General features: G+C 31.9%; 53 protein-coding genes (1 of these 53 running past the window's edge). 16 read left to right on the top strand and 37 right to left on the bottom strand.

Annotated elements, in window-relative coordinates; translation table 11 throughout:
- On the top strand, window positions 1-32 hold the end of the coding sequence (gene ltaA, locus ER639_RS00265; protein ID WP_129063744.1) for a lipoteichoic acid biosynthesis MFS flippase LtaA. The gene continues 1,171 nt to the left of window position 1, outside the view; only the last 32 of its 1,203 coding nucleotides appear in the window; its start codon lies off the left edge, out of view; its stop codon occupies window positions 30-32.
- A gap of 31 nt (window positions 33-63) precedes the next feature.
- On the opposite strand, the gene galU is transcribed toward ltaA, so the two are convergent.
- Together galU and ER639_RS00255 are read right to left on the bottom strand one after the other, a co-directional pair.
- Window positions 64-936: a UTP--glucose-1-phosphate uridylyltransferase GalU gene (galU, locus tag ER639_RS00260; protein WP_129063743.1), complete on the bottom strand. Its 873-nt coding sequence runs from the start codon at window positions 934-936 to the stop codon at window positions 64-66.
- 7 nt (window positions 937-943) lie between these two features.
- A complete protein-coding gene (locus tag ER639_RS00255) occupies window positions 944-2,041 on the bottom strand; it encodes an AI-2E family transporter (RefSeq protein WP_129063742.1) in 1,098 nt (365 codons plus the stop codon).
- A 135-nt stretch (window positions 2,042-2,176) separates the two neighbouring features.
- On the opposite strand from ER639_RS00255, the gene ER639_RS00250 reads away from it, so the two are divergent.
- Entirely contained in the window at window positions 2,177-2,872 is a 696-nt protein-coding gene (locus ER639_RS00250) for an alpha/beta hydrolase (protein ID WP_129063741.1), read from the top strand.
- Between the two features lie 43 nt (window positions 2,873-2,915).
- Window positions 2,916-3,425, top strand: a complete 510-nt coding sequence (locus ER639_RS00245; protein WP_129063740.1) for a YjcG family protein — start codon at window positions 2,916-2,918, stop codon at window positions 3,423-3,425.
- A 62-nt stretch (window positions 3,426-3,487) separates the two neighbouring features.
- Here the strand turns inward: ER639_RS00245 and fabI are convergent, their stop codons facing one another.
- The 6 genes from fabI to ER639_RS00215 form a co-directional block, all read right to left on the bottom strand.
- The gene (fabI, locus tag ER639_RS00240; protein ID WP_129063739.1) at window positions 3,488-4,261 is read right to left on the bottom strand and encodes an enoyl-ACP reductase FabI; all 774 of its coding nucleotides are present in this window, start codon (window positions 4,259-4,261) and stop codon (window positions 3,488-3,490) included.
- 116 nt (window positions 4,262-4,377) lie between these two features.
- Window positions 4,378-6,222, bottom strand: a complete 1,845-nt coding sequence (locus tag ER639_RS00235; RefSeq protein WP_129063738.1) for a monovalent cation:proton antiporter family protein — start codon at window positions 6,220-6,222, stop codon at window positions 4,378-4,380.
- A 78-nt stretch (window positions 6,223-6,300) separates the two neighbouring features.
- Window positions 6,301-7,143 carry an RluA family pseudouridine synthase gene (locus ER639_RS00230; protein WP_129063737.1) on the bottom strand — a complete coding sequence of 281 codons (843 nt, stop codon included), beginning with the start codon at window positions 7,141-7,143 and terminating at the stop codon, window positions 6,301-6,303.
- Window positions 7,140-7,946, bottom strand: coding sequence for an NAD kinase (locus tag ER639_RS00225; protein WP_129063736.1), 807 nt, complete (start codon window positions 7,944-7,946; stop codon window positions 7,140-7,142). The genes ER639_RS00230 and ER639_RS00225 overlap by 4 nt, the downstream gene beginning before the upstream one ends.
- A gap of 9 nt (window positions 7,947-7,955) precedes the next feature.
- A complete protein-coding gene (gene yjbM, locus ER639_RS00220; RefSeq protein WP_129063735.1) occupies window positions 7,956-8,576 on the bottom strand; it encodes a GTP diphosphokinase in 621 nt (206 codons plus the stop codon).
- Window positions 8,577-8,586: 10 nt separating this feature from the next.
- Window positions 8,587-8,940, bottom strand: coding sequence for a UPF0738 family protein (locus ER639_RS00215; RefSeq protein ID WP_240663966.1), 354 nt, complete (start codon window positions 8,938-8,940; stop codon window positions 8,587-8,589).
- Between the two features lie 112 nt (window positions 8,941-9,052).
- Between ER639_RS00215 and ER639_RS00210 the strand changes: the two genes are divergently transcribed.
- Genes ER639_RS00210 through ER639_RS00200 form a run of 3 tightly spaced genes read left to right on the top strand, consistent with a single transcriptional unit; the run spans window position 9,053 to window position 10,887 of the window.
- Window positions 9,053-9,637 (top strand): CYTH domain-containing protein, encoded by a 585-nt coding sequence (locus ER639_RS00210; protein ID WP_129063734.1) that lies wholly within the window; start codon window positions 9,053-9,055, stop codon window positions 9,635-9,637.
- Between the two features lie 55 nt (window positions 9,638-9,692).
- Window positions 9,693-10,064 carry a globin domain-containing protein gene (locus ER639_RS00205; RefSeq protein WP_129063733.1) on the top strand — a complete coding sequence of 124 codons (372 nt, stop codon included), beginning with the start codon at window positions 9,693-9,695 and terminating at the stop codon, window positions 10,062-10,064.
- A 40-nt stretch (window positions 10,065-10,104) separates the two neighbouring features.
- Window positions 10,105-10,887: a ClpXP adapter SpxH family protein gene (locus ER639_RS00200; protein ID WP_129063732.1), complete on the top strand. Its 783-nt coding sequence runs from the start codon at window positions 10,105-10,107 to the stop codon at window positions 10,885-10,887.
- A 381-nt stretch (window positions 10,888-11,268) separates the two neighbouring features.
- Here the strand turns inward: ER639_RS00200 and pepF are convergent, their stop codons facing one another.
- The 4 genes from pepF to spxA form a co-directional block, all read right to left on the bottom strand.
- Complete coding sequence (gene pepF, locus ER639_RS00195) at window positions 11,269-13,077, bottom strand: oligoendopeptidase F (RefSeq protein ID WP_129063731.1); 1,809 nt, start codon at window positions 13,075-13,077, stop codon at window positions 11,269-11,271.
- Between the two features lie 46 nt (window positions 13,078-13,123).
- Entirely contained in the window at window positions 13,124-14,116 is a 993-nt protein-coding gene (locus tag ER639_RS00190) for a competence protein CoiA (protein ID WP_129063730.1), read from the bottom strand.
- Window positions 14,117-14,208: 92 nt separating this feature from the next.
- Complete coding sequence (mecA, locus tag ER639_RS00185; protein ID WP_129063729.1) at window positions 14,209-14,880, bottom strand: adaptor protein MecA; 672 nt, start codon at window positions 14,878-14,880, stop codon at window positions 14,209-14,211.
- Window positions 14,881-15,096: 216 nt separating this feature from the next.
- A complete protein-coding gene (gene spxA, locus ER639_RS00180; protein ID WP_129063728.1) occupies window positions 15,097-15,492 on the bottom strand; it encodes a transcriptional regulator SpxA in 396 nt (131 codons plus the stop codon).
- A 430-nt stretch (window positions 15,493-15,922) separates the two neighbouring features.
- Between spxA and trpS the strand changes: the two genes are divergently transcribed.
- On the top strand, window positions 15,923-16,918 hold the full coding sequence (gene trpS, locus ER639_RS00175) for a tryptophan--tRNA ligase (RefSeq protein WP_129063727.1): 996 nt from the start codon (window positions 15,923-15,925) through the stop codon (window positions 16,916-16,918).
- Between the two features lie 110 nt (window positions 16,919-17,028).
- Window positions 17,029-17,235 carry a hypothetical protein gene (locus tag ER639_RS00170; protein WP_129063726.1) on the top strand — a complete coding sequence of 69 codons (207 nt, stop codon included), beginning with the start codon at window positions 17,029-17,031 and terminating at the stop codon, window positions 17,233-17,235.
- A 138-nt stretch (window positions 17,236-17,373) separates the two neighbouring features.
- Here ER639_RS00170 and ER639_RS00165 read toward each other — a convergent pair whose 3' ends face one another.
- The 5 genes from ER639_RS00165 to opp3b form a co-directional block, all read right to left on the bottom strand.
- A complete protein-coding gene (locus ER639_RS00165; protein ID WP_129063725.1) occupies window positions 17,374-18,999 on the bottom strand; it encodes a peptide ABC transporter substrate-binding protein in 1,626 nt (541 codons plus the stop codon).
- A gap of 265 nt (window positions 19,000-19,264) precedes the next feature.
- Complete coding sequence (locus ER639_RS00160) at window positions 19,265-20,395, bottom strand: ABC transporter ATP-binding protein (protein WP_240663965.1); 1,131 nt, start codon at window positions 20,393-20,395, stop codon at window positions 19,265-19,267.
- Window positions 20,395-21,468, bottom strand: coding sequence for an ABC transporter ATP-binding protein (locus ER639_RS00155; protein WP_129063724.1), 1,074 nt, complete (start codon window positions 21,466-21,468; stop codon window positions 20,395-20,397). Before ER639_RS00155 ends, ER639_RS00160 begins: the two co-directional genes overlap by 1 nt.
- A gap of 14 nt (window positions 21,469-21,482) precedes the next feature.
- A complete protein-coding gene (opp3C, locus tag ER639_RS00150; protein ID WP_129063723.1) occupies window positions 21,483-22,523 on the bottom strand; it encodes an oligopeptide ABC transporter permease in 1,041 nt (346 codons plus the stop codon).
- Window positions 22,523-23,449 carry an oligopeptide ABC transporter permease gene (gene opp3b / locus ER639_RS00145; protein ID WP_129063722.1) on the bottom strand — a complete coding sequence of 309 codons (927 nt, stop codon included), beginning with the start codon at window positions 23,447-23,449 and terminating at the stop codon, window positions 22,523-22,525. Before opp3b ends, opp3C begins: the two co-directional genes overlap by 1 nt.
- Before the next feature lie 428 nt (window positions 23,450-23,877).
- Between opp3b and ER639_RS00140 the strand changes: the two genes are divergently transcribed.
- Window positions 23,878-24,237: a DUF3899 domain-containing protein gene (locus tag ER639_RS00140; RefSeq protein WP_129063721.1), complete on the top strand. Its 360-nt coding sequence runs from the start codon at window positions 23,878-23,880 to the stop codon at window positions 24,235-24,237.
- A gap of 111 nt (window positions 24,238-24,348) precedes the next feature.
- Here ER639_RS00140 and fabF read toward each other — a convergent pair whose 3' ends face one another.
- The 3 genes from fabF to ER639_RS00125 form a co-directional block, all read right to left on the bottom strand.
- Window positions 24,349-25,587, bottom strand: coding sequence for a beta-ketoacyl-ACP synthase II (gene fabF / locus ER639_RS00135; protein ID WP_129063720.1), 1,239 nt, complete (start codon window positions 25,585-25,587; stop codon window positions 24,349-24,351).
- A 90-nt stretch (window positions 25,588-25,677) separates the two neighbouring features.
- Entirely contained in the window at window positions 25,678-26,619 is a 942-nt protein-coding gene (locus ER639_RS00130; RefSeq protein ID WP_129063719.1) for a beta-ketoacyl-ACP synthase III, read from the bottom strand.
- Between the two features lie 183 nt (window positions 26,620-26,802).
- Window positions 26,803-27,822: a BMP family ABC transporter substrate-binding protein gene (locus ER639_RS00125; RefSeq protein WP_164993304.1), complete on the bottom strand. Its 1,020-nt coding sequence runs from the start codon at window positions 27,820-27,822 to the stop codon at window positions 26,803-26,805.
- A gap of 81 nt (window positions 27,823-27,903) precedes the next feature.
- Here ER639_RS00125 and ER639_RS00120 point away from each other — a divergent pair, with 81 nt between their 5' ends.
- Window positions 27,904-28,098, top strand: coding sequence for a YjzD family protein (locus tag ER639_RS00120; protein ID WP_129063717.1), 195 nt, complete (start codon window positions 27,904-27,906; stop codon window positions 28,096-28,098).
- Between the two features lie 53 nt (window positions 28,099-28,151).
- On the opposite strand, the gene clpB is transcribed toward ER639_RS00120, so the two are convergent.
- Complete coding sequence (gene clpB / locus ER639_RS00115; RefSeq protein ID WP_129063716.1) at window positions 28,152-30,740, bottom strand: ATP-dependent chaperone ClpB; 2,589 nt, start codon at window positions 30,738-30,740, stop codon at window positions 28,152-28,154.
- A gap of 219 nt (window positions 30,741-30,959) precedes the next feature.
- Between clpB and ER639_RS00110 the strand changes: the two genes are divergently transcribed.
- On the top strand, window positions 30,960-31,652 hold the full coding sequence (locus ER639_RS00110) for a Crp/Fnr family transcriptional regulator (RefSeq protein WP_164993303.1): 693 nt from the start codon (window positions 30,960-30,962) through the stop codon (window positions 31,650-31,652).
- 38 nt (window positions 31,653-31,690) lie between these two features.
- Here ER639_RS00110 and ER639_RS00105 read toward each other — a convergent pair whose 3' ends face one another.
- Window positions 31,691-31,999 carry a metal-sulfur cluster assembly factor gene (locus ER639_RS00105; protein ID WP_129063714.1) on the bottom strand — a complete coding sequence of 103 codons (309 nt, stop codon included), beginning with the start codon at window positions 31,997-31,999 and terminating at the stop codon, window positions 31,691-31,693.
- A 104-nt stretch (window positions 32,000-32,103) separates the two neighbouring features.
- Between ER639_RS00105 and ER639_RS00100 the strand changes: the two genes are divergently transcribed.
- Window positions 32,104-32,910: a Cof-type HAD-IIB family hydrolase gene (locus tag ER639_RS00100; RefSeq protein ID WP_129063713.1), complete on the top strand. Its 807-nt coding sequence runs from the start codon at window positions 32,104-32,106 to the stop codon at window positions 32,908-32,910.
- A 58-nt stretch (window positions 32,911-32,968) separates the two neighbouring features.
- Window positions 32,969-34,300 carry a CoA-disulfide reductase gene (locus ER639_RS00095; RefSeq protein WP_129063712.1) on the top strand — a complete coding sequence of 444 codons (1,332 nt, stop codon included), beginning with the start codon at window positions 32,969-32,971 and terminating at the stop codon, window positions 34,298-34,300.
- 79 nt (window positions 34,301-34,379) lie between these two features.
- Here ER639_RS00095 and ER639_RS00090 read toward each other — a convergent pair whose 3' ends face one another.
- From ER639_RS00090 to ER639_RS00045, 10 genes are all read right to left on the bottom strand, one after another.
- Window positions 34,380-35,777: an alpha-amylase family glycosyl hydrolase gene (locus ER639_RS00090; RefSeq protein WP_164993302.1), complete on the bottom strand. Its 1,398-nt coding sequence runs from the start codon at window positions 35,775-35,777 to the stop codon at window positions 34,380-34,382.
- 118 nt (window positions 35,778-35,895) lie between these two features.
- Window positions 35,896-36,276, bottom strand: a complete 381-nt coding sequence (locus tag ER639_RS00085; RefSeq protein WP_129063710.1) for a YisL family protein — start codon at window positions 36,274-36,276, stop codon at window positions 35,896-35,898.
- A 94-nt stretch (window positions 36,277-36,370) separates the two neighbouring features.
- Complete coding sequence (locus tag ER639_RS00080) at window positions 36,371-37,270, bottom strand: fumarylacetoacetate hydrolase family protein (RefSeq protein WP_129063709.1); 900 nt, start codon at window positions 37,268-37,270, stop codon at window positions 36,371-36,373.
- 63 nt (window positions 37,271-37,333) lie between these two features.
- Window positions 37,334-38,338 (bottom strand): hypothetical protein, encoded by a 1,005-nt coding sequence (locus ER639_RS00075; RefSeq protein WP_129063708.1) that lies wholly within the window; start codon window positions 38,336-38,338, stop codon window positions 37,334-37,336.
- A 2-nt stretch (window positions 38,339-38,340) separates the two neighbouring features.
- A complete protein-coding gene (addA, locus tag ER639_RS00070) occupies window positions 38,341-41,904 on the bottom strand; it encodes a helicase-exonuclease AddAB subunit AddA (RefSeq protein WP_129063707.1) in 3,564 nt (1,187 codons plus the stop codon).
- Window positions 41,904-45,329, bottom strand: coding sequence for a PD-(D/E)XK nuclease family protein (locus ER639_RS00065; protein ID WP_129063706.1), 3,426 nt, complete (start codon window positions 45,327-45,329; stop codon window positions 41,904-41,906). The genes addA and ER639_RS00065 overlap by 1 nt, the downstream gene beginning before the upstream one ends.
- 55 nt (window positions 45,330-45,384) lie before the next feature.
- Window positions 45,385-45,951 carry a signal peptidase I gene (gene lepB / locus ER639_RS00060; protein ID WP_129063705.1) on the bottom strand — a complete coding sequence of 189 codons (567 nt, stop codon included), beginning with the start codon at window positions 45,949-45,951 and terminating at the stop codon, window positions 45,385-45,387.
- Between the two features lie 9 nt (window positions 45,952-45,960).
- Window positions 45,961-46,446: a signal peptidase I gene (gene lepB, locus ER639_RS00055; protein WP_129063704.1), complete on the bottom strand. Its 486-nt coding sequence runs from the start codon at window positions 46,444-46,446 to the stop codon at window positions 45,961-45,963.
- Window positions 46,446-47,018, bottom strand: coding sequence for a TVP38/TMEM64 family protein (locus tag ER639_RS00050; RefSeq protein ID WP_129063703.1), 573 nt, complete (start codon window positions 47,016-47,018; stop codon window positions 46,446-46,448). The genes lepB (ER639_RS00055) and ER639_RS00050 overlap by 1 nt, the downstream gene beginning before the upstream one ends.
- A 147-nt stretch (window positions 47,019-47,165) precedes the next feature.
- Window positions 47,166-48,506 carry a glucose-6-phosphate isomerase gene (locus tag ER639_RS00045; RefSeq protein WP_129063702.1) on the bottom strand — a complete coding sequence of 447 codons (1,341 nt, stop codon included), beginning with the start codon at window positions 48,504-48,506 and terminating at the stop codon, window positions 47,166-47,168.
- Window positions 48,507-48,741: 235 nt separating this feature from the next.
- Between ER639_RS00045 and ER639_RS00040 the strand changes: the two genes are divergently transcribed.
- Window positions 48,742-49,944, top strand: coding sequence for an argininosuccinate synthase (locus ER639_RS00040; protein ID WP_129063701.1), 1,203 nt, complete (start codon window positions 48,742-48,744; stop codon window positions 49,942-49,944).
- On the top strand, window positions 49,937-51,307 hold the full coding sequence (gene argH, locus ER639_RS00035; protein WP_129063700.1) for an argininosuccinate lyase: 1,371 nt from the start codon (window positions 49,937-49,939) through the stop codon (window positions 51,305-51,307). Before ER639_RS00040 ends, argH begins: the two co-directional genes overlap by 8 nt.
- Window positions 51,308-51,360: 53 nt before the next feature.
- On the opposite strand, the gene ER639_RS00030 is transcribed toward argH, so the two are convergent.
- The 5 genes from ER639_RS00030 to ygs form a co-directional block, all read right to left on the bottom strand.
- Window positions 51,361-52,524, bottom strand: coding sequence for an iron-containing alcohol dehydrogenase (locus tag ER639_RS00030; protein ID WP_129063699.1), 1,164 nt, complete (start codon window positions 52,522-52,524; stop codon window positions 51,361-51,363).
- Window positions 52,525-52,604: 80 nt separating this feature from the next.
- Window positions 52,605-53,849, bottom strand: coding sequence for a Glu/Leu/Phe/Val family dehydrogenase (locus ER639_RS00025; protein ID WP_129063698.1), 1,245 nt, complete (start codon window positions 53,847-53,849; stop codon window positions 52,605-52,607).
- Between the two features lie 114 nt (window positions 53,850-53,963).
- Window positions 53,964-55,151, bottom strand: coding sequence for an ornithine--oxo-acid transaminase (locus tag ER639_RS00020; protein WP_129063697.1), 1,188 nt, complete (start codon window positions 55,149-55,151; stop codon window positions 53,964-53,966).
- Between the two features lie 90 nt (window positions 55,152-55,241).
- The gene (gene pruA, locus ER639_RS00015; protein ID WP_129063696.1) at window positions 55,242-56,786 is read right to left on the bottom strand and encodes an L-glutamate gamma-semialdehyde dehydrogenase; all 1,545 of its coding nucleotides are present in this window, start codon (window positions 56,784-56,786) and stop codon (window positions 55,242-55,244) included.
- A gap of 189 nt (window positions 56,787-56,975) precedes the next feature.
- Window positions 56,976-57,344, bottom strand: coding sequence for a S1 domain-containing post-transcriptional regulator Ygs (gene ygs, locus ER639_RS00010; protein ID WP_205757679.1), 369 nt, complete (start codon window positions 57,342-57,344; stop codon window positions 56,976-56,978).
- 134 nt (window positions 57,345-57,478) lie between these two features.
- Between ygs and ER639_RS00005 the strand changes: the two genes are divergently transcribed.
- The coding region (locus tag ER639_RS00005) for a helix-turn-helix domain-containing protein (protein WP_164993301.1) at window positions 57,479-57,671 on the top strand (193 nt) is incomplete at its 3' end.

Genomic DNA, 57,671 nt, shown 5'->3' with positions numbered 1-57,671 from the left:
ATCGATCAACATTAAAAAAAGACATCCATTAACGGATGTCTTTTTTGCTTTCTTTAGAACGATTTATTCGTATTTTTGTATCAAGTCTTTTAAGAATGGTACCAGTTCATCTTTCATTTCTGAACGCATTGCATATTCCATTGTTGTTTTAACAAATCCAATTTTGTCTCCTACGTCAAAACGATCTCCTTCGAAATCATATGCATATACTGAATCTACTTCATTAACTCTTTGAATAGCATCTGTTAATTGGATTTCTCCACCTGCTCCAATATTTTGTTCTTCTAAATACTCAAAAATATCAGGCGTTAGTACGTATCTCCCCATAATTGCTAATCTTGAGTCTGTTGTACCAAACTTTGGCTTTTCAATTAAATTATCAATCTCATACATGCGACCATCTTGAGATTTACTTTCAATAATCCCATAACGTTCTGTATCTTCGTATGAAACGGTTTTAGCACCGATAACAGATTTTTTTGTTTCATCATATACATTCATAAGTTGTTTGATAGCAGGTACTTCACCGTCAACAATATCGTCCCCTAATAATACAGCAAAAGGTTCATCTCCAATGAACTGCTTCGCTGTCCAAATTGCATGCCCTAAACCTTGTGGTGACTTTTGGCGGACATAAAAGATATTGGCTAAATTCGTTGAATGTTGTACTTTTTCAAGTAATTCTAATTTACCTTTTTCTTTTAAATTTAATTCTAATTCTAACTGTGAGTCAAAATGGTCTTCAATAGCACGTTTATGTTTACCTGTGACGATAATAATATCTTCAATACCCGCTCTTACTGCTTCTTCAACAATGTATTGAATCGTAGGCTTGTCTAAAATCGGTAAAATTTCTTTCGGCATTGCTTTTGTAGCTGGTAAAAACCTTGAACCTAACCCTGCTGCTGGAATGACTGCTTTTCTGACTTTCAAAATATTCTCCTTATCTATCCATTTCTACTTTTTCTTTTTGTTTAATTTTTTCATTTGTTTTTAAAATATATTCATATGTGTTTGTTACGATAACCTTTAATACAGCATATGTTGGCACAGCGACTAATATCGCCATAAAACCACCTAAATTTCCTGCTGCTAATATTACTGTAATGATTGTTAACGGATATATGTTTAACGATTTCCCCATAACATTTGGTGTAATGATATTACCTTCTAATTGTTGTGCAATAAACATAATAATAATGACATAGACAACCATTATTGGATCTTGTATCAATGCAATGATCATTGCAGGTATAATTGCTAAATATGGTCCTAAAAATGGTATTAAGTTTGTCACCATGCCCCATAACGCTAGAATAAGTGCATATTTTAATCCAATTACAAAATAACCAATTAATAATAGCACACCTAAAATGATACTCACAGTCACTTGACCTTGAATATATGATCGTAAAGTTTTATCAATGTCTTTAAATAACTTTGTGACAAATAATTTTTGATCACCTTTAAAAATTTGAGTAACAAAAGGGATAAATTTATCATGGTCTTTTAACATATAAATTAAGAAAAATGGTACTAAAATTAATAAAAACATCGTGGATACAAATGATGTAATTACATTAAATGCATTTGAAATAATTTTACCAATCGAATTATTGATTTTACTTAATGCATCATTAATTTTAGTTTTAGCATCTTCAGGTAACTTATCTCTTTGATCTAACGCTACATTGATATAATGATTCACTTCTTTTTCAATTTTAGGATAACTGTCTACGAAATTTTTAGATTGATCATAAATAACCGGTCCTAAAAATGAGACGAAAATACCGAATGCAATGAACAATAATAACATTATCGATAGGACACTTTGCCAACGTTTAAACTTTCTTTTCTCTAAAAATGTTTGAATTGGTACAGTACAATAATATAAAAATCCGCCTAGAAGAAGCGGTAATAAAATTGATTGTACCACTATAATAATAGGATAAAAAATGTGATTAATTTCTAAAAAGTATTTAATTATAAGAAAAAATAATAACAATCCAATGCCGTATCTAAACCAAACTTTGTTGACCATAATGACCTCCTTAATCTAATTATATTATACATAAATGTATAGTAAAATTGTTAAAATAAAGAATAATTCGAAAATGAAACGCTTACATTACCATAAGGTTATGGTAAAATAAAGCTATGTGTAAAGGAGTAATTCATGTATAAAGGTAAAATTATTAATCCAGAACAAGTTTATAGTAATTATTTGAATCGTGATGTCAAACTTGGTATTTATTTTCAAGATAATACCGTTAAAAGTGATGTTTTAATCTGTCTTGATGGTCAAGATTTCCAGCAAATGGGCCAAATCCACCGTCAATTCGAAGCATTATATCAAAATGAGCAAATACGTCATGCAATCATTGTATTTGTACATTATCCTAATGTTGATATGCGTAAACGTGAATATCACCCTGAAAGTGAATTTCAGTCGCAAATGATCAACTTTGTGATACATGAATTGTTACCTTTTATCGATGAAAACTTCAATACCATCCAATCACCAAACCATCGTTTAGTATTAGGTGACAGCTTAGCTGCAAGTATAGCGTTAGATATTACATTGCATCATTCAAATATGATTAACCAAGCATGCCTATTTAGCCCTATGATTGTAGCGAAATACTTTACACAATTTAATCAACAAGATTATTATATAATTGTTGGTGAAGATGAATTTGATTTTAAATTAATGTCTGGTGAATCTGCTGATTTTTTAACACCGATTCAAGATTTTCATGAACACTTGAATACGTTAGGCGTACATCATTATTATTCAGAAAAAACAGGAAGTCATACATGGAAAGTTTGGAAACCACAAATTGAACATGTATTACAATATTTTTTATCTTAAAATATTGATATAATGGTTATATCAACATCGGGGAGGCAAAACTATGAAGTTAGGTATTGTAATTTTTCCATCTAAAAGTTTTCAGGACACAGTAAACTCTTATCGTAAAAGATACGATGATCATTATCGCGTCATTGCGCCACATATTACGATAAAAGATGCATTTGAAGTTGATGAGCATGAAGTTGAGACAGTCACTCAAAAAATTGCTGAAGTTGCAAAACAACATCAACCAACAGAAATTCATGTAGAAAAAGTTTCTAACTTTGCACCAAGCAACAATGTAATCTATTTTAAAGTTGCTCAAAACGATACTTTAACAAGCATTTTTGAAGCATTAAATGATGGTACTTTCTATGGTAAAAATGTACATCCATTCGTACCACACTTTACAATTGGTCAAGGTTTAACAAGTCAAGAATTTGAAGATATTTACGGTCAATTAAGAATGGCTGGCATTCAACATAACGAAACAATCAGTAAGATTTCATTATGTTACCAATTAGAAAATGGTACTTGGAACACATTAGAAACGTTTAAATTAGGTCAATAATATAAATACCCCGTCATGACTTGGATTTTACTATCATGACGGGGTTTATCAATTTTAAATATTTATTTTACAATGTGGTAGCCACTATCCACATGAATGTTTTCTCCAGTAACACCACTTGATAAGTCCGTTAATAAGTATAGTGCAGTTTTGCCAACTTCTAAAATATCGACATTGCGTTTAAGTGGTGCGCGATCTTCAATCTCTTTTAATATACTATTGAATCCCCCAACACCTTTAGCACTTAAAGTTCTAATAGGTCCAGCTGAAATGGCATTCACTCTGATGCCTTCTGCACCTAAATCTGCCGCTAAATATTTCACACTTGCTTCTAAACTTGCTTTTGCAACACCCATCACATTGTAATTTGGTACCGCAAATTCCCCACCTAAATATGTCGTTGTAACAATTGAGCCATTGTCATTCATAATTTTACTTGCTTCACGACTAACAATTGTTAATGAGTATGCACTGATGTCTTGAGATAACAAAAATCCTTCTCGACTTGTATCGCTGAATCGACCTCTTAAGTCTTCCATATTCGCAAAAGCGATGGAATGAAAGACGCCGTCAATTTTTCCATAAGAGTTGCTAATTGTTTCAAACGCATTTACAACATCTTCATCTTTTTGTACATCACATTGAATAAGAGGTGCATCTTGATTATGAATAAAGTTTGGTAATAACTTCTCAACCGCTTCTTTACTTCTTTCTTTACGGTAAGTAATAATAATTTTTGCTCCAACTTGATCTAATACTTGTGCTACTCCGTAACCAATACTTCTTTTATTTGCAATGCCCATAATGACAAAAGTTTTATCTTTAAAGTTTAACATGATAATCTCCTTATAACTTAGTTTTAATACCTACTACTAATTTTAACAATAAATCCTTAAAATGCAACAAAAGAGTGAGACATTGAATGTCTCACTCTTTTAGGTATACTATCTTATTAAATTAATTCTAATTCACGTTTTAAATCGTCTACGTAATTTCTTGAACCAGTAACAATCAATCGATCTTTAAAATGTAATTCTGTATCCCCGTGCGGCACGATAGAATCTGAACCACGCAAAATACGTACAAAGATGATATCTCCGTTGAAAGGAAATGTTCGTAAAGTCATTTCATGGTAACGTGTGTTTAACATTTCAATCTCATATAGAGAAGTTTCAACGTTTGATAATAAATTCATCATGTTTGGAGATTCAATTAAACCTTTTAATAACGTTTTTGTACTTTGGAATTCACTAAATATCTCAATGCCTTCATTTGCTAAATCATCTTGATCTGTTTTCGTCTCAACACGACAAATCACACGATTAACGCCTTGTTGTTTTGCCATTAAAGCAACTTTTCGGTTAATAGATTTATCATTTGCAGAACATACAACAATATCAAAATCAAATAACCCATGCGCTTCTAATATTTCAAAAGTATATTCTTTTATTTCAACTGTTGTTACATCATTTAAAGTACGATTATCTGAATTGTCTTCTCTGAAAAATAATGTCGGTTCATATAAATTTGATTTAAAACTTTGTGCCAATGGAATCGACAATTGATTCTTCCCAATGAATGCAATTTTAATGACTTTTTGTTCAGTCTTTTGCACTGGGAATAACTTTTTAAAGATAATTGGTACAATGACACAAGTGATTACAGCACTTAATATTAACGTACCACTTAATGCACCGTTAATTGTCCCCAATCGTTCAGCAATTTTAGCACTCGCAATCACCAATGATAATGTTGATGTTAATAAAAATGATGATGCGATAATTGTTTGCTTATCATACCACTTTAACAGTACTGTCATTGGAATAATCTTTGTAAGTAAAAATGTCACAAATAAGATTGGAATGAGTATTAAATAAGATGGATCTCTAAATAGTGCTGGTATATCTAAATCTACCCCAACCATGATAAAAAAGATTGGAATGAAAAAGCCATAGCCAAAACTATCTAACTTATGAATCATATCTTTATCTGGACCTAATAAACTTACGACGCAACCTGCTAAAAAGGCACCTAAAATATTTTCTGCCCCTAAACCTTCAGCAAGTGCTACTAACAATAATATTAATGTAAAGACTGCACGTATACCAATTTGCGTTGTACCTTCATTCAATTTACGTAAAAATGTTGCTTTCTTGAAATAGCCACCAACCATATAAATAATGATGGTAAACACAATTAAAATGCTGATCAACCAAATTGGTGAATCCCCTTTGGCATGCAATGTCCCGTAAAGTGTTAATAACAACATCGTTGCTAAATCCGCAATAACGGCAACCAACAAGATAATTTGGCCGATTGACGTTTGCATTAAATTCATTTCTTTTAAAGTTGGCACAACAACACCAAGCGAAATGGTAGAAATAATAATAATCATTAATAATGGGTCATTTACTAATCCTACCCATTTAAATATATATGCACAAATAACAGATAAGATAAAAATGAACATAAAAATAACATTGGTCAAAATTAAGCGATTTGGTTCTTTTTTACCTTGACTCTCTTTTTTATTTTTATCATCATTTGACTTAAATGCTTTAAAGTCAATTTCTAAACCACTTAAAAACATTAAGAAAATAAAACCGAGCGTTGATAAAATATTTAAAATATCATTGCGTTCGACAAGTCCAAATAAACTTTTACCGATAACGATACCCATTAATATTTCTGCAACAACAACGGGAAGGAAGTTTATCCTAAGTCGATTTAATAATATCGGTGTAACAAAAGCTGCCATTACTACAACAACTAATGAAATTAAATCTGCATGATTCATTAAAACCCTCCTTTAAATACTCAAATTCATACGTTGATAATACATGATTATATTAATACATACAACAATAACTATTACTTAAAGTAATTGCATATCTGTAGGACAAGGACTCGAGATTGTCAAAACTTCATAGGTAATCGGATGTACAAACTTTATTTGAACTGCATGTAATGCATGTCGATTAATCGTATCATCTAATCCATATAAAGTGTCTCCTTGCAAAGGATGATTCATACTAGCGAAATGAACACGGATTTGATGCGTTCTTCCTGTATGAAGTCGTATCCACAATTGACTATATTGATGATTTTTATTTAATAATTGATATTCCGTTCTAGCATGTTTACCATAAATTGATACCATTCTTGTGATAATCGAATCTCTCGCACGTTCAATTGGCGTGCAAATATTTCCATGATTTTTCATATCACCTACAACATTCGCAATATAATATTTCTCAATAATGCCGGTCATCAAATGGTGCATCAATTGATGTTTTGCAAAAACAACAATGCCGCTTGTATTGCGATCTAAACGATTCACAGGATGCGGATTACTTTCATCACCCATTTTTTGAAAATGATACAAAACACGTTCAATTAAACTGTCATGAGGATGTAACTGTGAAGGAATCGTATTCATAAATGCGGGTTTATCAACAATACATATATGTGCATCTTCATAAAGCACAGTGACTTCGCCACTTGAAGGGATTAAATTAGGACTATGAGACTCTTTTGGTAAAATGATTTCGACTACATCTCCGATTGAAAGCTGATACCTTACAGTAACAGGGCATCCATTAACAAGAAGAGCACCATTTTGTTTAATGGTGCTCAAACTTTTTTTGCTAATATTTTGATTTTGTAGAAACGATCTTAGCAATACATTTTCATCTACAACAAAATTTAAGCGGCTCATGTATCAACACTACTTGCAATAAAAGAATCGTGTACACGCTTCCAAAAAGGAAATGGTCTAAATCTTGCAAATCTAATCTTTTCGTCTGCCACTCTACATTGGATGCTTGTCACATTACGGTGATCACTTGTTACATGATCAAATGTTAATTGTAAAGGCCCACTTGTAACTGGTTTAATGTGACATGTATGATGTTTAGGTAACACAAGTGGTGAGCCAACGGTTCTAAATACACGGTTATTAATAGATGCAATTTCAGTAATTTGCATTGCATCTAATGAAGGGTGAATAAGTGCCCCACCTAATGCTTTATTATAAGCTGTTGAACCACTCGGAGTTGAAATGCACAATCCATCCCCTCTAAATCTTTCAAACAAAGTATGTCGAATATCTAAATCTGCAACAAGCGTTGCCCCGTTGTTCGTTTTAACTGTTGCCTCATTTAATGCTAAATATCTTGTTGGTCGTCCAGTTTCATAGTTAACGATGACTTCAAGTAATGGGTATTCAATTTTTTGCATCGGATCATTATTTAATGCAATGATTAATTTTTCAACTTCATGTGGTAGCCAATCTGCATAAAATCCAAGATGACCGGTATGTACCCCAACAAAGCTTACTTCATCTAAACGATGACTATACGTATGAAATGCTTGTAATAAAGTCCCATCCCCACCAACGGAGATAACCACTTCAGGAGCAATCGTATCTTCAATCATTTTAAAGTCATTCATGTAGTTTTTCATTTTATGCATTAACGCATTACTTTTTGAATCACCTTTAGATAAAATCGCGTATTTCATGGTTTCCTCCTATAGACTTCTAGATGCAGAATAATATTTTTGTGCTTCAATGATTTCTTCTCTAATTTCTGACATTTCCTCATCTAATAAATAAGCTGCCTCTGCTGCTCTTTCTAATCTTTTTTGAATTTCTGGTGGATAGGCACCATCATATTTATATCTTAATGTATGTTCAATAGTCGCCCAAAAATTCATCGCCAGTGTTCTAATTTGAATTTCGGCAAGAATGAATTTTTGTCCATTTAACGTTTCGATTGGATATTTAATAATGACATGATAGGAACGATAACCACTTTCTTTGGTATCTTTAATGTAATCACGTTCTTCAACAACTTCAAAGTCTTTACGTTGTCTAATCATTTCCACAACAACATCAATATCATCAACGAACTGGCACATTAAACGCAAACCTGCAATATCATACATTTCCTCACTTAATCGATCAAACTGAATACCACGTTTATTCGCTTTTTCGATAATTGATGGAATTGGCTTTACACGTCCCGTAACAAATTCAATCGGTGACGCCTTACCTTCAGATTGAAATTGCTTTCTTATCCCCTTTAACTTTATCTTTAACTCATCAATGGCCTGTTTATACGGTGATAAAAATAATTCCCATTGGTTCATTAAAACACCTCTATTCTAATTCAAACGCTTTTTCAACACGTTCTACAAATGGCCTACCATAATTGTGGTTTCCTACAATATTATCTAATAATGCATTTAATTCTTCACTAAACTGGGTTAATTCTATTTCACCATATAAATACCAAGATTTATCTTTATTGGCCTTTAGCATATCCCATGTATCTTCAACAAATCTTAAATTATGATAACTTTCAGCACTATCTAATAAATAAACAAATTGAAAATGATCGCTATCGACAACCATAGTACCCGTTGCTGAAACATCCATTTTATCCTCTTCTGTAAATACAGAAACTTTTTGATCTTCAATTTTAATTTCATTCACATGTAAATTCATTGTCATACACTCCTCATGCCTATTATTTTACCATAACTAAAGGCTTACAAAAACTTTTAATATTGTATTGCTTTACTTAAACTTTATACTTATAGATAATATTATTAGGAGTGATAACATGGATAAAAAGGCATTAGAAATAGAATTTAAAAATTTATTATCTTATGAACAATTTGATCAACTTAGACAAGCACTGTTTAGTGATGTAGAAGGCTTTACACAAACTAATTTTTATATTGATACGCCACATTTTGATTTAAAAAATGCCAAAATAGCATTGCGCATTCGAGATATCGGAACTCAAAAAGAAATGACACTAAAAATACCACAGCAAGTAGGTATCATGGAATACAATGGCATAGTAGATGAATCCATTACAATAGAAGAATTTATTCAAACAGATAAAGTACCACAACATATATTAGATGAATTAACGTCACGAAATATTCCTATTGAGCAATTAAAGATATTTGGCGCACTTTCAACAGAAAGATACATTAAATCATATGCTTCAGGCACGTTATTTCTAGATGCGAGTCACTATTTAGATCAATCAGACTTTGAAATCGAATATGAAGTTACGGACTATGAAAAAGGAAAGCAAGAATTTAAAGCATTACTAGAGACCTACAACATTCAACCAACAGAAGTAAAAAATAAAGTACAACGCTTTTACGATAGATATCAAGCACTGATTAGGTAGTAAGCAAATCGCTTTCTTTATTTACAAAAAATGATATATTAAAAAGGTGATAAATATGACAACACCCTATGAATTAATTACAAAAGAAAAATTATATGCAATCATTGATACTTTCTATCAATATGTAGAAAAAGATAATAGAATCAATCATTTATTCCCAGGTGATTTTAAAGAAACTGCAAGAAAGCAAAAACAATTTCTAACTCAATTCTTAGGTGGACCAACGTTATATTCAGATGAACATGGACACCCGATGATGCGTGCTAGGCATATGCATTTTAAAATTGGACAACTTGAAAAAGAAGCCTGGTTAGAGAATATGACAAAAGCAATAGATGCACATCAGTTGGAAAGTGAATTACGCCAATATTTATTAGAAAGGCTCACTTTAACTGCAGAACATATGGTAAACCAATACGATGAATAAACATCAAGTATCAATGAAATAACATTATGGATGTGAAAGTATGAATGGATTACAACTTATTGTTAATCAATATCAACCCAATTTGATTCCAAAAAATAAAATAGAAATCTATTCGTTCTTTGATCCTTTTTGTAAGGATTGTTGGCATCAAAATGCGGTTTTAAGAAAATTACAAATTGAATATCATCAATATGTAGAGATTAAACATATTTTGTTGCCATCATTGAAAGTTTTAACGAAATGCCAAGCACAAAGTTCATCACTTGAAGATAATATCGCACTTGCATACAAGGCAGCTGAAATGCAAGGAAGAAAGAAAGCAAGTCGCTTTTTAAGATTTATACAAAATGAGATTATGCCTAAACAAGATATCATTACAAAAGAACTTGTAATGCATTGCGCCAAAAAGGCAAAACTTGATGTGGATATGTTTTTACAAGACATTAAAAGTCCACACGTTACACAAGCAATTAAATGTGATCAACACATTGCAAACGAAATGGATATTACTATAACACCTACATTAGTATTCTTTAATGAACATATTGAAGATGAAGGATTAAAAGTTGAAGGTGTTCAACCTTACCATATTTATACATACATCGTTAATGAATTGATGGACATTCCCGTTGAAAAGGATTTACCGCCAAATCTCGAATGTTATATTACAGAGCATGAAATGGTGAGTGAACTAGAACTTGAAGTCATTTATGAATGGCCAAGAAATATATTACTAAATGAATTGAACAAACTTAAAATCAGAAATATCATCGAAAAAGTCCATTATGAACATGATTTGTTTTGGAAGAAGAAAGTCATATAAGAGCGTCAGGTACATAAGTGTTTTGACACAAGCAAAAAAACCGAAGCCAAACTAATAAATCGCTTTTTGATTTATTGTTTGCTTCGGTTTTTGTCGTATTGGCAACTTCTGCGCCGATGTTTAGTTATATTCTTTTTTATGAAAAAATAGCAAAAAAAAATACCGTGTCTGAATACACGGTATTAAACAAAGGGGATGGGAGAAATTCTTCACTCAAACAAAGGGGTATGTTTGGTATGTGATTAATTTCATGTATACAATATAGCATGATTCAAACATGCATTCAACTCATCAGATGACTTGTCACAAAAGTGTCACATTGTAAACCTTTTCACAACTTTGAATTTCAAATTTATCTAAACATCCCCCTATCCGTAAGTATTACTTTAACTTTTTAATTAATGCTTCAAATTCATTTAATCTTTCTTCAAATACTTTACATGCCTTTTCAATTGGCTCTGGACTTGTCATATCAACACCAGCAGCTTTTAATACTTCAATCGGATAATCGCTTGATCCTGCTTTTAAGAAGTGATTAATATATCGCTCAACAGCTGGTGCACCTTCATTTAATATTTGTGAACTTAATGCATATGCTGCTGAGTAACCTGTCGCATATTGGTAAACATAATAATTGTAGTAGAAATGTGGTATTCTAGACCATTCATATTGAATCCACTCATCTGTTTCAACCGCTTCACCGTAATACTTTTGATTCAATGCTGCATATTCTTTATTTAATCGTTCTGCTGTAAGTGGTTCATTATTTTCTACTAATGTGTGAATAATATGCTCAAATTCTGCGAACATTGTTTGACGGAATACTGTCCCACGGAATCCATCTAACTGATAATTCAATAAGTATAATTTTTTCTTTTCATCAGTTAATGTATTCATCATGTGATGCGCTAATAATGCTTCATTACATGTAGATGCAACTTCCGCAACAAAGATTGAATAGCCTGCCATATTTGAAGGTTGGTTTTCTCTTGAGAAATAACTGTGTACCGAATGACCAAATTCATGTGTTAAAGTAAATAAGTTATTTACATTATCTGTCCAGTTCATTAAAATAAATGGGTTTGTGCCATATGTCCCTGAAGAATAAGCACCACTGCGTTTCCCTTTGTTTTCATAAACATCAACCCAGCGATTATTTAAGCCTTCTTTAACAACATTAACATAAGATTCACCCATTGGTTTTAAAGAATCTAGCATCCATTGTTTAGCTTCTTCATAACTCATTTCAAATGTTTCGTCTTGAACGAGTGGAGTGTACATATCATACATTTTCATATCATCTAACTGAAGTAATGATTTACGTAATTCTGTATATCGATGTAATAAAGGTAAGTGATCATTCACTGTTTTCACTAAATTATCATATACTGATTCTGGAATATCATTATTCGATAATGCTTGATGACGAGCAGAATGATAATTTCTTACTTTACTTGAAAATACACTCGCTTTGACTTTACCACTTAACGTTTGGCTTAATGTATTATTAAATTTACCGTATTCTCTATACATTGATTCATAAGCATTTTTTCTTAACGTACGATCATTACTTTCTAAATATTGAATATAAGATCCATGTGAAAGTGGATGCGTGTTCCCCTCTTTATCTTGAATCGATTCAAATGTTAAATCCGCATTATTAAACATGCTAAATGTATTACTTGATGCTGATAATGCTTCTCCTGCTTGTGCAAGAATTTTTTCTTCTTTATCACTTAATACATGTTCACGTTTTTTATTAATGCGTTCTAAATCAAATTTAAAGCGTGCTAATCCTTTATTTTCTTCGATAAATGATTTTAATGTTGCTTCGTCAATTTGCATTAATTCAGGTAACATAAAACTCCATCTCGCTGAGAATTCGTTCGCTAAACTTGCAGCTCGTGCTTCAAATGCTGTATATGTTGGATTCGTCGTATCCTCATCGTGTTTTAAATGTGCGTATACGTATAATTTGTTTAATTGCTCATCAATTTCAGCATCAAGTAATAATGCATTAAGCAATGCTTCACTAGATTGGCCTAATGTACCTTGAACAGAATTCTCTTTACCTAAATAACCTTGTAATTTTTCAAAAGCCGCTTCAAATGCTTGATCATCTTTATAAATCGTCGTTAAATCCCATGTATTTTCTATTTTTTGTTCTGAACGTTTCATAATTTCAGTCATAATAACCTCCTATATTTCTAAAAATGATATGATTAAAACAATTTTCTCATTTTTCTAACATATTTGCACGTATTTCCTTTAATATTCCAAAATAAGATTTAAGTAAATTGTTGATCACTTCTTCTTCCGTGATGCCATACAACATATGACTTTGTATTTGTAAAAGCTTTCGATAATCAATCTTTTCATTAAATTTTAATGCTTTTAATAATTGGGTTTGCCAAGCGATTGGATGCGTTCTAATGTATATTTGTAATGGTAAAACGATGCCAATCATTTCTGGCAAATCATGTGACATACGCATTTGATAAAGTGCACTTAATGTTGGCTCTAATACTGAACGTTTTTGTTTACATTGTTTGATATATTTTTGTTTTTCTCTTGGAGATAAGCGATATATATTTTTTTGATACAAATTAGCCATATCGCTTACTAAGTTCAAAATATCTGATTTTGATTGAATCTCTACTTTTTGATAGCGATATGTATTTAATTTCACACATTCAGTTAACAATAGAGCATATAGTACATTTTGCTTAAAATCAAAACAAAATAGGCAAAGTAAATTGGGCTCAATCATCGCATGTTGAAACGCATTCAGTTTCACAGTTTGACTTTTAAATTTTAATGATGAATGATCAACTATCCAAAAGACCCGATGTCCTAGCGCATGAAATCCTTTTGTTCTCATATAAATCATTTCAGTAGAGATAACGGATAGCTGAATTTCAAAAATAATGTTCGGCCGCAAAAATACGTCAGGTATTTGTTCGATTTCATGCATATAATACTCAAGATGACAATCACCTTCATTCACCAATTGATAAATGTGTTGTTTGCAAAACAAATGTGCACTAGATTCTTTCTTAATTGAAAAATTAAAACAATCATGCAACACTTCATGCGCAAAATGCGCACGTTTATATTGTCCTTGTTTTAATAACACAGGTTTTGAACAACATGTACAAAAGTAACGCTCATTTTTACTTGCCTTTGAAGCATGAATCAGTTCGTTGTTTTCATTTTTGGCATATAACATAAAAAAATCACTCCCTACTATATATATTGTAGAAAGTGATTCAAATTCTTTATTTATTTTCTAAAGATTTTATAAATGGAATGTTAATCCAATTAATTTAATGTAAAGTAGCGTTTAACTTCATTTCTCACATTATGACTCATAATAATTTTACCATATTCATCTAATACAACTTTTGTAACACTAGTGTCATTTGCGTATTCTAAAATATGGGCAACATAAGCATCAATCATATCTTCTGGCAATGCTTGAAATTCAACATAATAATAGTATTTATTTTCAAATGAATATAATAAATCTTCAATACCATAAACTTCGAAGTTGGCATGACTAAATTGAATCACAGATTCTAAATCTGGGAACTCAACTAGGAAATCCATTGAAACAGATGGTTCAACTTGTGCATTTAACTCAGACATCATTTCGTTCATTTCAGCATCTTCTTTCATGATCTTACGCAAAAATTCGCTCATATGATATTCTAAATGATCTTCTGACGATTCAGGTAATTGCATGACATCGTTTTGTTTAGATTTCGTAACGACAAATTCAATCCCTTTATCGAATGCATGTACTTGTATCCATAATGGTCCTTCTGCAACAAACTCTTCTTCTTGGTTTACTTCTTCCATAATGCGCCAAAAGAATTCTTCACCTTTTTTACGTGATGTCCATAGCTCATTATGATTAAAACCACGTTCTTCTATATCAGCATAAGTTAAATAAAATTTAATCGTAGATTCATTCACTCGTTCAATACGCATGTTCATTCCTCCAATCTGAATGAATAGTACATTCATTGTACCCTATCCGTATTGAAGTTGACAATCATTTGCTTTCAAATAAGTAGACTCCGATTCAAATGAAATTAATTTATAATTTATTTCATTTAAAGCTGTCATTTCGCCACAATTTAAGGGAAACTAAAATATTAAACCGTAATGAAAACATAAAAAAAACAGCTACAAAAGTAGCTGTAATTAATCAACCATACGTTGTGCTTCTAATAATTGGAACGTACGTACTTTACGTGGTAAGAAACGACGAATTTCATCTTCGTTATATCCTACTTGTAAACGTTTTTCGTCTAAAATAATTGGTCGACGTAAAAGACCAGGATTTTTTTGGATAATTTCATATAAATCTTGAAGCGGTAATGCATCGATATCTACATTTAATTTTTGGAATGTTTTAGAACGTGTAGAAATAATTTCATCCGTTCCATCTTCAGTCATTCTTAAAATCGCTTTAATTTCATCAATTGTTAAGTTCTCAGAAAAAATATTACGCTCCGTATACGGAATATCATGTTCTTGTAACCATGCTTTCGCTTTACGGCAAGATGTGCAACTTGGTGAAGTAAATAATGTTACCATACATCTCACTCTCCTAAATGTTTATTTATCAGTTAGATATTAAATCGTTGACAATTATTCTATACCCGAATTTATACACTATAAACACGGTTTTCATTGTCGTGATTTCTTTATTTTTCTATTTGCTAACTTGATATGTTTATTATAAATTCAAAACATTAAAATTAAATGAGAAAATCCTAATAAATCGAAAATTTAATTAAAAAATTCTGAATTGTTTTTCAATACAGGTTATCAAATCTTTCATAACTAATATACGCTCATTATAAACCTATATATACATAAGTCAATACACCATTCGACCTATTCCATTGTTTACAACATTTCCAATTAAAACTGTCACAATATAGCAACAAAATACAATAGAAATATGCGAAGCTCGTCATTTTATAGTACAATAAACCTATTATAAAAAAGATAGGTGAAAAAGATGGAAACTTTATTCTCAGGTATTCAACCAAGTGGTATCCCAACGATTGGGAATTACATCGGCGCATTAAAACAATTTGTAGAAATTCAAGATCAATACGATTGTTATTTTTGTATCGTTGATCAACACGCAATTACAGTACCACAAGACAAAACAGCTTTAAGAAAAAATATTCGCACATTAGCAGCGATTTATTTAGCAAGTGGCATTGATCCTGATAAGGCTACTTTATTCATTCAATCTGAAGTTCCTGCACATGCACAAGCAGGCTGGATGTTAACATCAATTTCTACAATCGGCGAATTAGAGCGTATGACACAATATAAAGATAAAGCAAAAGACCGTAAAGAAGGCATTCCTGCAGGTTTACTTACATATCCACCATTAATGGCTGCAGATATATTACTTTATGGTACTAATATTGTGCCCGTTGGTGAAGATCAAAAACAGCATTTAGAATTAACACGTGATTTAGCAGAACGCTTCAATAACAGATACAATGAAATCTTTACTATTCCAGAAATACGCATGCCTAAAGTTGGCGGTCGTGTCATGAGTTTACAAGAGCCAACTAAAAAAATGAGTAAATCGGACTCAAATACTAAAGGCTTTATTTCATTATTAGACCCACCTAATACTGTCGCTAAAAAAATCAAATCTGCAGTGACTGATTCTGACGGTATTGTTAAATATGACAAAGAAAATAAGCCAGGCATTTCAAACTTATTATCAATGTATTCAATTTTTACTGGAGAATCAATTGAAAGTATAGAGAAAAAATATGAAGGAAAAGGATATGGTGACTTTAAAGGTGACCTTGCACAAATCACGGTGGACTTTATTACACCATTCCAAGAAAAATATGAATACTATATGAATCACCCAGAAATTTTAGATGACATTTTAGATAAAGGTGCTGAAAAAGCAAACAAGAAAGCATATAAAATGTTAAAGAAAATGGAAAATGCAATGGGCTTAGGTAGAAAAAGAAGATAATTTTTTAAACAACCAAAATATTTGGTTGTTTTTTTATGTTTCAAAATTAAGGTTATATTAAGGTTATTATTGTCATTTTCATTATATAATGAAAAAAAGGAGATGGTTATATGACTGAAAATAAAAACTGGCCACCGAAACATCATGGTGAGCATAACCCTGAAGGTCGTACTGGACATAAAGACTGGGATCAACCTGGACTTAAAGGGAGAGAAGATGAAACTTACGCACAAAATGCGATGTCGTACGTTTCTTCAATGAATTCAAGTAATTTTATTGGACACATTGCAAAAATCTTTACCTTTAGAAAAAAATAGATTATTTACCTTTCATTTCTGAATAACTAATTAAAAATTAAATTGTACATTAATTTTAATATTAATATTTGTTTTAGATTTATATAACAAAAAATGAGGCGGTGCATATACACCGCCTCATTTCTATTAAGAAACGAATTATTTTTTACCTTCAATATAAGTTTCTTTTAAAGTTGTGTCCCCAGCAAATTTGTGAACAACATAGTTTTTCACGTATGGTTGAACTAAACGTGCTGATCCAGCTTGGTACATTGGAACGATTACAGCATCACTTAATAATTTAGTTTCAGCTTCTTGTAAAGTAGTCCAACGTTTAGGAATATCTGATAATAATGGACCGTTAGCATCTTCGATTAGTTTGTCGAAGTCTTTATTTGACCATGCAGTTTGGTTATGTGCACCATCAGTAACGAACATATCATCAAATGTCATTGGGTCTGGATAGTCTGGACCCCAACCAGAGAATGATAATTCATAGTTTAATTTAGATTCTAATTCTAATTTTTGTTTAAATGGTTGTTGTTTAATTTTTAAAGTTACACCAGGTAAGTTAGTTTCAATTTGTTCTTTAACATATTCAGCAGCAGTTTTTGACTCATCTGCATCATAAGTTAAATATTCGAATGTGAATTTGTCTTTACCAAGTTCTTTTTTCGCTTTGTCATAGTACTTTTTAGCTTCTGCTTTGTCGTAGTTTAATGGTGATTTCACGCCATCTACGAAGTCTTTACCATCATGTTCTGTAAACTTTTTAGGGTTTAAAGTATCGATAGGCTCAGAACCGTTGTTTAATAATTTTTTAACGTAACGATCTTTATCAATTGATTTTGCAATCGCTAAACGTAAATTTTTGTTCTTTAAGTCTGGGTTTTTCTTTTGGTTAATACGAATGAAATACGTTGAAGTACCTAATTTTGTTGAGAATTTAGGATCTTTTTTGTATTTATCTACGTTTTCAGATGTTAAACCAACACGGTCGATTTTGTTTGTTTCAAATAAATTTAAAGCTGTTTGGTTATCTTTTACGATTGTGTAGTTAACTTCTGTTAATTTTACTTTTTTAGCATCCCAATATTTTTTGTTTGGTTTTAATTGGAAAGCTTTTTCAGTTTCCCATTTGCTTAATACGAAAGGACCATTGTATACAGTGTTTTCTTTTGAAGTACCGTATTTATCCCCTTTAGATTTAACGAATTTTTCATTTTGTGGTAAGAACACACCAAATGCTAATAATTCTTTAAAGTATGGTTTGTTTTTCTCTAATTGGATTTCTAAAGTGTTATCGTCAATCGCTTTAACACCTAATTGATCAGGTTTCATTTTACCTTCGTTAACTTGTTGTGCATTTTTAATATCCATCATAATGTATGCATATTCAGATGCTGTTTTAGGATCTAAAGTACGTTTCCAAGCAAATTCGAAGTCTTTTGCAGTAACAGGGTCACCGTTAGACCATTTTGCATCTTTACGTAACTTGATTGTCCAAGTTTTACCGTCTTTAGACTTTTTAGGTTCACCTTCTGCAACACCAGGAATCGCTTTATCATTTTTATCTAACGTATATAAACCTTCCATTACTTGGTTAAATACGTTAAATGATACTTGGTCAGTTGCTAAAGATGAGTCCATTGAAGGAATATCAGAGCCTTCATAAAGATTTAATACTTGAGCATTTTTATCTGTTTTTCCACCGCCAGAACATGCAGCAAGTACACCAGATAATGCCATGATGAAAACTAATAACAACGACATACTCTTTTTCATATAATGTTTGCCCCCCAACATAATAATAAATCTCTGTTTCAATTTTCAGAAGATTTGTATTAATTATATTTTATAAATCCGTGTATGACAATACTTTTTTATACATTTTTTTGATTTTTTGAATTTTTGTTTTATTTATAATTATACAGTTTAACGCACTAAAGTTTCATATTTCTTTCTATTTATGCAATTTAAGACATAAAAATAACACTGCACAAAATTTTATTGTGCAGTGTTATTTATATTCATCTTGCATACTTTAACATTATTTGTAATCGTGATTGTAGTTTTGTTTTAAAATTTCATACTCTTTTGGCGAACAATACACGAAATGATCAGGAGCCACTTCACGTAATTCTAATACATCATCTGCAGTGTAAGCATGAATATCAGGATTGTATGTCTTTCTTACACGTGTTCTTTCAGATTCTGGATCTGGTAGTGGGATTGCAGATAATAATGACTTCGTGTATTCGTGTAATGGATTCGCATATATTGCATCCGCTGGTCCTAATTCAACTAATTTACCAAAGTACATTACACCGATACGGTCAGAAATATATTTAACCATTGATAAGTCATGAGCAATAAATAAGAATGTAATACCACGTTCACGTTGTAATCTTTGCATTAAGTTAACAACTTGTGCTTGGATCGATACATCAAGTGCTGAAATTGGTTCGTCGGCAATAATAAAGTCTGGTTCTACAGCAAGTGCACGTGCGATACCAATACGTTGACGTTGTCCACCTGAGAACTCATGTGGGTAACGGTTCGCGTGTTCTTTATTTAAACCAACTGTTTCTAATAATTCATAGACGCGGTTCGCACGATCTTGTTTATTTTTAGCTAATTTATGAATATCAATACCTTCAGCGATAATATCCATAACTTTTAATCTTGGATTTAAAGATGCATATGGATCTTGGAAGATCATTTGCATACGGCGATTAAACTTCAATAAGTCTTTCTTAGATTTAATCGATTGAATATCCGTACCATCAAAATAAACTTCTCCACCTGTAGCGTTATAAAGTTTAATTAATGAACGTCCTGTTGTTGATTTACCACAACCAGATTCACCAACAAGTCCTAATGTCTCACCTTTATAAATATCAAAGGAAATATCATCAATGGCTTTAACTTCATTCTTTTTTCCAACATTAAAATATTGTTTTAAGTTTTTAACTTCAATTAACTTTGTTTTGCCTTCAGCGTAGGGTTTGTAACCTGCAGCTGCTTTTTCTTCGGCAGTTAATGTGGTTTTATTTAATTCAGCATCTGAATATTGAGATGCATCTTCTTTAATTTCACTTTCATCGACTTGAATTGGACCATCTTCGATTGTGTGGTTTTCAATTGTTTCATCTAAGTTTTTTACATCTTTTTCACTCATTAGAAACTAACCCCCTCTACCTTTTTAGGAACTGCAAAATCACCAGGCATTGGGCGTAACTTTTGTTTTACCATTTCTGGTGGCTCAACTTTAGGTGCTGCTGGATCCATTAACCAACTTTTTACAAAGTGTGTTTCTGAAACTTGATACCAAGGTGGCTCTTGTTCAAAGTCAATCTGTAATGCATACTCTGAACGACGTGCAAATGCATCACCAACAGGTGGTTTAATTAAATCAGGAGGTGTTCCTGGAATTGCACGTAACTCCGTATCTTGCTCAGTATCTAAACTTGGCATTGATGATAATAACCCCCAAGTATATGGATGTTTCGGATTGTAGAATATTTCATCTACTGTACCTGTCTCAACAATTTGACCCCCATACATTACTGCAACACGGTCAGCAACGTTTGCTACTACACCTAAATCGTGTGTAATGAAAATAATTGAAGTATCAATTTTCTTTTGTAAATCTTTCATTAACTCTAAAATTTGTGCTTGAATCGTAACGTCTAGTGCTGTTGTAGGTTCATCCGCAATTAAAATTTTAGGGTCACAAGCAAGTGCTGTTGCAATAACGATACGTTGACGTTGTCCACCAGAGAATTGGTGTGGATAGTTATTAAAACGGCCTTCAGCATTTGGTAAACCGACTAAGTTTAAAATGTCTAATGCACGTGCTTTTGCATCTGCTTTAGATAAACCTTGGTGTTTAATTAATGGTTCCATCACTTGCTTACCGATCTTCATTGTTGGGTTTAAACTTGTCATTGGATCTTGGAAGATCATTGAAATGTCTTTCCCACGTACTTTTTGCATTTCTTTTTCTGATAACTTCGTTAAATCTTTACCATCAAATAAAATTTCGCCTTCTTTAATTCTTGAAGGTGGTGTTGGTAACAAGCGCATTAATGCTTTAGTTGTTACTGATTTACCAGAACCTGATTCACCAACAATTGCTAAAGTTTCAGCTTTATCTAAGTGGAAATCAACTCCACGTACTGCTTGAACTTCCCCCGCGTTAATATCGAAGGAAACTTTTAAATTTTTAACTTCTAAAATTCTTTCAGCCATTCTACATTTCCTCCTTATTTACGCATTTTTGGATCAAAGGCATCACGTACACCATCACCAAATAAGTAGAAGCATAAGATTAACATACTTAAAACAAATGATGGAATGAACATTTGATATGGGTGAATTAATAACATTTTACGCCCATCATTTACTAATGAACCTAATGATGTTGCTGGTGCAGGAATACCTAAACCGATAAAGCTTAAGAAAGCTTCGAAGAAAATTGCACCAGGTACTGAGAACATTGCAGTAACAATGATTGGCCCTAAAGTATTTGGTAAAATGTGTTTAAAAATTAAACTTGAATTAGAAGCCCCTAAAGTTCTAGATGCCATAACGAATTCTTGGTTCTTTAACTTTAAAAATTGTCCACGAACGATACGACTCATACCAATCCAACCTGTTAAACACATCGCTAAAATAATTGTTATTATACTTGCATCAAAAACGATAACGAATAAAATCATGACAATTAAGTTTGGAATTGAAGCAATAATTTCTATAATACGTTGCATTATGGTATCTACTTTTCCGCCAAAGAAGCCTGAAATAGATCCGTAAGTAATACCAAATAGTAAGTCTAAACAAGCAGCAACTACACCTACTAAAATTGAAACTTGAGTACCTTTCCATACACGTGTGAAAATATCACGACCAAGTCTATCTGTACCAAACCAATAAGACTCTTTAATGTTGCGGTTCTCATACACATCAAAGCCATCTTTATCTCTTCCATCAAAAGGTAAGAAGTGTACATTTTTTAGCATTTCAATTTTAGGTGGTAAGTTTGCATTGTCTATATTTTGTGCACGATAAGTATGACCTGAAATCATTGGTCCTACAAAAGCCATAATCACAATTAAGATTAACCCAATTAATCCAACGATAGCGGCTTTGTTTGCTTTTAATTGAATCCAAGCATCTTGCCAGAAGGTTTTTGATTCACGTTCAATTTTCTCATCATTAACTTCTGCTCTATCTACTAATACAAATGAACCTGGTGGTGTTTGTAGATTTTGATGTAAATCTGCGTGATTTAATTCATTGTTCATTAATTGTTACCTCCTTGCACACGAATACGTGGATCAATTAATCCATATAAAATATCAACAACTAATAATACGGCTACGAATAAGAAAGCAACAAACAAGTTTAACGCCATGATTACTGGATAATCATTTTGTTGAATCGAACGTACGAATTGGTCCCCTAAACCTGGAATACCAAAGATTGTTTCGATTGTTAATGCACCCGTTAAAATACCAACTGTCATTGGTCCGATTAAAGTAATGATTGGAATCAATGCATTTCGTAAAGCATGTCCAAATAATACTTTACTTGTTGAATTCCCTTTAGCTTTTGCTAACGTAATATAATCTGAACTTAAAACTTCGATCATCTCTGAACGAATATAACGTGCTATCGTTGCGGTTACCCCTGCAGATAATGCGACAGCAGGTAATACTGCATAGTTGAATCCTTCATATCCTGCTACAGGGAACATTTGAACTTTTACTGTTAAGAAATATTGTAATAAAACTGCTAATACGAATGAAGGTACTGAAATTGCAAAAACCGAGAAGGTCGTTGCCAAATAATCCATCCATGTATTTTGCTTTACTGCTGCAATTACACCTAATAAAATACCGCAAATAATACCGATAATCATTGCATAAAGACCAATTTCAGCAGAAGGCCCTAAACGTGGCAAAATTAATTCAGTAACGGATTTACCATCATATTGGAATGATACGCCAAAATCACCTGTTGCCACTTTCTTTAAATAATTCATATATTGAACTGGCATCGGATCATTTAATCCATACTTTTCATTAATAATTTGTTTTTGTTCTGGTGATAACTTTTGATCATTAAAAGGTGAACCTGGCATTAACTTCATTAAGAAGAATGTAAATGTTGCTACAATGAATAATGTTACAATCATATAGCCAATTCGTCTAAGCACATACTTTAACATAAAACTAAATCCTCCCCTTCAAACTCCTTTTTATTTATATTTCTATAATAACTAAATTTTCTTACAATTCATACTACTTTTTTAACTTTTATACAACGACTTATAAAAATATAATCATTGTGCAGTACTTATTATAGAAATATTTTTCATTCTTCCTATTCTTTCAATTTTCAGAAGATTTAATAATATTATAAATACATCTCTATTAAAATATCAACAACTTTTTTATTCATTTTTATTTATAATTTTTTATAAAATAATCAAGTCAACGCACTAAAGCAATAAAAATAAATGAATCTTTATACATTATTGTGAATAACATTTTGATAATCTAAGAAAATAACTACCTTTTACAAAACATTTTTTATTTTCATATGAATACCCGCGAATATTGTTTATAATAAAAAAGATGCTAGGAGGTTATATTATTGAAATATTATGGAATCATTTTTATGATAGAAACTTTGTTAGGCTGCTTTTATGCTTTATTTTTGGGTTTTAATGCTACACAACTATTAAATGGTATTTTTATGGTTTCACTTTTTGGTTTATGTATTGGATTATTTTTATTAATTTTCTCTGATGGGGCATTTAGTATTATAGGGCATTCGTTTAGACGATTTAACTATGTAATGGCACCTAAACGTATGAAAGAAGCAATGGATGAAGATCCTTTATATAAGAAAGAACTACGTATTCGTCAAGATAAATATGCGATTACAATGCCTTTAATTCTTATTTCTTTAACACTTGTTATTTTGACACTTATTATTTCTATTATTTTATAAATCATTAAAAAAAAGAGTATGAATGATGTAAAGTAATCATTCATACTCTTTTTTTGTTTATATCTTTTTTTGTTTATATCTTTTTTCTTTATTGTTATATTTCTTATGACTTTATTCCGAATATTTTTTTAAAACTAATACTGCATTATGTCCACCAAATCCTAATGAATTTGATAAAGCATATTCAATTTCTTTTTCTACCATTTTATTTGGAACATAATTCAAATCAAATTCTTCTGAATATGTTTGTTGATGAATTGTTGGTGGCACTTTACCTTCTTTAATCGTTAAAGCCGTAATGATTGCTTCAATCGCACCTGTTGCACCTAGTAAATGGCCCGTCATTGATTTTGTTGATGACACCAATAAATCTTTTGCATGATTTCCAAACGTCGTTTTTATCGCCATTGTTTCATATAAATCGCCAATAGGTGTACTTGTACCATGAGCATTGATATATTGTACTTGTTCTGGTTCAATGCCTGCATCTTTTAATGCCATCTTCATTGTTCTAACGCCACCTTCTCCATTTGGCGCTGGTGCAGTAATATGATGTGCGTCGGCATTATTACCATATCCCACCACTTCTGCATAAATGTCTGCACCACGTGCTAATGCATGGTCAAGCGATTCTAATATGACGACACCTGCCCCTTCCCCCATGACAAAACCATCTCTACCATCTTGCCATGGTTGGCATGCTGTTTCAGGATCATCATTTGTAGATAATGCTTTGTTTGAACTAAATCCTGCTAATGATAATCTAGTAATCGGTGCTTCTGTACCCCCTGCAATCATGACGTCTGCATCACCGTATTGAACGATTCTTAATGCATCACCAATACAGTTTGTCCCTGTTGCACATGCTGTTACTGTACATCCATTAGGTCCTTTGGCACCTAAATCGATAGAGACTTGACCTGCAGCCATATCTGGTATCATCATCGGTACAAAAAATGGACTCACTCTTCTAGGTCCTTTATTAATTAGGGCATCATATGAGTTTTCGAACGTTTCCATACCGCCAATACCAGATCCAATCCAAACACCAATTCTTTCTGCATTTTCTTCATTTATATCAAGTTTGGCATCCTTCACTGCTTGTCTCGCTGCCACAATTGCATATTGGGTAAAACGATCCATTCTTCTTGCTTCTTTTAATGGAATATAATCTTCTATATTAAAGTCTTTTAATTCACCACCAACTTTTACATTTAAATCGTCCGTATTGACTCTCGTAATTGGCGCAATACCATTAATTCCTTTAACTGCATTTTCATATGTTGTTTTTGCATCATTGCCTATTGGACTTAATGCACCGATACCTGTAATCACTACACGTTTTCTCATATTGACCTCCTAAATTAATAATTCTTTGATTTATAAATTATTATTATATTAAATATATTTAAATTTTATTAAACCATCAAGTAACATCACTTACTTACCCCAAACCATCGTCATACCTGCATATGTTAATCCGCCACCAAAACCTACTAACACTAATTTTGAGCCGTCTTTAATCTTACCATTTTTTAATTCATGCATGATTGACAAAGGGATACTCGCAGCTGAGGTATTACCGTATTGATCAATTGTTACACTCATTTTTTCTTTTGGAATACCAAGACGTTCACGACTGGCTTCCATAATACGAATATTTGCTTGATGTGGGATAAACATATCAATCTCATCTGCAGTTAAATTTGCTTTTTCAACGACTTTAGTTGATATGTCTCCCATTATTCTTACAGCAAATTTAAATACTTCTCTACCATTCATATTGATATAACCCGTTTCAACATTATCAAATAAATATTGGCCACCACTACCATCGCTTCCCCATTCATGAGCTATAAATCCTTTTCCTTCACTAACTTCCGAAACAACAACTGCCGCAGCACCGTCTCCAAATAACATCGCTGTATTCCTATCATTTAAGTCCGTTATTTTTGACAATTTTTCACTACCTACGACCAATACATTTTTGCAAGTACCTGATTTAACAAATTGTTCAGCGGTAATTAAACTGTATATGAACCCTGAACATGCAGCAAGTTGATCCATTGCAGGAACAGGATTTAAACCCAATTTTTCTTGTATTATACAGGATACACTAGGAAATGTATGATTACCAGATGATGTAGCAGTAATGATTAAATCGATTGCTTCTTTTTGAATCCCTGCATCCTCAATCGCTTTTTGGGTTGCAATCACTGCCATATCACTCGTATCCATATCATCATCTGCAAATCGACGTGTTTTAATCCCAGTCATTTTTGTAATCCATTCATCAGAAGTATCTAAATATGACTCAAAATGCTCATTCGTTATAATGTTTTCAGGCACATATGTACCGATTCCAATAATACCTACGTTCATTGTTCCACCCATTTCTTAAGATTACTTTTTGTATATTTCATACATTCGCTTTTTTAATCCTTTTTTATGCTTAATATTGCTTTCATTTTGCTTCTATTATTTTCAACAAACAATTATTACATAGTTTTATTACCAGGTACTAATTTACCACAAAAATAAAAGAACAACAATTGATTTGTTGTTCTATTTTTGTGGTTTCAAATTATATTGTTTTGTATAAACATGGACGTCTGATTGTGGTAGTTTTTTGTGATCAGGTAATAAATTCGTTTCTTTGAAATGTTTAATCATTGTTGCGATATCATTTTTAGTTTTTAAATCTACTTTTTTTGAAATAGGTCCTAAAGTGGAAATATTTTCGCTCATGCCATAATGCTTAGTACCACCGAGTAAATTATTTCTTACATATTTATCAGCAATATCTTGATAAGTTGTTGATATATTTTGAATGGTACTTGTCAATACAAAATCACCATAATGGGATTGATCCATGATATAGCCAATTGCTTTTTTATTCATAGCTTTGACCATCAATAACGATTCGACACTTACACCATCAGCTGCTGGATAAACGACATCTACTTTATCATGTTGAATCATGTCTTTTGTGATTTGTCCTGATTTACGAAAATAACTCCATGTACCTACGTAATTTGCAATGATTTTAATATTAGGATTATCATAGTGAGCACCTTGGATAAAACCTTTTATTTCAGGTTGTGTCTTAAATGCACCAATCACTCCTATATTCCCTGTATGTGAAGATCGACTTGCAACAATCCCCGCAAAAAAACCTTGGGCATAACCGTCAATATTTATCGCTGTTACATTGCGGTGTTGACTTTCACCATTTAGAAACACAAAATGGATATTTGGATACTTCTTGGCAAATTTATTAAATGACTTTTCAAATTCACTACCTTGTCCATAAATGATATTGACTTCACGCTCAGCCCATAAATTAATTTGACGTTCAATTTTACTTTCTGTATTGACGTTTTGTTCGAAATATAAATTTGCATCATATTTTTGAGCAATTTCTTGCATAGCTTTATAACCTTCTGTTCCCCATGTTTGGTCATTAATATTATCTGGAAACATAAAGGCAACAGTATTCATTGGTTGGTTTTTCGGATAGGAAATATATACTAAAATGCCAAGCAACAAAAAGAAGAACGAAAAGAAAAGGATGATTTTTTTCATAGTAACCTCACTGTAAGGGTATACAATTATTATGTACATCGTTATAATAATTAATATAACACAATGTGGAGGATTATGAATATGCAATATATTATGACATTCGTTTGGGCATTTATTTTAGTTCAAATGGTTAACTTCGTTTTAATGAGTTTAGGTGGCGGACATGATTTAAACTTAGATTTCGCTTCAATTATGGGAGTTGTATTTGGTGCGTTAGCAGTGATTGTCGCAGCACTTATTCCAAATGAACCAATTCCACAACATCACGAACACTAATAAAAGCGTCTGAATGCTCAGACGCTTTTATTTTTTTATTTTAAACTTTTTATTTACATTACATTAAATGTCACACCGTTATCTGATAATCCCACTTCAATAACTGTACCTTCAGGATACCCTTCACGAATGATATTTCTAGCAAGTGGCGTTTCAATATGACGTTGTACAAATCGTTTTAATGGTCTTGCACCAAATTGTGGTTCATAAGCCTCTTTTGCTACCCAATGTTTCACTTCGTCAGATACTTTTACTTCTAAATGTTGATCCATTAATCTCATATTCAATTGCATAATTAATTTATCAACAATGTATGTCATATCATTTGCAGATAATGGTTTAAACAATACAATATCGTCCATACGATTCAATATTTCAGGCTTAAAGTATGCATGTAAGCTATCCATTACTAACTTTCTTGCTTTATTTGTAATTTCATCATTTTGAATCCCATCAAGTAAATATTGTGAACCAATATTACTTGTCATAATGATGATTGTATTTTTAAAGTCTACAACACGACCTTTTGAATCCGTTAATCGACCTTCATCTAACAATTGTAACAATACGTTAAATACATCACTATGTGCTTTTTCAACTTCATCCAATAAGATGACTGAATATGGATTACGTCTAACCGCTTCTGTTAATTGTCCACCTTCTTCGTAACCCACATAACCTGGAGGTGCACCAATTAATCTTGCTACTGCATGTTTTTCCATATACTCACTCATATCGATACGAATCATATGTTTTTCAGAATCAAACATTGTTGATGCTAATGTTTTTGCAAGTTCTGTTTTACCAACACCTGTTGGTCCTAAGAATAAGAAACTACCGATTGGACGATTTGGATCTTTAATCCCAGCTCTAGCACGAACCACAGCATCTGCAACTAAATCAACCGCTTCATCTTGCCCTACAACACGTTCATGAAGTATATCTGATAGTTTAAGTAATTTTTCTTTCTCGGTTTCAACTAATTTACTCACTGGAATACCTGTCCATTGCGAAACGATATATCCGATTTCTTCTTCGGTAACAACTTCACGAATTAATCGATCAGTACCTTTCGTTTCTTCAATTAAATTATTTTCAAGTTCAGTTAATTCTTTTTCAATTTTAGGAATGGCACCATATTGTAATTCTGATGCTTTTGCCAAGTCATAATTCGTTTGTGCTTCTTCTAATTGTTTTCTTAATCGGTCAAGTTCTGCTCGTTTTTCTTGAACAATCGCAATTTGACCTTTTTCTTTCTCAACACGTGCGTTTAATTGTTGTTGCTTTTCTTTTTCATTTGCTAATTCCCTTTGCAGTTCTTCTAAACGCGATTTACTTCTAGCATCTTTTTCTGACTTTAATGCTTTTTCTTCAATTTCTAATTGTAGTACACGACGATTAACCGCATCTAATTCTGTAGGGTTTGATCCCATCTCAGTACGAATGGTTGCACAAGCTTGGTCTACCAAATCAATCGCTTTATCTGGTAAGAAACGATCTGTGATATAGCGATCACTTAACTCTGCAGCTGCTACTAAAGCGTTATCTTGAATTCGTACACCGTGATGGACTTCATAACGTTCTTTTAAACCACGTAAGATAGAAATTGTATCTTCTAAATCCGGTTCTTTAACTAATACTTTTTGGAAACGTCGTTCCAATGCCGAATCTTTTTCAATGTATTCACGATATTCATTCAACGTTGTTGCACCAATACAATGTAACTCCCCACGTGCAAGCATTGGTTTAAGCATATTACCAGCATCCATCGCGCCATCTGTTTTACCTGCACCTACCAGCATATGAATTTCATCAATGAATAAGATGATTTCACCATTCGATTCTTTTACTTCTTTTAATACTGCTTTTAATCTTTCTTCAAATTCACCTCTAAATTTTGCACCGGCTACTAATGCTGATAAATCTAATTCAAAAATCGTTTTATTTAAAAGTGAATCAGGCACATCTTTTTTAACAATACGTTGTGCCAATCCTTCCACAATCGCAGTTTTACCAACACCGGGTTCACCAATTAAAACAGGATTGTTTTTCGTTTTACGACTTAAAATTCTAATCGTATTTCTAATTTCTTCGTCACGTCCTATGACAGGATCCATTTTACCTTTTTTAACTTCTTCAACTAAGTCACGGCCATATTTTTTAAGCACTTCGTATTGTACTTCAGGATTTTGTGTAGTCACTTTGTTACCCCCTCTAATATTCATAATAATTTCTTTAATCACATCTTGTTTATTCCCAATAAAATCTTTTGTTAATGTGTGTTTCGTGATCAATGCCATAATGATATGTTCAACCGATACATATTCATCTTCAAAAGTTTTCATTTGTTGATTTGCTTCATTAAGTACAGTATTTAAATTTTGAGATAAATAACTGCCATATTGAATGTTTTCACCTTCAACTTGTGGATATTTTTGAAGGGCCTGCTGTATTAAAGTTTCATATTGCTTTATATCTATATTTGCTCTTTCAAAAACTGTTTGGAGCATATTATCACTATTAACTAGGAAATGTTTGATTAAATGTTCGGTTTCAATTTGTTGTTGTTTCATTTCAACTGCTTCGTTTTGGGCAAACTGAATTGCATTTTGTACGTTATATGTCATTTGATCGAGATTCATAAAATCACCTCTTTGAAATATTCGCCTAAGAAGTTTGACCTTCTTTGACCTTAATTTGATTATAGTCCCTTTTATTTTACTTTTCAAATAAAAACACTCATTTTAAAATTTTTTTTAGATAATTTATCAAAAGATACATTTCAATGATATAATTAATTTTGTATTACCAATTTGTACTCAATGTTTAAAAGAAAAATGAAGAAGAGAGGTGATACTTTGATGCAAGTAGATTTCCGAGAGGCAACAAGTATCATAAACTTTATAAAAGAAGAAGGCAAAATAGAGACGTATGACCATCATCAATTCATTTATCAAGCTGAAGATCCTTCTGATACGATTTACTTAATTCAAGAAGGTAATGTTTTGATTAATCGTGTTCTAGAGGATGGGAAAGAATTTTCATTGAAGATGTTAGGACCTAGAAGTATCTTTGGTACGACAACATTATTCTGTGGTGCTAAAAAACATTCATTGTTTGCACGCACAAAAACGAAAACTACAGTCTATAAAATGCCTGTGGTTCAATTTGAAAACGCCATTTTAAATGATGAAGTATTAAAATATGAGTGGCTGTTGTTCATTCAAAATGAGAATGCTAAACAAGAGTACCGCTTCCGTGATTTATTTACTTTAGGAAAAAAAGGTGCCCTTTATTCCACATTAATTCGTTTATCTAACACATATGGCACATATACAGATGAAGGAATGTTACTCAATGTCGATTTAACAAACAATGAATTAGCGAACTTCTGCAGCACAACACGTGAAAGTGTCAACCGTATGATCAGTGAATTAAAGAGTAAAAATGTTATCAAAACAGAAGGTAAAAGAATCACTATATTAGACATGCAATATTTGAAGGATGAAATCAATTGTGAAAATTGTCCAATCAATATTTGTCGCATAGAATAAAAGAAGCAAAAACCGCTGAAATGGTTTTTGCTTCTTTTTTAACTTACACCTAATGCAATTTTCGCATAGCGACTCATCATATCTTTAGACCAAGGTGGATTCCAAACGATGTTTACTTCCGTTTCTTTAACCTCTGGTAATTCACCAAGTGCAGTTTTCACTTGATCAATAATTTGAGGTCCCATTGGACATCCCATTGATGTTAAAGTCATTTCTACAGTAACTAATCCATCATCATCCATATCAACGTGATAAACTAAACCTAAATTAACGATATCTATACCTAATTCTGGATCAATAACATTTTCTAATGCACCCATTAAACTATCTTTCATTGCTTCTTCCATAATTGTCACCTCACTATCTTTATTATAAGTATAACTATATCAAATCTATTACCTTTATCCAATAAAATGATATGATGGACATATGACATTTTGGAGGTATTAATATGGATAAACATTTAATTTGCCTAGATTTAGATGGCACTTTATTAAATGACGAAAAGGTCATTACTACAAAAACAAAAAATATATTACTTCAATTAAAGGCTTTAGGGCATGAAATTATGATTTCAACGGGTCGTCCTTATCGCGCAAGTCAAATATACTATCAAGAACTTGGCATGACGACACCAATCGTTAATTTCAATGGTGCCTTTGTACATCATCCTACTGATATGACATTTAAAACACATCATACACCTTTAGATTTAGATGTTGCGCATGAAATATTTAAAAAGATTCCTGAATTAAATATTAAAAATATCATTGCAGAAATTAAAGATCACGTATATTTACACTATCATGATGAAATTCTTTTTGAAGGATTTAGCATGGGTAATCCACAAATATTAAGTGGAGATTTGGTTAAAGCCATTCAAGAAGGACCAACATCTATTTTGATTCAAGCAGAAGAAATTGAAATACCAAATATATATAAACATTTAGATGAAGTTTATGCCGAACATTTAGAACATAGACGATGGGGTGCACCTTATCCCGTTATTGAAATTGTTCAAAAGGGTATCAATAAAGCAGTTGGTATTGAAATTGCTAAAGATTATTTAAATATTGATCGTAAAAATATTATCGCTTTTGGTGATGAAGATAATGATTATGAAATGATCAAATATGCTGGAACAGGTGTCGCAATGGGCAATGCCATTCGTGAGTTAAAAGCTGTCGCTGATTGTGTAACTGCTTCGAATAATGAAGATGGTATCGGCCAATTTTTAGAAGAATACTTTAATTTATAATTCTAAATTAAAAATTAAAGTTAAATATTTAAATTAAAATATATTAGGAGGTGTCACTATGAAAGTCATTATTGTAGGGGCCGTCGCAGGTGGTGCAACAGTTGCATCTCAATTGCGACGTATCAATCCCAATATTGAAATTACGATATATGAAAAAGATCGAGATATGAGTTTTGCCAATTGTGGCCTACCTTACTATTTAGGTAATGTCATTGAAGATCGATCATCCTTAGTTCAATCAAACCCTCAACAATTTTTAGAAAATAAAAATATCACTGTGCATACTTATCATGAAGTCACTAGTATAGATACAATAAAACAAACTTTAACCATTCATGATATTAAAAATGAAAAAGATATTAATGATGCTTATGATTATTTAATATTATCACCTGGTGCAAAAGTTGTGACATTACCACAACTGAATGCTCCACACGTCTTCTCTCTTAGAAATTTAGAAGACACAGACAAGATTGAAGCCTATATTAAAAAGGAAAACGTACAAACTACACTTGTTATTGGTGCAGGATATATTAGTTTAGAAATGGTTGAAAACTTAAAAATACGAGGTTTGGATGTTACGTTAGTCCATCGCAATCAAGATTTATTTAAAAATGCTGATAAAGCGATTCGTAAAAATATTGCGCCACTTTTAAAAGAAAATGGTGTGCATATTCAACTTGATGATGAAGTAAAACAACTTGATGGTAAAAAAGTCATTTTTAAATCCGGAAAAATCGCTTCATATGACATGATCATCTCTGCGATTGGTATTCAGCCGAACACAGCATTTTTGCCAAAACAAATTGAAAAAACAGAATCAAAGCATATTAAAGTCAATCCATTTTTCCAAACGAACGTACAAAATATTTATGCACTTGGAGATGCCGTAGAATTAAGTTACGCACACGTTGATTTAAAAACACCACTTGCACTTGCTTGGCCAGCACATCGTGCAGCAAGTCTTATCGCTAAAAACATTGATCGTAATACAAAAAATCAACAACCAGTACCTTTTGTAGGTATTGTTGGCACAAGTATATTAAAACTCTTTGATCAAACTTTTGCTTCTGTAGGTATACAAGAAAAAGATTTAGATCAATTTGATGTCGTTACTATTGAACAAACGCAAAAAAGTAACGCCGGGTATATGCCAAATGCACAACCAATTACGCTGATTGTTCATTTTGAAAAATCTTCACGAAAATTATTAAGAGCCAGTGCGTGTGGTAAGCATGGTGTTGATAAACGCATTGATATTTTATCAACGTTAATGAAAAAATCTGCTACAGTTGATGAATTAATGGATGTAGAAATTGCCTACAGTCCACCCTATGCATCACCTAAAGATATTATTAATATGATTGGTTATAAAGCTCAAGCCTATTAATTGAATAAAACATTAATAAAATCTCCAAATTAAAAGGCACTAAATGTGAAAATACATTTTAGTGCCTCTTATATTTTAATTATGATATTTGTTGTTTTCGTTTTGATTTTTTAGCTACCAGTACTATAAATATAGTGAATAAAATGATGATTGTAGCAGCTGCAATGATATAACCATAGTTTAATCCGCGCTCATTAATCACTGCGTACAACTCCGCTTCTTCACGATTCGTGATCAATTTGTATTGTCCATCTTTTTCATAAACTCTATCACCAATTAATAAACCTGATAACATTTTACCTTTTTCAACATAAGTCTTATCTAAATTCACGGCTGTTGATTTACTTGTATTGTTAATGTTAAAAATATAGTCAACATCATTCGTATCAAAACGAATCACTTGATTTCCTTCTTTATTGTATATGATTTTTGCTTCTCCAGTATATAAAGCTCGGTACTTATGTAAAACTTCTGATGTTGTTTTTAAGTAATCAGTTACTTCTTTTTCTGTTCTAAAGTCTAACAATTGATGAATACCCGGCATATCTTTACCATTCATTGCAATTTCTGTACCATATGTCATTGCAACTGGATGTTTTTGAATATATAAGTACGCCATTAATAACTTGATTCTTGTACCTGGAAACATATTTTCATCCGCTGCGAATTTCGTAAATCGAGGTGTAAAGAAATTATCAGCAGCTAACATTTCATCCGCTTCAAAAGTCGCTGGCATTTTTTGATCTGTTGTTTTAAAACTTTGAGCAATATCTTTTGTAGATTGTCCTTTTTCTACATAATCAAAGCCTTTTACGCTACTCACTTCATTTAGTATAGCCATTTTAATCATGTCTTTTGGTAAAATATCTGTGAAATCCATATGATCTTGATATAGATACATCGAAATACCGTCTACTTTATATTTAGATACAAAGTTGGCAAGCATTTTTTGATATTTTTGTTGGTTGGCAACTTGATTAAAATCAATGACATCGATATCTTTGTAATATTGCTTTGCAATGTCATTCATTTTCACATCTTTAGTCGCAGTAAAACCATCTGTTGCCGTAACAGGCATATCAACAATAACTTTAAGTCCTTTTTGATGTGCCATTTTAATCATTTTATTAAAGTTTTCTTCGCCGCCGTATACAGAATCTATTTTTTCATAATTTTTGATTTTATAACCTAAATAATCATTTTGCTCTTTTTCAAAAACAGGTGATATATTAATGCTGTTAAAGCCCATTTCTTTAATATAGTCTAGTTTAGAAATAATGCCTTGAAAATCACCACCATATGGCAATTGATCATTTTTATTATTATGTATATGTTTATTGTTCTTTTCATTACCATTTAAAAATCGGTCAATGACGATACGATATGTTCTTAAATCTTGATTGTTTGTTTTAGCTTCTGCCACATGAACTTGTGAAAATAACAAAATCACGATTAAGCTACACAGTAATCTTTTCATAAAATCCCCCATTTTTTTTCATTACTCTCATTATACTAAATGTTGTTACTTTTGAGTGAGTTACATGAAAAGTTCATAAAAAAAACAAAAAAGAGGTCGAAACCTCTTTTTTTGTTGATTATTTAAACATACCCATAATACCTACCATTGGTAAATGTAAACCTAAACCAATCGTAATTAATGCTACAACAAATGTAATGATGAAAAATGTTCTTGATGGTTTTTTCTTTTTCTTTTTAGCTAAAGTCATTTCAGCTAAACCAATAGTCGCTAAACCAAATACAAACTTTAAACCATACATCATATGGTCAATATCGCCCTTCATTACTTGAACGAATAATACAATACCACTTACAATTGTAATTAACATGAATAGACGTAAAGTCATGTGAAGTGGTTTGTATAAACGACTTGGTCCTTGACGATCTGAGAAATTTTCATAACTTGAATAAAATAAAATTAAAACTAATAACCAACTTAAAATGTGTAAATGTAACATATCTTCACTCCTTCTCAATCATTTTAACACAGAAAAAAAATAGTGCCTAGTGAATACACTAGGTACTATTTATTAAAGATGATTTTATTTTAAATTATTCACCAATTGTATTTGTTAAAGTACCAATACCATCGATTGTAATTTTAATTTCATCACCACGTTTTAAATATACAGGAGGGTTCATACCTGCCCCTACCCCATGTGGTGTACCTGTTGCGATTACATCACCAGGGTGTAATGCGATATATTTAGATACTTCAGCAATTAAATCATCAATTTTTAAGACCATTTGACTCGTATTGCCATCTTGACGAATTTCATTATTCACTTTTGTAACAATATTTACGCGTTCAGGCGTTGGCAATTCATCTTTTGTCACAATGTATGGACCCATTGGACAACCACCGATTAAGCTCTTAGATAAAAATGCTTGTGCATGTTCTTTTTGTAAATCACGCGCAGTAATATCATTAATAATCGTATAACCATATACGTAATCTAAAGCTAAGCCTTTAGGAATTTTGTGACCATATTTACCAATGACAATACCTAATTCTCCTTCATAATCCAATGCATTGGTTACATCACTATGTGAAGGAATTTCATTTAAATCACCAATTAAACTTGACGGTGCTTTTGTAAATACATACAATTCATCTACTTCATTATTCAATTCTTCAGCATGTTTTGCATAGTTTCTACCAACAGCAATGACATTGTTTGTCGGGACTACTGGTGGTAAAAATTGAATTTCATTAAAATCAACTTTATATTCATCACGATTTTCTGATTGATCTGCGGCAACTACAGCCTTACGAACATATTCTTGAAAATCAACTGAGCCATTTTGTTGTAAACCTTCTAATAATGTCTTTGGATAATGCTCATCTGCAAAGTCTGCAAATACTTTTGGTAATATCCAAGCCGCTTCTTCACGTTTTACTTTTACACCATATGTTGACTCATTGTTGTACTTAAAAGATAAAAATTTCATTCACTTCACTCCTCATCGTTATTACTTCATTATACATAAACATTTAAGAATATTCATGCAATTCTATTTGATAAGACGTTTTTTGTTAATCATCACCATTAACATAAATAGCATATATACACATATCGCAAAAATAAATCCTTTTGATAACAATGTGTTCAAATGTGTTACACCAAAAGTTGTCCACTTTGTATAAATATTTGGCGCTATCGCATCAATCAATATTAAACTGGCTATCATTGCAAATACAACTGCCTTCAAATCCTTCATTTCAATTGTATGAGGTTTGAAAAGTCTTCCCAGTGCAATAATAAAATAAGCTATTGATATACTTTGGACAAATGCACCAAAGATGATGCCTAGCCAAATCAAAGTATAATCACTAAATAAGTACATCACACCTCTAAGCATCGTACCCATGATGAATAATATACCTACGATAAGTAAACTGATGATTGATATTTTTATGCTTTTCTCAAATAAATATTGACTAATATTTACCGAAATATAAGAAACGATGATTATCAAAATGATTAGCCACAATAAAGATGGAATTTGCTCTAAATTATACTGAAAACGCTCAAATAGCGAACCTTTTACATATACTTCAATATTTCTTTGAAAGCCATCGACATCTAAAAAACTTTCATGGTTAAATCTTAAAATAAATACTGGAATCAAAACAATGAAAAACAACATTCCCATTAAAACGACACTCACTGTTTGATTCATTCTATCAGTTAGTAATTTAGCAATAAGTAAACCAATGCTTAAATAAAAAACGATACTGAATCGATTCCATGTAATGAGCAACAATCCGATTAAAGTAAATATTAATAATAATTTTAGTGACAATACTGATTTCAAATAATGACCGAATAACATCATGATTAAAAATACTGGTGTGATGATTAAAAACAAATAATTCAATTGCATTAAACTTAAGTCTTCTGATTGATAGTATTCAAATGGGTGGACAAATTGTACGGGTTGATTGTGTAAAATACCAATTGATATCCCATACCAAATTAACACCAATGCAATCACAATAAATCGAAACAATCTCATGATTAAACCTCTATTTCTTTATATTCAAAAAAGTATAAATAACCTTTCACGGTAGTGCCTAATAATGCTTCTAATGTTTTCTTGTAGGCATCCATTTGGAATTGGTACTTTGCTTTCATTTCTTGTAGTACATCATCTTTAGACTTTCCTAATCTTAAATTAAATCGATCCGTCTTATAATCCAAGAAATAATATTGACCCTCTACTTTATAAACACAATCAATCATACCTTGGATGACTTGTCCTGGTAATGCTTCATCGAAGATATATTCTTTGCCAATTACAAATGGTAATTCATAATATACTTCATCGGCATGTACTAATTGTTCAAATATTTTTGATTGCGTAAACTTAAATATTTTTTCTTGATCAATATATGATTTATCACTCGCTTGAATGATATTACGCTCAATCAACTTATTAATTAACTGATTGATATCCGAAAGTGCCCACCCTTGTTTTCTAGGTAAATGTTGCATAATCGTATGCATTAATGTACCTATTTCTGCATTCGTTTTCTTTTTTTGTTGTATGAATTGTGGACGGTCAAAATCTGATTGTTCAAGAATATGGCGATTAACATAGCGATAAGTTGTCGTTTCATCTTCATCTTGTTGCTGCTTAATTTCTGAAACACTCTCTTTAGTTGGTAAATCAAATACATTTTGATACGGATATTCAAATGCATTGATTTCATCAAGCCATTCTGTATTACTTTGTATTACATCATTTTTTGTTTCATTTTCTTCATCAGCCAATTCATCAAGTTTTGTAATAAACTGATAACTGATATTTAAAGGTTTCGTATGTGTAAAAATACTACCACCAATAAAATCTATCGGCTTATTCGCCTTATTTCTGAATGCATCATCTAATTTATGATGTAGTGTGGCCGCTTGATAATCTTCTAATGCACTTTCTATCGTTGCATCACCTACAAATTCATCGTGAATCTTTTCAAGGTCGACCACTTCATCATCAGAAAGTTTGCTAACCAATATAAGTTGGTTAATGGCACGCGTTAGTGCTACATACATTAACCTTAATTCCTCAGAAACTTGTTCACGTTTTAATTGTTCTTTTAATCGTTTTGTTAATAAATTTGGATGACTTAAATTCAATTCTGGCTTAAAAGTATTTAAAGCAACACCATACATTTGTGACATCAATAAAGGTTTACTTAAATCCATTAAATTATATTCCGTTTGTAAACCTGTATAAATGACAAACGGAAATTCCAATCCTTTAGATGCATGAACTGTCATAATACGCACAACATTTGATTCGTCATTTAAAATATTTTCTTCACCAAAATCTTTACCTTCAGCAATCATTTTATCAATGAATTGAATAAATTGATAAATACCGCTGTAACTTGAAGATTCGAATTGATCAGCCTTTGCTTGTAATCCTTTCAAGTTCGCTACACGCTGCTTACCAGCAGGCAACATTAAATATTTCTCAATCAGATGCGTGTCATCAAATATATATTGCAATAAATCAGTAACGTTTAATGTTCTAGCCTGTGCTCTATAATCTTTTAAATCCGCTAAAAATGCCTGTAATTTCATTTTTAATTCATGATTTTCACCATGGTTCACATACGTTGTTATATTTTCATATAGTGATAATTGTTTATTTAATAATTTGATTTCAGCAAGTTCAGTTTCACTGATTTGATAGATAATACTGCGTAATACGCCTGCAAGATGAATGTCTTGAATCGGATTATCAATAATTCTAATAAAACTCATCATTGTTCTAATTTCATCTGTATCAAAATAACCTTGATCAGATTTGATAAATACGGGTATGTTATGTGCTGCCAATATTGATTGGAATTGGTATGCATCTCTTTTGATGCCCCGTTTTAAAATAACAATATCTCTAAACTCTGCATATCTTTCTTGATTTAAATCTTTATCAAAAACTTTTTCTTTCCCGACGATTTGGTTAATTTTTCTCGCAATATATTCGATATCAGCATCTCTATTTTCTAACTTTTTATCATCTACAAATATCAGTTCTGTTGGTAAACCGTAAACATCATCCTCAAGGGATTTAAATTTACCACAATTTAGCCTTTGCTTACCTTCATATTCAATTTCTCCAAATTGATGGTCCATTACACGATCAAATATCGCGTTTGTATCATTAATAACATGTAATCCAGATCTAAAGTTATCGGATAAATCAATGACTTTTCCTGTATGATTCGTCTTAAAATCATTGTATTTTTGCAAAAATAATTGTGGTTCTGCTTGTCTAAATTTATAAATGGATTGTTTTACATCTCCTACCATAAATAAATTTTGTTCACCCTTATTTTGCTTTTTGATGGATTGAATAATCGCTTCTTGAACACGGTTAGTATCTTGATATTCATCAATCATGATTTCATGGTAATGTTCTCGAAGTTGTTTTGCTATCTCAGTTGGCTTTCCATCTTTAATTAATATTTGTAACGCAAAGTGCTCATAATCCGAGAAATCAATAACTTTTCTTTCACTTTTAAGTTGTTTAAATACATGCATCACTTCTTGTGTGATTTTCACCAATAAGTTTAAGAAAGGTTTCGTCGTTACAATATCTGATTTCATTTGTGAAAAATCATCATATAGATAATTCATAACGAGCGTCTTTAATGATTCTCTTATCGGCTTGATTTGAGCAGTGATTTCACGAATTAAGTCTTTATCGGCATCTTTTTTACGACTACCTGAAGCAGCACGTTCAAACAATACTTTAAAGTGCCCAGGCATTGATTCAAAATCTTCAGGTAAACTATTAATTTCTTGAATGATACCTTTTAATTGTAATACTACTTTTTCAAAGTCTGGATGATGCTCTATTTGATATAGAATGTGATTTAAATCAGCCAAATGCATTTGAAGGTTTTGCTTAAACTCATGAGCAATTTGTTGAAACAATTGATTCATGTTTTCTTCTTCAAATTGTTGCGTCATTGATAATAACCATTCGTTAGGATTTGGATTGGCAATAGCAAAATAGTACATACGCTGAATCGCAGACCTTAACCCTGAATCATTTCTGTCTGAAGAGAGCATTTGTACCAATTGAATAAACAATGTATCATTGTCGGCATAATAACTTTCCATAGTTTCATCAATGGCTTGGCTGAGTAACATTTGAATTTCTTCTGTACTCCCCGTTCTAAAAGAAGGATCTAAATCAATTGTAAAATAATATTGTTCAATCAATTTCAAACAAAAACTATGTAATGTAGATATATCAGCATGGTGTATTTTAACTAATTGTTGATTCAAATGTCTAAAAAGCGCTTGATTTTCAATAATTTCTTCAGATTTCAGACGGCTTTGAATACTTTTTAACAATCTTTGTTTCATTTCTTTAGCACTCGCATTTGTAAAAGTGACGACGAGTAATTCATCAACATTAATAGGTGACGTTGTAATGCCTAAAATTTTCTGCAAAATACGTTCAATCAATACCGTTGTTTTACCACTACCCGCTGCAGCAGATACTAAAATATCTTCATGCATCGCTGATATAGCTTCTTGTTGTTCTTTTGTCCATGTAGGCATTACAATTCTCCTCTCTCTAGTAATTGACGAACATCAATTTTTTCATCTAAAACCCTAATGTCTTGTTTATTGATTATTGGATCAATATGACATACAGGCTTGAATTCACAAAAAGTACACGGTCTTTTTTTCCCATATTCTATTGGTGCTACTTCAATATGTCCTTCATAAATATGTTCGGCGGTTTTCTTAATATTTTCTTTATTTTTATGAATCAATTGATAAAAATCTTGTTGCTCAATAAAGTTATTTTTATATTGACCATTAATTTTTACACCTTCTTTATTTTGTGTGATTTTTGCGCTTATATTCATAGGTTGGTTTGTTTCTTCTAATTGAGTATCTAAAGATTGAACTACCGATACATCATTTACAAATAAACCTTTATGAAGATAATGATTAATTGGTGTATTTAAGATGGTTTCAACTTTACTTTCTTTTATATTTTTCATAAAACTTTGATAATCTTTAAAATTCGAAAATTTATTTTGTGAAGACTTTACGTGAAAATACAACATTCCTGAAGGTAATAATTCAGTTTCAATGGCCATTTTTGTTTTGTTTTGCAAAGCAATATCTAAATACGTAATCAATTGCATTTGAATCCCATAATAGACTTTCTTTAAATCCAAATCTGTATCACTTGATTTGTAGTCGATGACATTAACATATGTTTTATTATCCGTTTTAAATAAATCAACTCGATCAATCGTGCCACTTAAATAAATATCAATACCATTATTGGTAGTAACTTTTGGACTATGGAATTTATTTTTTTTTGGTTTTAGTAAATATTCAAAGTCTATCTCTGTTCCAAAATTTTCAAAATGACTGTTTGTTTGTTGGGTATTAATCATCATAAATGATTTTTTAATAATACGTTTAATTTGTGTCTTAATATAATTGAGATGATATTGACTCGAACTTAACACTGCAAATTCAATTTCTTTTTGATGTTGTTCAAAATACGCATCTACATATTGATCAATTTCATCAGGATTTTTTATCATCTTTTGATATTTATCAGTAAGATCGCTCAGTAATTCATGGAAAATACTTCCTAACGTACTCGCTTTCAACTGGAATGGTTCTCTTTTTTTCAATTGAATGCCGTACTGTGCATAATACTTAAATGGACATTGATTAAAGGTTTCAAAGCGAGAGACACTTGCTTTAATTTGATCACCATATAAGGATTTTATATATTGCTTATCAAGCGGTTTCGCAAGGTTTTGATAATGATTTAAAGTAAAAATAGAGCGATATTTAGGTATTTGTGCATAATATTTCACTATTGGTTGCCATGATTCGTGTTCAAAATGCTCAACTACTTGTTGAACATTTGCAGCAATATGATTGATTTTAGCTTTTGGATCTTCTATCAATGCTGTTTGGATGATATGAATTGAGTCAAACATCTCTATAATATGATTGAGGTATATGGATGGTGTCATTGCTTCACCATTAATCTGGCCACAATAACTAATATATAAACGTTCTCTTGCATTTGTTAATGCTGTATATGCAACAAACGCTTCATCTTCAGTTAAATGCTCACTCGTAGGTGCCAAATTAAAATAAGGAGCCAGTTGAATCTTTTCTTGGTCGGTAATCATTGGATTCATTTGTGTAGGTCTTGGTAAAATACCATCATTAAAACCACAAACAAATACGACTGCAGCATTCTCAATTTTTGCTAAATCTAAATTTAATATTTTAATCTGATCTAACCCTTGAGGTAGTGCATTAAATTTTAATGCGTCTAAACCTACGATGATCACTTCTTTAAACGTACTATAGGTCATCTCTTTATCATTTAAGACTGCAACAAATTCATCTAAAACACGATTTAAACCGCTGACCAATTGATCATTTTCTAATGCTTTATATAACTGACCACTTTCTTTAAAGTGCATTTGCTCATCTTTAATATGTGCTAAAACTTGTTCGTGTTCTAACCATTCATATAAATTCGTTGCAAATGCAGTTGCTGAAACAGTACTTTTAAGCGCATCAAGTAATGGCGTAATGCGACTTGTAATCATCGAAATAAATTTCATCAAATCCTCGTGAGATTTTACAATATGAGCTTTAGTATCATCATTTTTATGATTCAATTGACTTTGATAAATTTGCAAACGATTATTTTCAACCAAATCTTTATAAGTCAATCCTCTTTCAATCATAAAATTCTCAAGTGTATCCACTTTAACCATCATTTCATCTAAACGATCAAACGGAAATAACAAACCTGTTTTTAACGCTTTAAATAAATATTCATTAATATATGGTTTTTCTATGAAATTGAGTAAACCCGTTAAAAATCCGACCAAATGATGATGTTTCATTTGTGATTGGTAGTCTGTATGATATGGTATATCGTGCTTTTGACTAGCTTGTATGAGTGCTTTTGCATAACGCTCATCACGATACAATATGTTGATTTCTTTATAGCGATAAGTACCATTTTGAGTCATTTGATGTATTTCAAACATCATTTGTTGAATTTCTTCTTCGAATTGATCAGCTTGAATTAATTGGATCGATTGATCTGATTTCTGTTTTGTAGGCATTAGTTTGTTGAATTGACTTTCTAAATGGCTTAAATCTGAAGTTTTAAATCTTTTCGGTTGTTTTTGAATCGTAGTTTCTTTTATTTCTAACCCTTTAAATGTTTCTAAAAGTAAGCGGTGTGTTTCATTCGTTTTTCTAAATAAAGAAGGCTCTGATTCATCATTCGTTAATAATAAATGCATCTCACTCACACAAGCAATTTGACGTAGCACAGCATATTCAATTGTTGTAAAGTTATAAAATCCATCGACAATAACCGTTGCATCTTGCATTAGTGGAGATTTTTCAATTAATTCGATCAATTCTAAGTACGTATCTTCTTTTAATTTAAATTGTGACTTTATTTCATTCTCCAAAAGCTCATAAATGAATGAAATATCTTGTAACTTATCTTTTGTACTTACTGGTAATTGATCTGATGCAAGTACTTGTTTTAATTGCTCTAAGTCAACATGGTACTTTTTAAATTCAGAAATGGTTTGGGCCATTTTTTGACTGAATCCATAATAATGACTTGATTTCTCAAAACGTTTAAGTTCTGTTTTATTGTGATTTAATAAATAATAAATCATCATTTCTAAACCAGATGATGATAATGGCATTAAGTCATTACTACCTGATTCCATGACTAATCGATGATACAGTCTATCTAAACTATAAATTGCAACACGCATACTACCTTTAATTTCCGGATCATTCGCAAATGCTTGCTCAATTGAAAACGTAGATTGGCGTGGTGCAATATAAATAATGGGTTTTCCTAGAGGTGTTTTTAACATTTCTTTTATCATTTGAATGACTTCGTAAGTCTTACCAACACCTCTACGGCCTTGAACGATTTGTACTGACATTACTGACCTCCTAAAATAAAAGTGCTCAGGAAAATTCCTAAGCACATCATATTAATCATGAAGATTTTGGATCAAAATTATAATGGAATGTGTTGAATGGCCAAAATCTTAAAGCCACTTCACCAACAACTTTTTTCTGATCAATTAAACCAAAGTAACGACTATCTTTACTTACTTCTCGATTGTCACCGAGTACAAGTAATTTGCCTTCTGGTATTTTTGAAACACCTTTTGAATTTACTAAATCTTTAACACTAAAGTTTTCAGTTAATAAAACATTTGTTTTTGATAATTTATTCTCATCTAAATAGGGTTCATCTACTTTTTTGCCATTAACATATAATTGATCATCTTTATATTGGACAGTATCTCCAGCTGTACCAATCACTCGTTTTACATAATCCGATTTAGAATCAGCATGGAAAACAATCACATCACCTTTATCAATTTCACCTAATGTATAGCCAATACGATTGACGATGACCTTCTCACCATCTTTAAGCGTAGGATACATTGAATCTCCTTTAACTGAATACGTTAAAAATAAAAAATTATGTATCACTGTTACTAAAACTACTGCGACAAGTATCGCAATAATCCATTCTATTAGTTCTTTTTTCAAAATGCCACCTCATTTATTATCTTCCCAATAAGTATAAACCACTTTACCTAACATTTCATCTAGTTTAACACAACCAAATGTTCTTGAATCTGTGCTAGCCTTTAAATGATCTCCCAACACATAAAAACACTGTTTCGGCAATGTATAGCCATATGCATCATTCCCTTGAATCAGCTGTTTTAAAGTATCATCTTTATAATTTGTTTTTTCACCATTCACATATAACTGTCGATGTATCACACGTACATGATCACCAGGAGTAGCTACAATTCTTTTAACTATCGTCTGATTGTTATTTAATTTTATAAAGTAAATATCATTACGCTTTGGTTGTATAAATACATCGTGTAACACATTTACAAAAACATAGCTTCCTGATTGCAACGTTGGTGACATTGAATCTCCGTCTACTTTGTACGAGGTCAAAAAAAACGATTTAATAAAAACAACAATGATAAAGCTCATTATTACTGTTATCAAAAACTTTTTTTTCATTATTTATCCTTATGTAGTCTATTTTCATAAAGCTTACCTAATACCCATAAAATAAGCAGTATGATTAAAACAATTATACTCTTTTCAGGGTATTTCACAAAGGAATATACATCGCTACCAACATAGCTTAATAAAAATAACATCACCATCTTACCTAATACAACAGCTAACATGTAAGAGCCTTTGGAAATTGTACTCAATCCAGCTACAACATTCACTACACTTGATGGTGTAAAAGGAAAACATAGCAGAATAAATAGAGGTAATGCACCTTTTTCATCTATTCGCTGAATGAGCTTTGTCGTATGGGGATGTTTATTCAAGTGTCTTAAAAAACGGTTTTGTCCATACTTCCTTACTAAAAGAAAAACAAAGTATGCACCTAATGTAGCGCCCATATAGGTATATAAAAATCCTAAGAATATACCATAACTATTTGCATTCACCACTGCAAATAAAGCAATTGGCAACACAGGTAAAAAAGCTTCTATAAATGGTAATAAAATTGCAATAATAAACCCTAATGCTTTAAATTGTTCAAATAAATCAGTAAGTCCTTGTTCAGTTATCATATTTTCACTACTATTCTTAAATTTAGTTATTAACTAAATTATACAAAAACTTGATGAAAATCATATGAAAAATAAATAAAGATTCAAAACAGTTAACTGTTTTGAATCTTTATCATCATATGCTTACGCATGAATTGATTATTCTGATTATAATCTCGCTTCTAATTCAGCTTTTTTCTCTTCAAATCCAGGTTTACCTAATAATGCAAACATGTTTTGTTTGTATGCTTCAACACCAGGTTGGTTAAATGGATTTACACCTAATAAATAACCGCTCATCGCACAACTTAATTCAAAGAAGTACACTAAATAACCAAATGTGTAAGCATCTTGCTGTGGAATTTCAACAACTAAATTTGGAACACCGCCGTCAGTGTGCGCAAGTAATGTCCCTTGGAATGCTTTCGTATTAACGAAGTCCATTGTTTTACCCGCTAAGAAGTTTAATCCATCTAAATCTTGCTCATCAGCTTCGATTGTTACATCTGCTCTTGGTGTATTCACTTTAACAACCGTTTCAAAGATATCACGACGACCTTCTTGAACATATTGTCCTAATGAATGTAAATCGGTAGAGAAGTTTGCACTTGATGGATAAATACCTTTAAAGTCTTTACCTTCAGACTCACCAAATAATTGTTTCCACCATTCATTGAAATATTGAAGACTTGGCTCATAGTTAATTAACATTTCAATTGTATAACCTTTATTGTATAAAACGTTACGAATTGTTGCATATTGATATGCGATATTTTCTTCTAATTCAGACGATGATAAATCTTTTCTAGCATCATTAGCACCAGTCATCATTTGTGCAATATCAATGCCACTTGCAGCGATTGGTAATAAACCAACTGCAGTTAATACTGAATAACGACCACCTACATCATCAGGTACAACGAAAGTTTCATAACCTTCAGTGTTTGATAATGATTTTAAAGCACCACGATTTGCATCAGTTGTTGCATATATTCTTGATTTTGCTTCTTCTTTACCATATTTCTCTTCTAATAATTTCTTAAAGATTCTAAATGCAACAGCTGGTTCAGTTGTAGTTCCTGATTTAGAAATAACGTTAATTGAGAATGATTTATCTTGTAAATACTCCACTAAATCATGTGTGTAGCTAGAAGAAAGATGATGTCCTACAAAAATAATTTGTGGTTTACCTTCTTTAGGACTAAAGTTATCAAATGTTTTGTTTAGCATTTCAATTGCTGCACGTGCACCTAAATAAGATCCACCAATACCAATGACTACTAAAACTTCACTATCAGATTGAATCTTTTTCGCAGCAGTTTGAATACGTGCAAATTCTTCTTTATCGTAGTTTTCAGGTAAGTTAACCCAACCTAAAAAGTCGCTACCTGCACCTGTACCTTCATGAATTGTGTGGTGAATATTTTTAACTAAATCACGCATTTGTGTTAGTTCATGTTCACCAAAAAACGTCATTGCTTTTTTGTAATCAAATTTAATATGTGTCATAAAAAGACCTCCAATATTTTTCTCAACTTCATTGTACTCTATTCAAATAGGCAGTACAAATACTATCAAATTTTAAAACGCTTACAAAGGAATAAAAAATGTCAAATAGTCGTCAAAATTTATAAAAATACATAAAAGTGAATTTTAATACTTGTTTTTAACACAAAAGTTTGTTAAATTATTCTGTATATTAATTCAAAAATATAAATAAAAATAAGTTTAGGGGTTGTTATTTATGAAAGAGAAAGTCGTACTTGCCTATTCAGGTGGATTAGATACGAGCGTTGCTATTCAATGGTTAATTGATCAAGGTTATGATGTTATTGCATGTTGTTTAGATGTTGGTGAAGGAAAAACATCTAAAGAAATACAAGAAAAAGCACTGAAAGTAGGTGCTATAGAATCACTGATGTTAGATGAAGTTGATCAGTTTGTAAATGATTATTTAAGTTATGCGATAAAAGGAAATACATTGTATGAAGGTGTTTATCCACTCATTTCAGCATTAAGTCGTCCGTTAATTTCAAAGGTGCTTGTTGATATTGCACACCAATATAACGCAACAACAATCGCGCATGGATGTACTGGTAAAGGTAATGACCAAGTACGCTTTGAAGTAGCAATCCATAGTTTAGATCCATCTTTAAAAACAATTGCACCTGTGAGATCATGGGGCTTTAGTCGTGAAGAAGAAATTGAATATGCTAAAGAACACAACATTCCAATTCCAATTAACTTAGAATCACCATATTCAATTGATCAAAATTTATGGGGTAGAAGTAATGAATGTGGTATTTTAGAAGACCCTTATGCAACGCCACCAGAAGATGCATATGAATTAACACAATCACCAGAAAAAGCACCAGATGAGCCATGTGAAATCATTCTTTCATTTAAAAATGGCTTACCTTATGCCATCAATCATGAAGAAAAATCACTAAAATCAATCATTATGCAATTAAATGAACTTGGTGGTCAACATGGTGTAGGTCGAATTGATCATGTAGAAAATCGTTTAGTCGGAATAAAATCAAGAGAAGTTTATGAAGCACCTGCCGCAATGATTATTATTAATGCCCATCAAGCATTAGAAACAATTACTTTAACAAAAGATGTGCAACACTTTAAACCATACGTGGAACAAACATTTGCAAATTTAATTTATAATGGCTTATTCTTTACACCATTATCAACTCACATTCAAAATTTATTAAACGATATGAATCAATACGTCAATGGTGATATTCGCATAAAACTGTATAAAGGCAACATAACAGTAACAGGCCGTCAAAGTAAAAATTCTTTATATAACGAAAAATTAGCGACTTACACTAAAGAAGATATGTTTAATCAAGAAGCAAGTGTAGGCTTTATTGAAATCTATGAATTACCTGCTAAAATTCAAGCACAAGTTCAAAGTGGTGCTTACAATGAATAAATTATGGGGTGGCCGCTTCGAACAAGGAATGGATCAAAAAGTAGAAGCTTTCAATGCTTCTATTGATGTCGATCAAGCATTGTTTACTCAAGACATTGAAGGTAGTATTGCACATGTAAAAATGCTAAAAAAACAGGCCATTATTCCTTCAACGGATGCTGATTCAATTATTAATGGATTACTTGAATTAAAAGAAGAACATGCAAATCAACCTTTAACATTTTCAAAATCATATGAAGACATCCATTTGAATATTGAAATGCTGCTTCATGAAAAAATTGGTGAAGTCGCTGGAAAAATGCATACCGGTCGCTCTAGAAATGATCAAGTTGCGACTGATATGCATTTATACACTAATCAAAAAGTACAGCAATTAATCAAAGCAATTCAAGCATTTCAGTCAACGATTGTTCAAGTTGCAAAATCAAACATTGACGTTATTATTCCAGGTTATACGCATTTACAACGCGCGCAGCCTATCTTATTTTCACATCATCTACTCACTTATTTCTGGATGTTACAACGTGATAGAGATCGTTTAGCAGATAGTATCAAACGCATCAATATTTCACCATTAGGTTCTGGTGCTTTAGCAGGAACAACATATCCAACGGATCAACGTTATACACAATCATTATTGAACTTTGATGATGTCTATCCTAATAGTATTGATGCTGTCAGTGATCGTGATTACATATTAGAGACGATGAATAACATCAATTTAATCATGATGCATCTCTCTCGTTTTGCTGAAGAAATTATTCTTTGGTGTAGCCATGAATTTAATTTTGTTACTTTAAGTGATGCTTATTCGACAGGTTCATCTATTATGCCACAAAAGAAAAATCCAGACATGGCGGAACTGATTCGAGGTAAATCCGGTACTGTAAGTGGTCATTATATTGGCTTATTAATGACTTTAAAAGGCTTACCACTTGCATACAATAAAGATTTACAAGAAGATAAACAACATTTCTTCGAAGCATTACAAACATGCATTGATAGTGTTGATATCTTTAACGGCATGATTGAAACAATGACGCTAAACAAAACAGTTATTGAAAAAGCATTAAATAATGATTTTTCAAATGCTACAGAGCTTGCAGATTATCTTGTCACATTAAATATTCCGTTTAGAAAAGCACATGAGTTAACTGGTCTATTGGTGAAACAATGTATTGATAAAGGCATCTACTTGTTAGACGTGCCATTATCAACCTATCAAGCCATTCATTCTGAAATAGATGAAACGGTTTATGAATATTTAAAACCATTAAATGCAGTAAATAGAAGACAAAACGAAAATGGCACAAGTACACAATCTGTACTAGGTCAAATTAAAAAAGCAGAAGCATTATTATAAAATTAAAAGCATCTGGAAATTCCAGATGCTTTTTAGTCGTTATAGTCATATGATTATAATGCAGCTTTATAAATTGCCATAACCGCTTCTCTATTTAATGGATAGAAGTTACCAAATGTATCGCCATTAAAGAATGTTTTATCAGCAAATGTTGCTAATTCTTCTTCTTTGATATCGTAATGTGACAACTTACTTGGTGCGCCAATACCCGTCCAAAATGATTGTAATTGATCAATACCATATTGAATTTGTTCTGCTTCTGGCAATGTATGATCAACATCAAATACATCTTGAGCGAATTTTACAAATCTTTCTGGTTTATATTGAGACACGTAACGCATCCATTCTGGGAATAAAATGGCTAATCCTTCGCCATGTGGTATATCATGAACAGCACTTACTGCATGTTCTAAATTATGCGTTGCCCAGTCACCGTTATAGCCTAGGCGCATAAAACCATTTAAAGCAACGGTTGCACCTAACATTAATGTTTCACGCACTTCATAATTTTCTGGATTTGCTTTTACGATCGGTGCTTGTTTCATTATGGCTTTCATCACGCCACTAATCATTGCATCACCAATTTCAGTGTTGCTTGCTTCATTAAAGTATTGTTCAATTAAGTGACTCATACTATCTACAATACCATTCACTGTTTGATTATAAGGTAACGTATATGTCAATTCAGGATTTAATAAACTGAACTTAGGAAATACAAACGGTGAACCCCAACCTAATTTTTCATTCGTTTCCCAATTTGTAATGACAGATCCTGCGTTCATTTCTGAACCAGTTGCGGCTAATGTTAAAATGACACCAAAAGGCACTGCATCTTTAACTTCAGCTTTTTTAGTAACGATGTCCCATGGATCATTATCAAGTTTACTTGCTGCTGAAATTAATTTAGTACCATCAATAACACTACCGCCACCAATGGCAACAATAAAGTCGATATGATTCTCTTTTACGATTTGAACCCCTTTACGTACTGTTTCTACGCGTGGATTTGGTTCAATACCTGCAAGTTCAAATACTTCAAATTCAGCTAATAATTTCATCACTCTGTCATAAAGCCCTGTTCTTTTAATACTGCCTCCACCATATGTGATTAATATTTTCTTACCATTTGTAAATTGTTTGATTTTATCAGCCAATTGGTCTGTACTTGTTTTACCGAAAACTAACTGTGTCGGATTATAAAATGTAAAATCATTCATGCTAGCACTCCTCTCTTTAATACCTACATTGTAAACGATAAAAGAAAAAAACACAGGTATTTAAACCTGTGTTTTAAAGATTAAGCCCAACCACGATATCTAGCAGCTTCAGCTGTACGTTTAATACCTACAATGTATGCAGCTAAACGCATATCGATTTTACGGTTTTCAGCTAATGTATAAATATTGTCAAATGCTTTTATTAATTTTTCACGTAATTTTTCATTTACTTCTTCTTCTGTCCAGTAGTAACCTTGGTTATTTTGAACCCATTCAAAGTAAGAAACTGTTACCCCACCTGCACTTGCAAGTACGTCTGGTACTAATAAAATACCGCGTTCTGTTAAAATCTTAGTTGCTTGTGGTGTTGTAGGACCATTTGCAGCCTCAACAACGATTGAAGCTTTAATATCATGTGCGTTATCTTCTGTAATTTGATTAGAAATTGCTGCTGGTACTAAAATATCGCAATCTAATTCAAATAATTCTTTATTTGTAATTGTATCTTCAAATAAGTTTGTCACCGTTCCAAAACTGTCACGACGATCTAGTAAGTAATCAATATCTAAACCGTTTGGATCATGTAATGCACCATATGCATCTGAGATACCAACAACTTTAGCACCCATATCATATAAGAATTTCGCTAAGAAGCTTCCTGCATTACCGAAACCTTGAATAACGACTCTAGAATCTTTAATTTGCATGCCACGACGTTTAGCCGCTTCTTCAATTGCAATTACTACACCTAATGCAGTTGAACGGTCGCGTCCTTGTGAACCACCTAATACTAATGGTTTACCTGTAATGAATCCTGGAGAGTTAAATTCATCCATTTTGCTGTATTCATCCATCATCCAAGCCATGATTTGTGAGTTAGTAAATACGTCTGGAGCTGGAATATCTTTCGTAGGTCCAACGATTTGAGAAATTGCACGTACATAACCACGTGATAAACGTTCTACTTCATGAATACTCATTTGACGTGGATCACAAACGATACCACCTTTACCACCACCGTACGGTAAGTCAACAATTCCACATTTCAATGTCATCCACATTGATAATGCTTTTACTTCGTCTTCATCCACATCCGGATGGAAACGAACGCCCCCTTTTGTTGGTCCTACAGCATCATTGTGTTGAGCACGATATCCAGTAAACGTCTTAACTGTTCCATCGTCCATTCTTACTGGAATACGTACAGTTAATAATCGTAATGGTTCTTTAATTAATTCGTACATGCTTTCTTCAAAGCCAAGTTTGTCTAATGCCTCATGAATAATTTCTTGAGTTGATGCAACTAAACTTAAATTTTCTGTCATTCCTATCCGCCTCTTTTTTCATTCTAATACTTTTATTACATCTACATTGTATCATACTCAAAATGATTTAAAAGTAGTAATCGAAAATTTTTGTAAACGCTATCATTTTTTTAATTAAAATACTTTTTTAACTTGCTCGATTGCCCAATCTAAATCTTCTTTAGAAATGATTAATGGTGGTGCAAATCGAATTACAGTGTCATGTGTTTCTTTACATAATAAACCTAAGTCTTTTAATTTTTCACAGTAAGGACGTGCATTTTCAGTTAATTCAACACCGATGAATAAACCTTTACCACGTACTTCTTTAATCACTGGGTTGTCGATTGATTTTAATGCATTTTTGAAGTATTCACCAAGTTCTAATGAACGATCAGCTAATTTTTCATCAATCAGCACATCTAGAGCCGCAATTGATACAGCACATGCTAATGGATTCCCACCAAAAGTAGAGCCGTGGCTACCAGCATTAAATACACTTAAAATTTCTTTATCTGCTAATACACATGAAATTGGGAACACACCACCACCTAATGCTTTACCTAAAATATACATGTCCGGTTTAACGTTATCCCAATCAGTAGCAAACATTTTACCTGAACGGCAAAGTCCTGCTTGAATTTCATCTGCAATGAATAATACGTTATTTTCTGTACATACTTCACGTACTTGTTTTAAGAAGCCATCTTGAGGGATGTTGATACCCGCTTCACCTTGAATAGGCTCAAGTAAAACAGCTGCTGTATTTGGTGTGATTGCTGCTTTAATTTGTTCAATATCACCAAAATCAACTAATTTGAAACCGCCTAATAATGGACCATATCCACGTTGATATTCTGCTTCACTTGATAATGATACAGCTGCCATTGTACGACCATGGAAATTCCCTTTCATCGCAATGATTTCTGCTTGATCTTTTGCTACACCTTTAACATCATAAGCCCAACGACGTGCTGCTTTAATTGCAGTTTCCACCGCTTCAGCACCTGTGTTCATTGGTAAAGCCATTGATTTTCCTGATAACTCACATACTTTTTCATACCAAGGACCTAATTGATCACTGTGGAATGCACGTGAAGTTAACGTTACTTTATCTGCTTGATCTTTTAATGCTTGAATGATTTTAGGATGGCGGTGACCTTGGTTAACTGCTGAATACGCAGATAACATATCCATATATTTATTGCCTTCAGGATCTTTAACCCATACACCTTCAGCTTCAGAGATAACGATTGGTAGTGGATGATAGTTTGGTGCACCAAAATGATTTGTTTGTTCAATGATTTCTTGTGATTTTGTCATAATAATCCCCTTTTCTATAAAGAAAGTTGAGACAATGTCTCAACTTCCTTATTCATTTTATTATGTAATTTAATATTCAATTAAAAGAAATTAAAGCATTTCAGAAGTTGTTTTACCTTGCATATGTAAAACTAAGTAATCTGGTCCACCAGCTTTAGAGTCAGTACCAGACATTTTGAATCCGCCGAATGGTTGGTATCCAACGATTGCACCAGTACAACCACGGTTGAAGTATAAGTTACCTACATGGAAGTCACGACGTGCTTCTTCTAAATGTTCACGGTTATTTGTAATAACAGCACCTGTTAAACCGTAATCAGTGTCGTTTGCGAATTTAATTGCTTCAGTAAAATCTTTCGCTTTAGCGATACCTACTACAGGTCCGAAGATTTCTTCTTTCATGATACGGTCATCATGTTTAACATCCACAAATACTGTTGGGTGTACGAAATGACCAACAGACTCATCTGTAGTACCACCAACTAATAATTTACCTTCTTGTTTACCGATTTCGATGTATTCTTTAATTTTATTTAAAGAAGCTTCATCAATTACAGGACCCATGAAGTGTTCGTTTGTTTCTGGGTTACCTACAGTTAATTTTTCAGCTTTTTCTTTAACTTTTGCTACAACTTCGTCATAAACTTCTTCTAAAACGATTGCACGTGAACATGCTGAACATTTTTGACCAGAGAAACCAAATGCTGATTTAACAATTGATTCAGCAGCTAATTCTAAGTCCGCTTCAGCGTCAACAACGATTGTATCTTTACCACCCATTTCAGCGATAACACGTTTTAAGTTTAATTGACCTTCATGTACTTTAGCAGCACGTTCATAAATGTGAACACCTACATCACGTGAACCTGTAAATGAAATGAAACGAGTATCTACATGGTCAACAATGAAGTCACCGATGTCACGGCTTGAACCTGGAATGTAGTTTACAACACCTGCAGGCATACCTGCTTCTTCTAATACTTCCATAAACTTATAAGCAACTACTGGTGTATTTGAAGATGGTTTTAATAATACTGTGTTACCAGTTACTAATGGTGCTACTGTAGTACCAGCCATGATTGCTAATGGGAAGTTCCAAGGTGAAATAACAACACCCACACCTAATGGAATATAATCATAACGGTTATATTCACCTGGACGTGATTCAACTTTCACGCCGTCTTTAAGGCGTAACATTTCGCGTCCATAAAACTCTAAGAAGTCGATACATTCTGCAGTATCTGCATCTGCTTCATTCCATGGTTTACCTGCTTCTTTAACTAATAAAGCAGAAAATTCATGTTTTCTTCTACGAATGATTGCTGCTGCACGGAATAATACGTCAGCACGGAATTTTGGATCTTGTTTTCTCCAAGTTTCAAATGTTTCTGTAGCAACTTTCATTGCTTTTTCAGCATGCTCTTGAGAAGCTTTTGAAACATTACCAATTGTTTCTTCTTTATTTGCTGGGTTGTAAGAACGTGTTTTGTCGTCTGTCATAATACGTTCTCCACCGATAATAATTGGATAGTCTTGACCTAAATAACCATTAACGATTTCTAACCCCTTCAAGAAAGCTTGTTTGTTTTCTTCCTTTGTAAAATCAGTAAATGGCTCATGTTTGTACGAAATCATGAAAAATCCTCCTTTATTTTATGGTTTTGTAGAAAACCCTTACATACTATATAATGACGAATTTTATTGAATTCTTCAACCCATAAATACAAAAATTACATAAAAAAATTAATATTCAGATAACTGTATATTTGTACAAACAAAAACATCGAAACAAGTATCGTATACATACTCATTCCGATGCTTTCATTATTGTAACTTTTTACCTCTTGCAACCCATTCAGGCAATTTGTCTTTTAATGATTGAAAGCCAATTGAATTGCTTTCTTTTATTTCATCTAAAACTGATTTCTTTTCTTTCTTACGCTCATGTTTTTTGAAATAATCATTTTCTTTTAAAGATAAATTAAGTTTTTTATCTTCAGAAATTCCAATTACTTTCGCTTTAACAATTTGTCCAACCGTCAAATATAAATTTAAATTATGGACATAATCATTCATTACTTCTGAAATATGAATCAATCCTTCAACATGATCTTCAGTTTCTACAAATGCTCCATAGGGTTGAATGCCAGTAACTTTGACTTTTATAAATTGGCCCTTTTTATATCGATGCATAATTATCCCCCTATTCAATAATTCTATTTTATCACAAAATAATCATAATTCTTGAATAAAAGGCAAAATAAAAAACATGCCTTACAGTTGTGAAGTGCACCCCTAAAGTTGAACCTTAAAATTCAACTTTAGGGGTGTTTATTTTGAATAAAAAGCATGAACTTGATTTTAAATTAAGACTTATTAAAGAATATAAAGACGGAAATAATGGCTATGATTCATTAGGTAGAAAATATGATATTCAATCTTCAGTAATAAGAACATGGGTTTATCAATTTGATACCTTCGGTATTGATGGTCTGATTTCTGGTATGACAAGAAAAAAAT

Origin of the sequence: Macrococcus sp. DPC7161, assembly GCF_004117835.1 — a bacterium.
Classification (GTDB): Bacteria; Bacillota; Bacilli; order Staphylococcales; family Staphylococcaceae; genus SDSC01.
This window is presented reverse-complemented; position numbering and strand designations above follow the sequence as displayed.

What these genes read in the sequence shown, in the direction of transcription:
- ER639_RS00255 (WP_129063742.1), bottom strand. Translation starts at nt 2,041, where the DNA reads ATGGTCAACAAAGTTTGGTTTAGATACGGCATTGGATTGTTATTATTT.
- ER639_RS00250 (WP_129063741.1), top strand. Translation starts at nt 2,177, where the DNA reads ATGTATAAAGGTAAAATTATTAATCCAGAACAAGTTTATAGTAATTAT.
- ER639_RS00245 (WP_129063740.1), top strand. Translation starts at nt 2,916, where the DNA reads ATGAAGTTAGGTATTGTAATTTTTCCATCTAAAAGTTTTCAGGACACA.
- fabI (WP_129063739.1), bottom strand. Translation starts at nt 4,261, where the DNA reads ATGTTAAACTTTAAAGATAAAACTTTTGTCATTATGGGCATTGCAAAT.
- ER639_RS00235 (WP_129063738.1), bottom strand. Translation starts at nt 6,222, where the DNA reads ATGAATCATGCAGATTTAATTTCATTAGTTGTTGTAGTAATGGCAGCT.
- ER639_RS00230 (WP_129063737.1), bottom strand. Translation starts at nt 7,143, where the DNA reads ATGAGCCGCTTAAATTTTGTTGTAGATGAAAATGTATTGCTAAGATCG.
- ER639_RS00225 (WP_129063736.1), bottom strand. Translation starts at nt 7,946, where the DNA reads ATGAAATACGCGATTTTATCTAAAGGTGATTCAAAAAGTAATGCGTTA.
- yjbM (WP_129063735.1), bottom strand. Translation starts at nt 8,576, where the DNA reads ATGAACCAATGGGAATTATTTTTATCACCGTATAAACAGGCCATTGAT.
- ER639_RS00215 (WP_240663966.1), bottom strand. Translation starts at nt 8,940, where the DNA reads ATGACAATGAATTTACATGTGAATGAAATTAAAATTGAAGATCAAAAA.
- ER639_RS00210 (WP_129063734.1), top strand. Translation starts at nt 9,053, where the DNA reads ATGGATAAAAAGGCATTAGAAATAGAATTTAAAAATTTATTATCTTAT.
- ER639_RS00205 (WP_129063733.1), top strand. Translation starts at nt 9,693, where the DNA reads ATGACAACACCCTATGAATTAATTACAAAAGAAAAATTATATGCAATC.
- ER639_RS00200 (WP_129063732.1), top strand. Translation starts at nt 10,105, where the DNA reads ATGAATGGATTACAACTTATTGTTAATCAATATCAACCCAATTTGATT.
- pepF (WP_129063731.1), bottom strand. Translation starts at nt 13,077, where the DNA reads ATGACTGAAATTATGAAACGTTCAGAACAAAAAATAGAAAATACATGG.
- ER639_RS00190 (WP_129063730.1), bottom strand. Translation starts at nt 14,116, where the DNA reads ATGTTATATGCCAAAAATGAAAACAACGAACTGATTCATGCTTCAAAG.
- mecA (WP_129063729.1), bottom strand. Translation starts at nt 14,880, where the DNA reads ATGCGTATTGAACGAGTGAATGAATCTACGATTAAATTTTATTTAACT.
- spxA (WP_129063728.1), bottom strand. Translation starts at nt 15,492, where the DNA reads ATGGTAACATTATTTACTTCACCAAGTTGCACATCTTGCCGTAAAGCG.
- trpS (WP_129063727.1), top strand. Translation starts at nt 15,923, where the DNA reads ATGGAAACTTTATTCTCAGGTATTCAACCAAGTGGTATCCCAACGATT.
- ER639_RS00170 (WP_129063726.1), top strand. Translation starts at nt 17,029, where the DNA reads ATGACTGAAAATAAAAACTGGCCACCGAAACATCATGGTGAGCATAAC.
- ER639_RS00165 (WP_129063725.1), bottom strand. Translation starts at nt 18,999, where the DNA reads ATGAAAAAGAGTATGTCGTTGTTATTAGTTTTCATCATGGCATTATCT.
- ER639_RS00160 (WP_240663965.1), bottom strand. Translation starts at nt 20,395, where the DNA reads ATGAGTGAAAAAGATGTAAAAAACTTAGATGAAACAATTGAAAACCAC.
- ER639_RS00155 (WP_129063724.1), bottom strand. Translation starts at nt 21,468, where the DNA reads ATGGCTGAAAGAATTTTAGAAGTTAAAAATTTAAAAGTTTCCTTCGAT.
- opp3C (WP_129063723.1), bottom strand. Translation starts at nt 22,523, where the DNA reads ATGAACAATGAATTAAATCACGCAGATTTACATCAAAATCTACAAACA.
- opp3b (WP_129063722.1), bottom strand. Translation starts at nt 23,449, where the DNA reads ATGTTAAAGTATGTGCTTAGACGAATTGGCTATATGATTGTAACATTA.
- fabF (WP_129063720.1), bottom strand. Translation starts at nt 25,587, where the DNA reads ATGAGAAAACGTGTAGTGATTACAGGTATCGGTGCATTAAGTCCAATA.
- ER639_RS00130 (WP_129063719.1), bottom strand. Translation starts at nt 26,619, where the DNA reads ATGAACGTAGGTATTATTGGAATCGGTACATATGTGCCTGAAAACATT.
- ER639_RS00125 (WP_164993304.1), bottom strand. Translation starts at nt 27,822, where the DNA reads ATGAAAAAAATCATCCTTTTCTTTTCGTTCTTCTTTTTGTTGCTTGGC.
- ER639_RS00120 (WP_129063717.1), top strand. Translation starts at nt 27,904, where the DNA reads ATGCAATATATTATGACATTCGTTTGGGCATTTATTTTAGTTCAAATG.
- clpB (WP_129063716.1), bottom strand. Translation starts at nt 30,740, where the DNA reads ATGAATCTCGATCAAATGACATATAACGTACAAAATGCAATTCAGTTT.
- ER639_RS00110 (WP_164993303.1), top strand. Translation starts at nt 30,960, where the DNA reads ATGCAAGTAGATTTCCGAGAGGCAACAAGTATCATAAACTTTATAAAA.
- ER639_RS00105 (WP_129063714.1), bottom strand. Translation starts at nt 31,999, where the DNA reads ATGGAAGAAGCAATGAAAGATAGTTTAATGGGTGCATTAGAAAATGTT.
- ER639_RS00100 (WP_129063713.1), top strand. Translation starts at nt 32,104, where the DNA reads ATGGATAAACATTTAATTTGCCTAGATTTAGATGGCACTTTATTAAAT.
- ER639_RS00095 (WP_129063712.1), top strand. Translation starts at nt 32,969, where the DNA reads ATGAAAGTCATTATTGTAGGGGCCGTCGCAGGTGGTGCAACAGTTGCA.
- ER639_RS00090 (WP_164993302.1), bottom strand. Translation starts at nt 35,777, where the DNA reads ATGAAAAGATTACTGTGTAGCTTAATCGTGATTTTGTTATTTTCACAA.
- ER639_RS00085 (WP_129063710.1), bottom strand. Translation starts at nt 36,276, where the DNA reads ATGTTACATTTACACATTTTAAGTTGGTTATTAGTTTTAATTTTATTT.
- ER639_RS00080 (WP_129063709.1), bottom strand. Translation starts at nt 37,270, where the DNA reads ATGAAATTTTTATCTTTTAAGTACAACAATGAGTCAACATATGGTGTA.
- ER639_RS00075 (WP_129063708.1), bottom strand. Translation starts at nt 38,338, where the DNA reads ATGAGATTGTTTCGATTTATTGTGATTGCATTGGTGTTAATTTGGTAT.
- addA (WP_129063707.1), bottom strand. Translation starts at nt 41,904, where the DNA reads ATGCCTACATGGACAAAAGAACAACAAGAAGCTATATCAGCGATGCAT.
- ER639_RS00065 (WP_129063706.1), bottom strand. Translation starts at nt 45,329, where the DNA reads ATGTCAGTACAAATCGTTCAAGGCCGTAGAGGTGTTGGTAAGACTTAC.
- lepB (WP_129063704.1), bottom strand. Translation starts at nt 46,446, where the DNA reads ATGAAAAAAAAGTTTTTGATAACAGTAATAATGAGCTTTATCATTGTT.
- ER639_RS00050 (WP_129063703.1), bottom strand. Translation starts at nt 47,018, where the DNA reads ATGATAACTGAACAAGGACTTACTGATTTATTTGAACAATTTAAAGCA.
- ER639_RS00045 (WP_129063702.1), bottom strand. Translation starts at nt 48,506, where the DNA reads ATGACACATATTAAATTTGATTACAAAAAAGCAATGACGTTTTTTGGT.
- ER639_RS00040 (WP_129063701.1), top strand. Translation starts at nt 48,742, where the DNA reads ATGAAAGAGAAAGTCGTACTTGCCTATTCAGGTGGATTAGATACGAGC.
- argH (WP_129063700.1), top strand. Translation starts at nt 49,937, where the DNA reads ATGAATAAATTATGGGGTGGCCGCTTCGAACAAGGAATGGATCAAAAA.
- ER639_RS00030 (WP_129063699.1), bottom strand. Translation starts at nt 52,524, where the DNA reads ATGAATGATTTTACATTTTATAATCCGACACAGTTAGTTTTCGGTAAA.
- ER639_RS00025 (WP_129063698.1), bottom strand. Translation starts at nt 53,849, where the DNA reads ATGACAGAAAATTTAAGTTTAGTTGCATCAACTCAAGAAATTATTCAT.
- ER639_RS00020 (WP_129063697.1), bottom strand. Translation starts at nt 55,151, where the DNA reads ATGACAAAATCACAAGAAATCATTGAACAAACAAATCATTTTGGTGCA.
- pruA (WP_129063696.1), bottom strand. Translation starts at nt 56,786, where the DNA reads ATGATTTCGTACAAACATGAGCCATTTACTGATTTTACAAAGGAAGAA.
- ygs (WP_205757679.1), bottom strand. Translation starts at nt 57,344, where the DNA reads ATGCATCGATATAAAAAGGGCCAATTTATAAAAGTCAAAGTTACTGGC.